This is a genomic window from Enterobacter sp. SENG-6, assembly GCF_001605945.1.
Taxonomy (GTDB): domain Bacteria; phylum Pseudomonadota; class Gammaproteobacteria; order Enterobacterales; family Enterobacteriaceae; genus Enterobacter; species Enterobacter cloacae.
The window spans coordinates 1-57,252 of the sequence record NZ_LOMM01000012.1 but is presented as its reverse complement, the minus strand read 5'-3'; the positions used below and the strand labels follow the sequence as shown (position 1 = coordinate 57,252).

The window sequence follows — 57,252 nt, the reverse complement described above, 5'->3', positions numbered from 1 at the left end:
GGCGGTAATCCATCAATACGTAATAGTGCTCGCGTCCGGGCTGCCAGTCGGTCAGCAGCGAACGCCACGGAACGAGGATTACGCCCAGATGGAGCGACAGCAGGGAACACCCTGCCAGGGCAAGCACGATGGCCAGCACCTTTTTCATCCCCGCCTCCTGACCAGCCAGACAAAACAAGGGGCACCGGCCAGCGCCAGTACCGCGCCGGCGGGAAGATCGCCGGGGAAAGCCAGCGCGCGGGCGAGTACATCAGCCAGCAGCATAAACATCGCACCCAGCAGCATGCTCATCGGTAAGACGCTGCGCTGATCGAATCCTGTCCAGTAGCGTGCCAGATGCGGCATCAGCAGCCCGATAAAGGCCACCGGACCCGCCACGCTGACGCAGGCTCCAACCAGAAGCAGAACCAGTACGTTGATGATGAGGCGCAGCCTCGGCAGATCCACCCCCAGCGTATGGGCGGTGCTGTCGCTGACATTAAGCAGATTCAGCTGCTTCGCCAGCAGCAGCACGACCGGCGCGGCAAAGGCCACCACCGGCAGGAGCTGCCAGAACTCCTGCCAGCGGGCGTGTGAAACGCCTCCTGCAAGCCAGTAGAAAATGCCGTAAGCGTGATCTTCCGCCAGCAGCAGCGTAATGCGGGTCAGGGCCATGCAAAAGGCCGACAGGGCGATACCCGCGAGGATCAGCCTGTTTCTGTCCTGCGTATGGCGAAATCCGCCGCCAGCGGTCATTACCAGCAGCCAGCTCGCGCCGCCACCGCATGCGGCGATGAAAGAGAGGGAAAAACCGGCCACCGACGTTGTGCTCAGCGCGCTGGTGAGCGCCATGGCCAGCGCTGCCCCGCTGTTAATGCCGAGCAGGGAAGGAGAGGCCATGGGGTTATGCGTCAGGGTTTGCAGGAGCGAGCCTGCCAGGGCCAGGCTTGCACCGGTCAGGATCGCGACCAGGCTACGCGGTAGCCTGAGGTTTTGCACCAGCGCCTCGGGGAGCGTCGGCGCGTGGCCAGGCAGCAGGGCGCGAAAAGCGTCAGCCCCGGAAACGGGAATGGCCGAGTAGCAAAACAGACTCAGCCAGAAAAGAAGCAAGAGCGCGACAGTGGGGAGGCCCCACCGTAGCACCGGATGTCTGATAAGCATTATTTCACATCGGATAAAGGCTGGTGATGAACGATTTTTACCGTATCGCTGGCGATGCGTTCGGCGGCGAAAATACCGCGCATCCGCGCCCAGGCGTTGCTGTCGACCGAAACAACCTGCTGTTTTTGCGCCGCGGTTAACATCTGCCAGAGCGGATCCTGCTGCCAGCGCTTAACGATGCTCTCTTCGCGATAATGCGCAACCAGCAGCCAGGCCGGATTGAGCGCCAGAAGCTGCTCCAGCCCAACAGACGGCATGGATGCCCCGGCCATCGCCGTCGGCACTTTTAGCCCAAGGGCGGTCAGGACGCTGCCGGTATAGGTCTCCCGGGTGTGCAGGTTGAACTGCTGTTCCCGGGAGGTACCGAAGATTGCCAGCGTTCCCTTTGGCAGCTGGCTGGCCCACTGCGCCATTAGCTGTTTATGACGCGCAAGCCTGGCCTTCATCTGTGCTGATTTCCCCACAACATCGCCGATGATGGCGGCAGACTGCAGATTTTCCGCGTACGTTTCGTTACGTGACTTGAGTAATAATACCGGGGCAATATTCTGCAATGCGCCATAAATGCCTGAATGACGGCTGCTGTCGGCAATAATCAGGTCCGGCTTCAGGGCGCCGATCGCCTCCAGGCTCGGCTGCGCACGCGTGCCGACGGACTGCCAGGGTTTCAGGCGCGCGCGCACCTCGGGCAGGATGCGGTGGGTATCGTTATCGTCGGCAATACCGACCGGGCTGACGTCTACGGCGGCCAGCGCGTCCGCGAACGACAGTTCCAGTACCACGATCCGTTGCGGCGTTTTATCCAGCGTAAACGTGCCACGTTCGTCCTGAACCGTAACGGCAAAGGCGTGGCCGGCAATCAGCAGCAGAGCGGCGAAAAGGGTGCGTAAGGGTATGAACATGTGAGTAGCCTGTGTCCTGTAGCGCTTCGCTGACCCGACCTGCAAAACCTGCGTGCAGGTCGGGCTGGCGGGAGTTAAAACTTCAACGACCCCTGCATATACAGCGTGCGCGGCTGGCCAGCGTAGATGCCTTTGTTGTTGTCGTCGTAAGAACGGGTGAAGTACGGCTGGTCGAAGATGTTTTTCACCCCGAACGCCAGATTGAGATCGGCCATTCGTGGGCCAAAGTCGTACGCCACGCGCGCGCCCCAGAGCATAAAGCCCGGAATGCGTCCGGTGCTGCCGTCGGCGCTCTCTTTGACGGTGTTGGCGTTATCCGCAAACTGGCTGGACTGGAAATCGCTGTTCAGGTTGAACGTCCAGCTGCCCGGCCTGTAGTCCACGCCCAGAGTGCCTTTGTGTTTCGGGGAGAATGGCACCTGATTGCCATAGGTGTCGCCTTTCTCGCGGATCTCAGCATTCACGTAGGCGTAGCTTGCGTAAACAGAGACGTTATCCAGCGTCGGGGTCAGGGTACCGAGATCGTAACGAGCCTGCGTTTCCAGCCCGGTGTGACGCGTTTTGCCGCGCGCGGTGACGGTGTCGTTAGTCTGGTTAGAGTCGTACTGATTATTAAAGTTAATCAGGAACAGCCCCATTTCCGCCGTCAGCGCGCCATCGTCGTATCGGGTGCCGAGCTCCCAGGTTCGCGCTTTTTCCGGTTCCACATTGCCGCTTTGCACAGCCTTGCCAATCTGGCTGTACTGTACGGTGCCGAACGAGCCTTCGGTGTTTGCATAAAGATTCCAGCTGTCAGTCAGGTGATAGAGCACGTTTAATGCCGGAAGCGGGGCGTTGTAGCTCACTTCCTGGTGCGTGCCTTTGATGCTGTTGTTCTGGTATGAATCGATATGTTCAAAACGCATGCCCGGCGTGATGGTCCAGTTGCCGACGTCAATTTTGTCATCCAGATACCAGGCGTGCGCCTGGGTACCGGAGCGGGTGTCACGGTCGTAAGGGCTTGAACCGGACGGCAACTGACCGCTACGGGTGGCGGTGTAGTAGCGCATTTCGTGGGTGGATTCATTCACGTAGCGATAACCTACGCCCACTTCGTGCGCGGTCTGGCCGATCATAAAGCTCTGGCTGTAACGTGGCTCGATGCCGCGTACCCAGTAGTTTCGCGGGGAGAGCGTGATACGTTTCCCCTGCTCCAGATAGCCACTGCGCAGGGTTTGGGTATAAAAGCCCTGAACGGTAAACTTATGCTGACCGTCAGGCTGGTACTGATAGCCCAGGCTTGCCAGCTTGCGACGGCCCCAGAAACGATCGTACGGACGGGTGGATTGCCAGCGGTCGGCGTTGTAATCCGCGCGGGACAGGCCGCCGGGCATATCTGCTTCGCCGTCGTAGTATTGCAGCAGGCTGGTAAAGGTGTGCACGTCGTTCGGCGCATATTTGCTTTTTAGCATCAGGTCGTCGATGCGGGTTGCGCTGTGCTCGCGCCAGTCGCTGCCGCGGGTGCCGGAGTAGAGCAGGGCAGTGCCGAATCCGCTATCCGCCGTGCCGCCCACCATCAGGTTGTGAGTCTCTTTCGGGTTGTTTTGTGAAGAGGCGGGGCTAAGCTGGCCTTCTACCCCCGCTTCGATGCCGAAATCTTGTGGGATCGCGCGGGTGACAAAGTTCACCACGCCGCCCACGCTTTGCGGCCCGTAGCGAACGGCTCCGCCACCGCGCACCACGTCAATCGCATCCATGTTGCCGAGCGAGACGGGGGCAAGCGAGAGCTGCGGCTGGCCGTAGGGGGCAAACGGCACAGGAATACCGTCCATCAGCACGGTCGAGCGGCTGGCCAGACGCGGGTTGAGGCCGCGAATACCAAAGTTCATCGCCAGATCGTGGCTGCCGGTTCCGTTATTGTCTGGGGCGTTAACGCCGGGAATGCGGTTGAGCACTTCGCGCGTGGTAGTTGCGCCGGTTTTGGCGAAATCCTCACGGCGGATCGCATCGCGCGCGCCAGCGTGTTCGAATACGTCGTTTTCACGCGCTTCGCCCAGCCAGTCTCCTGATACGATCAGGGCATCTTCCTGTGGGGCGGGAGCAGGCTCCAGCGTCCAGCTGTTGTTACCCAGCGGTTTAACCTGCAGGCCACTGCCGTTCAGCAACTGCTGCAGGCCGTTTTCGACGCTGTAGTCGCCGTGCAGACCGTTACTTTGCTTGCCGCGCGTCAGGCTGGCGTCAACCGACAGGGTAATTCCGCTGCGTGCGGCATACTGGTTAAGCGCTTTATCGAGCGTGCCCGGTGCGATATCAACCTGTACGGCGAAGGCGGATAGCGAAAGCCCGGCCAGCGGCAGCAGGCTCAGGCGAATGGCGTTAACCAAAGGTGTTGCTGAGTGAAAAACGCGTAAAGGCGTCATACCTTCTCCATCATCATTTTTGTTGTATTCAGTTATGAGTCGAACGAGAAGGGCAAAAAGGACAATCGAAATGAGAATTATTTTTCTTACGCTGGAGAAAGGGTGATCCAATAGCGCGTAACTGACTGAATTTTCACCGGCAGCGTCTGTGCTATAACGTTCAGAACCGCATCGGTATCTTTCAGCGGGAAGGTGCCGCTTAGCCGTAATTGCGCCACCGCTGGATCGCAGCGCAGTACGCCGCTGCGGTAGCGGCTCAGCGTGGCAATAACCTCACCCAGCGGTTTATCGCTAAAACTCAGGACCCCCTGCGTCCAGCTGGCGCTTTCCTCCTCCGCTGGCATCGTCTCGCCAAACTCAGAGTCGCTGAACCGCAGGCTTTCGCCAGCATTTACGATGCGTTTTTCCTGCGGATGGCGTGCCAGTGAAACCTCAACCGCATGCTGCTGGACCGTGAGCAGCGTGGTGTTATCCAGATGCAGCACGGAGAACCGCGTGCCTAACGCGGTGAGCTGGCCCTGGCGAGTCAGAACGCGGAAAGGCCGCTGGTGCTCATCTTTAGCGGTAGCGACGGCAATTTCGCCGTACCAGAGCCGGACGGTACGCTGATGCCTGTCAAAACGAACATCCGCTGCGCTCTGCGTGTTGAGCGCGAGCAGGGAACCATCCTTCAGCCGCTGATGGCTGACCGTGCCTCTGGCGGTACGGTAGTCGGCACGCAGGCCTTCCCCGGCTTCAGAGTGCCAGAGCTGCCAGCCGCCGCCGATGCCGAGCAACAGCAGCAGACCTTTCATGACGTGGCGACGGGTAAGATGGGTGTCCTGCAGCGCCCGGCTGGCAACCTTACCCGGCACGCTGCCGAGCTGGCTGCGCAGGTTTTCGACCTGCTGCCAGGCCCACTGATTATCCTGGTCCTCTTCATACCATTGCTGCCAGCGTGCTTCCTGCTGCGGGCTAACGCGTTCGCCGCTTAATACCGCATACCAGTGCGATGCCGAGCGCAGCGCCCTGCGGCGGGAGTCGGTTACGGAAGGACTCACAGGCCGTGCTCCAGGCGAAACAGCAGGCAGTGCTCAACGGCCTTTGCCACGTATTTTTTTACCGAGCTGACGGAGACGGACTGCCTTTGGGCAATTTCGCTGTAGGAAAGGCCCTCGAGCTGTGACAGCAAAAAAGCCTCGCGCGTTTTGCCGCTGAGTCCGTCAAGCATGGCGTCGATAAGCTGTAGGGTTTCCAGTTGGCTTTCGCGCGCTTCCGGTGAGGGTGCCAGCGCCTCTGGCATAAGCGCCAGCATCTCCAGGTAGGCTTTTTCCAGCGCGTTTCGGCGGAAGAGATCGACCATCACCCGTTTAGCAACCGTGCACAGGAAGGCGCGCGGATCGCGAATTGTGGCCAGGGCGTCACTGCCCATCACCCGCAGGAAGGTGTCCTGCGCGATATCATCGGCATCAAAGGTGGATTGCAGTTTGCGGGTAAGCCAGTTTTTCAGCCAGCCGTGATGCGCGCCGTAAAGCGATTCAAGGGTCAGAGAAGCTGTATTGGCGGCGCGGTCAGACATGCGAAATGCATCAAAAGTTAATCATCACGCCGCTATATTAATATGAGAATGGTTATCATTACAATTGGAAATAAAAAAGCCTCCCGCAGGAGGCTTTCAACATCTTGTTATCAAAAGATAATCAGGTAATCACCATCGGCCAGTCTGGTGGCGTATGGCTCATTGCCTCAACCATCACTACTTTAATATTTTCCCAGACGGCGGCAATATCCAGCAGGGTGATACCAAGCAGACCCGTTGCAAACCAGCAAGCCGCGCCCAGTCCTAACAGCGTACTGATGACCGCAAGACCCGCGTAGTCAGATTTACGAAACTGAATGTTCAGCGTGCTGGCTAAAAACATCAGTACCGCACTCAACAAAGGCCAGCGCAGGAGAACCATGCTGGTCGTAATGGTTGCCATAAAACCCATCCTCTCCAAAACAGACGAACTGAATGAAACAGTGTTTATCGTTACATGATATGTGTGAACTATATCACATTTGTTGATTTATTCGCCAGTGCCTGTGCGAGCAGATTGGGGATTTTATTACGCTGAAAAAGAGAGGCGGCAGGATGGGGTTGCCTTCGACATCGGCGGATGCGAACCCACCACGTGCCGGGAGCAACCTCCTTTGGCCGAGTAGAGGAGGGCAACGGCGTTCCCAGCGATGCCTTTTTATAAATGAAGCCTTATTCTCTGCTGATCCTGGAAATAATGTGGTAATAGCAGAACGTTTATAAAACATTGATCAAATTACACCCGTTCAGGCTGGATAAATATTTCCCTTAATAGAAACGGAACGAATACTTTTAGTTTAGCTTACGGACAAATATTATCGTCATAACGAAATTTAAGATTTTTAATACTAAAAGTCAGTTGCTAACTTCGCATGATTCATGCAACGTAATCACCTGTTTATCAAAGCATCCGGCCTTCATTACTACAGGCGTACAACATGCAGGGATATAGGGCGGGAAATGAATCGTAGCGCGCGGCGCAAGATGCTCAGAGTGGTAGGGATCATCATGGTAGTTATGCTGCCGGTGATGCTTGCGCTATGGTTTGCCCAGCTAAGAGCGGTGTCGGAAACAAGCGCGCAGTTACGCACATTTGCTGAACTGGCTTTAGACAAAACTGAACTGGTTATTGAACAGGTTGATCTGGCCCGGGCCGAAGCGGAAAAATATCAGGGTAAAGTTTGTACGCCGTCACATCGGCAATATATGTTGAACGTGGTTCGCGGCCGTCTGTTCATCGCTGATTTAATTTATGCCGAAGGCCAGAATTTTCGTTGTTCATCCATTTTTACCCCGGATCGTCCTTATGCGATCTCCCCCGCTAATTACATCCGTAAACCCGATATCGCTATCTATTATTACCGTGATACGCCATTTTTCACTGGCTATAAAATGACATATATGCAGCGCGGGAATTATGTCGTGGTGGTTAATCCGCTCTCGTACAGTGAAGTGATGTCCACCGATCACTCTCTCTCATGGGGCGTGTACGATACGGTAACGAATGCCTTCTTTTCCGTCAGTCAGAAAGCCAACGTTTCTTTATTAAACTCGATGATTCGGGATAAGGACGTGGTATTTCAAAAAGATGACCGTTTTTATACGGTGGTAAAATCGGATAAACGTCCGATTGCCGCCATCGTTTCAACGTCGAATAAACGCTTCTATGAAACGCTCTACCATCAGGCGACGTTAACGCTGCCGCTGGGAATGATCTGTGGCATCATTATTTTGCTGGTCTGGTCGCGCACCCACCGTGAGCTGAACTCCCCAGGACGATTGCTGCATCGGGCGCTGAATAAACGTCAGCTTTGTGTCCATTATCAGCCAATCATCGATATCAAGAATAATCAGTGCGTGGGGGCAGAGGCGTTGTTGCGCTGGCCTGGTTTTAACGGGCCTGTCATGAGCCCGGCGGAATTCATCCCGCTGGCGGAAAAAGAGGGGATGAGTGAACGCATCACGGATTATGTTGTAGAAGAGGTCTTCAGCGATCTGGGCCATTTCCTGGCCGCGCATCCTGACCTCTATATTTCGATCAACCTGTCGGCGACGGATTTTCACTCTTCGCGGCTGATCGCTATGATTTCCGACAAGGCGCGGCACTATGCCGTGCGTGCGCAGCAGATCAAAATCGAAGTGACGGAGCGCGGTTTTATTGATGTGCCGAAAACTACGCCGGTTATCCAGGCTTTTCGTCAGGCGGGTTATGAAGTGGCAATCGACGATTTTGGTACAGGTTACTCGAACCTGCACAATCTCTACTCGCTGAATGTCGATATTCTGAAAATCGACAAATCCTTTATCGACACCCTAACCACCAACAGCACCAGCCATCTTATCGCCGAGCATATTATCGAGATGGCGCAAAGCCTGCGGCTCAAAACCATTGCGGAAGGGGTAGAAACTGCCGAGCAGGTAAGCTGGTTGTTGAAGCGCGGTGTACAGTTCTGTCAGGGATGGCACTTCGCGAAAGCGATGCCGCCCCAGGAGTTTATGACCTGGCAGCAGCAACCTTTGCACTGATAAACCTTAATTCAACTGGTGACGGTAATCGCTTGGCGTGCGGTCAAACTCGCGGCGAAACACACGGGAAAAGGTTTGTTGCGACACATACCCCAGATCCATCGCGATATCAAAAATAGGCCGCTGCGTAGAGCGTAACGCCTGCGCCGCCAGCAGTAACCTGCGCTGACGAATGTACTCACCCAGCGTCTGGTGCATTACGGTCCGGAACATTCTCTGTAAATACCATTTCGAATAGCCCGACTTTTTCGCGACCACATCAATGTTCAACGGTTGGTCGATATGTTCATCAATCCATTCAATAAGTGTCTGAATAATTTGCTGATGCGACATAAGGTTGCCCTCTGTAGATACAACTTTCCTGGTTGATTCGTCGTTTTCTCTGTGGGGGAGTATAATTCCTCAAGTTAACTTGAGGTAAAGAGGTTTTATGGAAAAGAGATTGCCGAGAATAAAAGCGCTTTTGACCCCGGGTGAAGTGGCTAAGCGAAGCGGTGTGGCAGTATCGGCGCTCCACTTCTATGAAAGTAAAGGGTTAATCAAAAGCATCCGTAACGCCGGAAACCAGCGGCGCTACACCCGTGACGTGCTTCGCTACGTGGCGATTATTAAAATTGCGCAACGAATCGGAATTCCCCTGGCCACCATCGGTGAGGCGTTCGGCGTGTTACCGGAAGGCCACACGCTGAGCCCGAAAGAGTGGAAAGAGCTGTCATCCCAGTGGCGAGAGGAGCTGGACCGGCGTATTCATACGCTGGTGGCGCTGCGTGACGAACTGGACGGGTGCATCGGTTGCGGTTGTTTGTCGCGCAGCGATTGCCCGTTACGCAACCCCGGTGACAAACTGGGCGAACAGGGGACGGGGGCGCGGCTGCTGGAAGAAGATTGAGATCTGTTTGCCGGGTGGCGGCTGCGCCATCCAGCAAAAAGCATAATAAAGAACTAAAGCGCCACATAAGGGCGCTTTAGTTTTTTCCGGTCTTTGTCTTTCTCTCTATCCCGCTGGCTCACGGGAGGGTTTCCCCCGACATCAGCACCCCTCATGTCGAGCTGGTTGAGGAGGTTCCGGTTTGTGCTGACACTTTAATTCTATGTAAGGGCCGCTTTTTCGCCAGTCACCGGGGCCGCTTTTTTGGCGAATATTTTTCGCGGTGTTGTTCAATTTTCTATAGTTAAAAAGTATGAATAACAGGAGACCTCTATGCTCACGGTACATCACCTTAACCAGTCGCGCTCACACCGCGTGATCTGGGCTCTGGAAGAACTTTCTCTGCCCTATGAGATTGTTCACTACCAGCGCGAAAAAACGATGCTGGCTCCCGAGTCCCTTAAACGCGTGCATCCGTTGGGCAAGTCACCGGTCATTGAAGACAACGGGCTGATCCTTGCTGAATCCGGTGCCATTCTGGAGTATCTGCAGGAAACCTACGACGCAGAATCGCAGCTTAAGCCGCTGGATCCTGCCCACAAGGTGCAATACCGCTTCTGGCTACACTATGCAGAAGGTTCTCTTATGCCGCTGCTGTTAATGAAGCTGGTATTTAGCAGCCTCGGTAAACCGCCCGTGCCGTTTGGAATACGCACGCTGGGGAAAGCGCTGGGTCAGGGCGTGCAAAAGGCCTATCTCAATCCCCAGCTCGAAACCCACGCGCGTTTTATTGAATCTCACCTGGCTGAAAATAGCTGGTTTGCCGGAGAGACTCTCAGCATGGCCGATATTCAGATGAGTTTCCCGATTTTTGCTCTGCTGGCACGCGGCGGTGTCGAGGATCTTCCGCACACCCATGCCTGGAAGAAAAAGGTCGAAAATCGTCCTGCCTGGCAGAGAACCCTGGAACAAGGTGGGCCGTTAACGATCCCTGGCGAGGCGTAATTTGTAACCCCATTGCGCATAAACGATAACGTTTGCGCATCCTCTGCTTATTTCTTCATCGTCATAAGGGAAATTTAGCGAAAAACGAGAAAGTTCAGTTGAAAAGGGCGGTGATTAGGCTGGATAATCGTTTGCCTAAATTTGACCACCCGTTTTGTAAGCGCGGAGCTAAACGTTTGCTTTTTTTGTGACGCCCCTTTTCGTCGCAAACGCAGCACAAGGATTTGACGTTTTGCTGGCAGTGGAGTCTCCACCACGCTTACGGACTTTCTATAAAAACTCTCAGGGGATGTTTTCTATGTCTACGCCATCCGCGCGTACTGGCGGTTCACTTGACGCCATCTTTAAAATTTCTGCTCGCGGCAGCACCGTGCGCCAGGAAATCGTTGCCGGTCTGACAACGTTTCTGGCAATGGTGTACTCCGTCATCGTTGTGCCGGGCATGCTCGGTAAAGCAGGCTTCCCACCGGCAGCGGTCTTTGTTGCAACCTGTCTTGTCGCCGGTGTTGGCTCCATCGTAATGGGGCTGTGGGCGAATCTGCCGATGGCGATTGGCTGTGCCATTTCCTTGACCGCCTTCACCGCGTTTAGCCTGGTGCTGGGCCAACACATCAGCGTACCGGTTGCCCTGGGCGCCGTCTTCCTGATGGGCGTGCTGTTCACCATTATCTCGGCAACCGGTATTCGTAGCTGGATTTTGCGCAACCTGCCGCACGGCGTGGCGCACGGCACCGGTATCGGTATCGGTCTGTTTCTGCTGCTGATTGCCGCCAACGGCGTGGGTCTGGTCATTAAGAACCCGCTGGACGGTCTGCCGGTGGCGCTGGGTCACTTCGCCAGCTTCCCGGTGATCATGTCCCTGATTGGCCTGGCGGTGATTATTGGTCTGGAAAAACTGAAAGTCCCAGGCGGCATTCTGCTGACCATTATCGGTGTGTCCATTGTTGGCCTGATTTTCGATCCGACCGTGCATTTCTCCGGTATTTTTGCCATGCCGTCGCTGAGCGATGACAACGGGAACTCCCTGATTGGCAGCCTGGATATTGTCGGCGCGCTGAACCCGGTGATCCTGCCAAGCGTGCTGGCGCTGGTGATGACGGCGGTGTTTGATGCCACCGGTACCATCCGTGCGGTGGCCGGTCAGGCGAACCTGCTGGATAAAGATGGTCAGATTATCGACGGTGGCAAAGCGCTGACCACCGACTCCCTGAGCAGCGTCTTCTCGGGTCTGGTAGGGGCTTCTCCGGCTGCGGTCTATATTGAGTCCGCTGCGGGCACCGCGGCAGGCGGTAAAACTGGCCTGACCGCCATTACCGTTGGTGTGCTGTTCCTGCTGATCCTGTTCCTCTCTCCGCTCTCTTATCTGGTGCCAGCCTACGCTACGGCTCCGGCACTGATGTACGTCGGCCTGCTGATGCTGAGCAACGTGGCGAAAATTGACTTTGCGGACTTTGTGGACGCGATGTCAGGCCTGATCACTGCGGTATTTATCGTGCTGACCTGTAACATCGTGACCGGCATCATGATCGGCTTCGCGTCGCTGGTGATTGGTCGCCTGGTCTCCGGTGAGTGGCGCAAGCTGAACATCGGCACCGTGGTTATCGCCGTTGCGCTGGTGGTGTTCTACGCGGGCGGCTGGGCAATCTAAATTGTCCTTTGATGCGAAAACGGGTGGCTCAGGCCGCCCGTTTTTATTTTCAGGACTCATCCCGTTGCCTTTTGCGTTACTCTGGGGAAGATAGAATAAAAGGCACGACGCCTTCCGTAGTACATAAGTAACACAGCAAACAGGGAACGCATGGAAATCTTTTTCACAATACTCATCATGACCCTTGTGGTCTCATTATCCGGGGTGGTTACACGCGTACTGCCCTTTCAGGTCCCCCTGCCATTAATGCAAATTGCCATCGGCGCGCTGCTGGCGTGGCCGACGTTTGGCCTGCACGTTGAGTTCGACCCGGAACTGTTCCTCGTGCTGTTTATCCCGCCACTGCTGTTTGCCGATGGCTGGAAAACACCCACGCGCGAGTTTCTGGAACATGGGCGCGAGATCTTCGGTCTGGCACTGGCGCTGGTCGTCGTGACCGTGGTCGGGATTGGTTTCCTGATCTACTGGGTGGTTCCGGGGATCCCGTTAATACCCGCTTTTGCGCTGGCCGCAGTCCTGTCGCCAACCGATGCCGTGGCGCTGTCCGGCATTGTGGGTGAAGGGCGGATTCCGAAGAAAATCATGGGCATCTTACAGGGAGAGGCGCTGATGAACGACGCCTCCGGTCTGGTTGCCCTGAAGTTCGCCGTGGCCGTCGCAATGGGAACGATGATCTTTACCGTTGGTGGCGCGACCCTGGAATTCTTCAAGGTTGCTATTGGCGGTATCCTGGCGGGCTTCGTGGTGAGCTGGCTGTATGGCCGCTCGCTGCGCTTCCTCAGCCGCTGGGGCGGTGATGAACCCGCAACGCAGATCGTACTGCTGTTCCTGCTGCCGTTTGCCTCCTATCTGATTGCCGAACACATTGGCGTGTCGGGCATTCTGGCAGCGGTAGCGGCAGGGATGACCATCACCCGCTCCGGCGTAATGCGCCGCGCGCCGCTGGCCATGCGTCTGCGTGCAAACAGCACCTGGGCAATGCTGGAATTTGTCTTTAACGGCATGGTCTTCCTGCTGTTGGGTCTGCAGCTGCCGGGCATTATGGAATCCTCTCTGGTGGCGGCGGAGGCCGATCCAAACGTTGAAGTCTGGATGCTCTTTACCGACATCGTGCTGATCTACATGGCGCTGATGCTGGTGCGCTTCGGCTGGCTCTGGACGATGAAAAACTTCAGCGTGCGCTTCCTGAAGAAAAAGCCGATGGAGTTTGGTTCATGGACCACGCGTGAGCTGCTGATTGCCTCCTTTGCGGGGGTACGCGGGGCGATTACCCTGGCCGGTGTGCTCTCCATTCCGTTGCTGTTGCCGACGGGCGATGTCTTCCCGGCGCGTTATGAACTGGTCTTCCTGGCGGCGGGCGTGATCCTGTTCTCACTGTTTGTCGGGGTGATTATGCTGCCGATTTTGCTGCAGCATATCGACGCCGGGGACGCCACGCAGCAGCATAAAGAGGAGCGGATTGCCCGCGCCGCCACTGCCGAAGTAGCCATTGTCGCTATTCAGAAAATGGAAGAGCGCCTGGCCGCCGATGCCGAAGAGAACATCGACAATCAGCTGCTGACGGAAGTGAGCTCACGCGTGATTGGTAATCTGCGTCGCCGGGCTGACGGCCGTAACGATGTGGAAAGCTCGCTGCAGGAGGAGAACCTTGAGCGCCGGTTCCGTCTGGCGGCGCTGCGCTCCGAGCGTGCCGAGCTGTACCACTTGCGTGCCACGCGGCAAATCAGTAATGAAACGCTGCAAAAGCTGCTGCACGATCTGGATCTGCTGGAAGCGTTGTTGATAGAGAATCAGTAACGCTGTTTTTTGCCCGGTGGCGCTGCGCTTACCGGGCCTACGTGCTCGATCGGTTCCCTCTCCCTGTGGGCTGAGGGTTAGGGTGAGGGCACCCAAAATCCCTCACAACATTGCAGCCACGCCTGGGCGCTGTGCGACAAATATATCCCTTCTCGCCAGATCATCCCCAGCTGCCAGTGCAAATCGCTTTCGAGTGGGATCCAGCGCAGCGTGTTTTTATCCAGACGCTCGCAAATCGGCTGCGGCAGAATGGCAATCCCCACGCCTGCTTGCACCATCGCTGCCAGGAAATCCCACTGGCCGCTGCGCACCGCAATGCGCGGCTTCACGCTATGTTGATTAAACAGCGTCATCAGCTGGCGGCTGAGGGCGAAATCTTCGTTGTAGATCAGCAGAGGGTATTCGCCGAGCAGTTCAGGTTTCACTGAATCTCGCTTCAGCCAGTCGCCGGAGCGGGGAACCAGCACGCACAGCGGATGGCTAAAGAGCGGAAGCGTCGCCAGACCGCTCTCTTCCTCAACGGGGAGGGCTGTCATGGCGACGTCCAGCTCGCCGTTGGTTACGGCCTGCTGGACGGTTAATCCACCAAACTCCGAAATTTTGAGTTCAACGCCGGGGTAACGCTGGCGAAACAGGCTAATCGGCCCGGCCATCATCATCCCGACCATCGGCGGAATACCAAGGCGCAGCACCCCTTTGGTCAGGTGGTTAATATCGTCTAGCTCCGCTTCCAGCTGACGAAACTCGGCCAGGATCGCCAGGCCACGTTCAAACACCACGCGCCCGGTATCGGTAAGCAATAGCTTGCGTCCGTCGCGGATCAGCAGGGTACAGTTGAGTTCATCTTCGAGGTTTTTCAGCATTTTGCTGATGGTGGGCTGGGTAACAAATAACTTCTCCGCTGCGCGGGTAAAACTCTGCTGGCGAACCACTTCGACAAAATAGCGCAGCGTTCTTATGTCCATGATTATTCCTCGAAACTATACCTTCGATGATTTTAATTCATTTCAGTCCATACCGTGCGCTCACTATACTGGCGCCTCGTCTCATTTTTGAGGAAAACCCCCATGGCCGTGGCGTTAAGCCGTGTTACGCCTGCCGTTGTGCAACGACTCCAGGTACCGGTTCAGGTACTGCTCTACGCGGGACTGTTTGTTTTTGCGGAATATCTTGTCGGCTGGCTGCATCTGCCGCTGCCTGCCAACCTGGTGGGGATGGTGTTGATGCTGACGCTCATTCTCTGCCGCGTTATCCCCCTTAGTTGGGTACGTGCCGGCGCGCGCTGGCTGCTGGCAGAGATGTTGCTGTTCTTTGTTCCTGCCGTGGTGGCAGTGGTGAACTATGCGCAACTGCTGATGGTGGACGGCTGGCGGATCTTCGCGGTCATCGCCCTGAGCACGCTGATGGTGCTGGGCGCCACCGCCTGGGTGGTGGACAAGGTTTATCGCTTCGAGATCCGCAGGCAAAAACATGACTAACTTCCAGATAAGCGTGCTGTGCCTGATTGCCACGCTGGTTATCTACTTTGCCAACAAACGCCTGTATCGTCGCTTTCACGCGCTGCCGCTGATGCCGCTGGTCTTCACGCCGATCCTGCTGGTGCTGATGCTGGTTTTTGGCCATATCTCCTGGCAAAACTACATTGGTGAATCCCACTGGTTGCTGTGGCTACTGGGGCCGGCCACCATCGCCTTTGCGGTGCCGGTGTACGACAACCTGAATATCATTAAACGTCACTGGATGTCGCTCAGCGCGGGGGTGATTACCGCCACGGTGGTGGCGGTCTGTAGCTCCGTCTGGCTGGCGCGGCTGTTTACGCTGTCCGATGAAATTCAGCGTAGCCTGGCCGTGCGCTCGGTAACGACGCCATTTGCGCTGGCAGCCGCTAAACCGCTCGGCGGACAGCCGGATCTGGTGGCGCTGTTCGTGGTTGTCACCGGTGTCTTCGGTATGGCGGTAGGCGACATGCTATTTCTGCGGCTTTCTATCCGTGAAGGGTTGGCAAAAGGGGCGGGATTTGGCGCGGCGTCACACGGCGCGGGAACGGCACGCTCTTATGAGTTGGGTCAGCAGGAGGGGGTTGTAGCAAGCCTGGTGATGATGCTTTCCGGCGTGTTGATGGTGCTGATTGCGCCGCTGGTGGCGTGGGTGATGTTCTGAACTCCCCGGCCCGAAGGCCGGGGATCAAGACTCAGTGTGCGCGGCCTTGTTCCACGCCCAGGCCGGTTTGCGAGCGGATAAACTGGGCGCGGAATTTCTCACGCTCCAGGTTCCCCTCCGGCGAGTTGTCGGTTGCAGAGAAGATCCAGATACCGATAAACGCCACGGCGATTGAGAACAGCGCCGGGTACTCATACGGGAAGAGCGCCTTTTCGTGACCGAGGATCTGCACCCAAATCGTCGGGCCGAGGATCATCAGAATCACCGCGGTCAGCAGCCCCAGCCAGCCGCCTACCATTGCGCCACGGGTGGTCAGTTTAGACCAGTACATGGAGAGCAGGATGATAGGGAAGTTACAGCTCGCCGCAATCGAGAAGGCCAGCCCCACCATGAAGGCAATGTTCTGCTTCTCGAAGAGGATCCCCAGCAGGATCGCCACCACACCCAGAACCAGTACGGTGATTTTGGAGACTTTGAGTTCTTCACGCTCGGTTGCGCCTTTGCGAAACACGTTCGCATACAGGTCATGCGACACCGCAGATGCTCCGGCAAGCGTAAGCCCGGCAACCACGGCAAGGATGGTGGCAAAGGCCACGGCTGAGATAAAGCCGAGGAACAGATTGCCGCCTACCGCATCCGCCAGATGCACTGCCGCCATGTTATTCCCGCCAATCAGCGCGCCCGCCGCGTCTTTAAATGCCGGGTTCGCTCCCACCAGCATGATGGCGCCGAAACCGATGATAAAGGTCAGTATGTAGAAGTAACCCATAAACCCGGTGGCGTAGAAGACGCTCTTGCGCGCTTCGCGGGCATCGCTCACGGTGAAGAAACGCATCAGGATATGTGGCAAGCCTGCGGTACCAAACATCAGACCCAGACCGAGTGAAAGCGCGGATATCGGGTCTTTCACCAGCCCGCCCGGGCTCATGATCGCTTCCCCTTTCGGGTGGACAGCCATTGCTTCGGTAAACAGGTTGTTGAAGCTAAAGCCGACGTGTTTCATCACCATAAAGGCCATGAAGCTCGCACCGAACAGCAGCAGAACCGCTTTGATAATTTGCACCCAGGTGGTTGCCAGCATGCCGCCAAACAGGACGTACATCACCATCAGCACACCCACCAGCACCACCGCAACGTGGTAGTTCAGGCCGAACAGAAGTTCGATCAGTTTGCCTGCGCCAACCATCTGGGCGATCAGATACAGCGCCACCACCACCAGCGAACCGCAGGCGGAGAGAATACGAATCGGACCCTGCTTCAGGCGATACGAAGCCACGTCAGCAAAGGTGAAACGCCCCAGGTTGCGCAAGCGTTCGGCGATCAGGAACAGAATGATCGGCCAGCCCACCAGGAAGCCGAGAGAGTAGATCAGACCATCGTAGCCGGAGGTGTAAACCAGCGCGGAGATCCCAAGGAAAGACGCGGCAGACATAAAGTCGCCCGCAATCGCCAGCCCGTTCTGGAAACCGGTAATATTACCGCCCGCAGTGTAGTAATCATTACGGGAACGGACGCGTTTCGACGCCCAATAGGTGATATACAGCGTCAGCACCACGAAAATCAGGAACATGATAATCGCCTGCCAGTTGGTTGGCTGGCGCTGAACCTCGCCGGTAATGGCATCTGCGGCGTGTGTCGCAAAGGGAAGTGTGGCGGCAAGCGCCGTCAGGACTCTCTTCATGATGCTTTTACCTCACGCAGTACCGCTTTATTAAGACGATCGAATTCGCCGTTCGCGCGCCAGACGTAGACGCCGGTCAGCACAAACGAAATCACAATCACGCCAATGCCAATCGGGATGCCCCGTGTGACGCTGGTGCCCTCATGCAGCGGCGTGCCCAGCCAGTGCGGGGCAAAGGCGATAAGCAGAATAAAGCCGACGTAGATAATCAGCATGATGATGGAAAGTAAGAAGGCAAACCGTTGCCGTTTATCAACGAGCTCCCTGTAGTGCGCACTATTCTCTATCTGCTGACAAATATCGTTATTCATCACAGAAATCTCCAGAAGTAAGGTTGGTTTGTTTTATCCCCTCTCCCCTATGGGGAGAGGGTTAGGGTGAGTGGAGGAAGGTGCGGTCTGATGCCCTCACCCCGGCCCTCTCCCACAGGGAGAGGGAGAAAAGATTACGAAGGCATTGCGATGGACTGCTTCTCTTCGAGCAGTTTTTCCACCACGCCCGGATCGGCGAGCGTTGAGGTATCACCAAGGTTGCTGGTGTCCCCTGCCGCAATTTTGCGCAAGATACGGCGCATAATTTTGCCGGAACGAGTTTTCGGCAGCGAGTCAGTCCAGTGCAGTACATCCGGCGTGGCAAGCGGGCCAATCTCTTTGCGGACCCAGTTGCGCACGTCGGCATACAGTTCTGGCGATGGCTCTTCACCGTGGTTCAGCGTCACGTAAGCGTAAATCGCCTGGCCTTTAATGTTGTGCGGGATCCCCACAACGGCGGCTTCGGCAATCTTCGGATGCGATACCAGCGCGGATTCAATCTCCGCGGTGCCCAGACGGTGGCCGGAGACGTTCAGCACATCGTCCACACGCCCGGTGATCCAGTAATAGCCATCCTCGTCGCGACGCGCGCCGTCACCGCTGAAGTACATGTTTTTAAAGGTTGAGAAGTAGGTCTGCTCGAAGCGTTCGTGGTCGCCAAAGAGCGTACGTGCCTGGCCCGGCCAGGAATCGACGATCACCAGGTTGCCTTCGGTGGCACCATCCAGCGGATTGCCTTCGTTATCCACCAGCGCAGGCTGGACGCCGAAGAACGGTTGGGTCGCTGAACCGGCTTTTAAGCGGGTTGCACCCGGCATTGGGGTGATCATGAACCCACCGGTTTCGGTCTGCCACCAGGTGTCCATTACCGGGCATTTTTCGTTGCCGATCTTCTTCCAGTACCACTCCCAGGCTTCCGGGTTGATAGGCTCGCCGACGGAGCCGAGGATGCGCAGGGAAGAGCGGTCAGTGCCTTCTATCGCTTTATCCCCTTCCGCCATCAGCGCACGGATCGCCGTTGGCGCGGTGTACAGAATGTTGACCTGGTGCTTATCGACCACCTGGCACATCCGCGCCGGGGTTGGCCAGTTTGGTACACCTTCAAACATCAGCGTTGTTGCACCGCAGGCCAGCGGGCCGTACAGCAGATAGCTGTGACCGGTGACCCAGCCCACGTCGGCGGTGCACCAGTAGATATCGCCCGGATGGTAGTCGAAAACGTATTTAAAGGTGGTGGCCGCATAGACCAGATAGCCACCGGTGGTGTGCAATACGCCTTTCGGTTTGCCGGTGGAGCCGGAGGTATAGAGGATAAACAGCGGATCTTCCGCGTTCATCTCTTGCGGTTGATGCTGGTCGCTTGCTTTTTCAATCAGGTCGCTCCACCACAGGTCACGCCCTTCATTCCAGTCGATCTTGCCACCGGTACGCTTAAGGACGATAACGTTGCTGACGGTTTTGACGTTCGGGTTTTTCAGCGCTTCGTCGACATTTTTCTTCAGAGGAATACCGCGCCCGGCGCGCACGCCTTCATCGGCGGTGATCACCAGTTTCGAACTCGAGTCGACAATACGCCCGGCAACCGCTTCCGGCGAGAACCCGCCAAAGATAACGGAATGGATCGCGCCGATGCGCGCGCAGGCCAGCATCGCCACCGCCGCTTCCGGCACCATCGGCATATAGATGGCGACCACATCGCCTTTTTTAATGCCCTGGTCCAGCAGCACGTTAGCGAAGCGGCACACGTCGCGGTGCAGCTCTTTATAAGAGATATGTTTGCTCTGAGAGGCGTCGTCGCCTTCCCAGATAATGGCTGTTTCGTTACCGCGTTCGGCAAGGTGGCGATCGAGGCAGTTCGCCGCAAGGTTTAGCGTGCCGTCTTCATACCATTTAATAGAAACGTTACCCGGTGCAAAGGAGGTGTTCTTCACCTTCTGGTAAGGTTTGATCCAGTCAAGAATATGGCCCTGCTCGCCCCAGAAAGCGTCAGGATCAGAGACAGATTGCTGATACTTCTCGTGGTACTGCTCCGGGTTGATCAGGCAACGGTCCGCAATGTTAGCGGGAATGTCGTGTTTGTGTATTTGGCTCATGGCTTTTTTTCTCCTTGTAAGATGTTAATAATATGTCGCAAAAACGTTAATAGTAGGGGCTTTACAAGCTTTGTTTATTATTTGGGCGGCAGATCACGCATTGTTTGAAGCGTATGAAAAATGAGCGAATGAAACTTTGAAGAAAAATAATTTACCGGGCGGATTATTCACATTTGCGCATAAAAAATCGTTTTTATAACAAATGGTTATTTATAAGAATTATCGTAAACTCGCGTCATAACGGCTTTTCGTAGTGAAATGCGTTGTTCTTTAAGGCTTGCGCAACACACCGCGCAGATGATACTCATACGCTGCGTTAAAAAATCCCATAAACCAACGCAACACAATTCATACCCTTTCAGTATGTCTCCATATTCATGCAGTCTGCATGAATATGGCGCTTCATTGAGGAAGTCAGTTTCTATGAAAAACGTTAAAGTCAGCCTGGCCTGGCAAATCCTGCTGGCCCTTGTGCTGGGTATCCTGCTGGGTAGCTATCTCCATTATCACAGCGACAGCCGCGAGTGGCTGATTGCGAACTTGCTCTCCCCGGCGGGCGATATCTTTATTCATTTGATCAAAATGATCGTAGTGCCGATTGTCATCTCGACGCTGGTGGTCGGTATTGCCGGAGTCGGTGATGCAAAACAGCTGGGCCGCATCGGTGCAAAAACCATTCTCTATTTCGAAGTGATCACGACGATTGCCATCATCCTTGGCATTACCCTGGCGAATGTCTTCCAGCCAGGTTCCGGGATCGATATGTCGCAACTTGCGACGGTGGATATTTCGAAATACCAAAGTACGACCACTGAAGTGCAGAGCCATGCGCACGGCCTGATGGGCACCATCCTGTCGCTGGTGCCGACTAACATTGTGGCGTCGATGGCGAAGGGCGAGATGCTGCCAATCATCTTCTTCTCGGTGCTTTTTGGTCTGGGTCTTTCCTCTCTGCCTGCCACGCACCGTGAACCGCTGGTCACCGTGTTCCGCTCCATCTCTGAAACCATGTTTAAAGTGACCCACATGGTGATGCGTTACGCGCCGGTTGGGGTGTTTGCGCTTATCGCGGTAACCGTGGCGAACTTCGGTTTTGCCTCCCTGTGGCCGCTGGCGAAGCTGGTAATTCTGGTGCATTTCGCCATCCTGTTCTTCGCGCTGGTGGTACTGGGCATTGTGGCGCGCCTGTGTGGGCTGAGCATCTGGATCCTGATCCGCATTCTGAAAGATGAGCTGATTCTGGCGTACTCCACGGCCAGCTCTGAAAGCGTGCTGCCGCGTATTATTGAGAAGATGGAGGCCTATGGTGCCCCGGCTTCTATCACCAGCTTCGTGGTGCCAACCGGCTACTCTTTTAACCTGGACGGCTCGACGCTGTACCAGAGCATCGCGGCCATCTTTATTGCCCAGCTGTACGGCATTGATCTGTCGCTGTGGCAGGAAATTGTGCTGGTGCTGACGCTGATGGTGACCTCAAAAGGGATCGCGGGCGTGCCGGGTGTCTCCTTCGTGGTGCTGCTGGCGACGCTTGGCAGTGTCGGTATTCCGCTGGAAGGCCTGGCGTTTATCGCCGGTGTTGACCGTATCCTCGATATGGCGCGTACGGCGCTGAACGTGGTTGGAAACGCGCTGGCGGTGCTGGTTATCGCCAAGTGGGAACATAAGTTCGACCGTAAAAAAGCGCTGGCGTATGAACGCGAGGTGCTGGGTCGTTTTGATAAGACGGCTGACCAGTAACATCCTAAGCCCGGTGGCGCTGCGCTTACCGGGCCTACGGGTTTTGTAGGCCGGGTAAGGCGAAGCCGCCACCCGGCACGTTATTCTCCGCTCAACGCATCAAACTCTTCACATCCCGTATCAAACCCTTCCGTACAGCTCAGGTTCAACCAGTAGAGCGCCTTCTGTTTATTGGGCGTGATAAAGCCTTTCTCGCCCTGCTGGAACAGCATCCCTGCCCAGTATTCGGCATAGCCAGTGCGTGACAAAGACGAGCTGCGCTTAAACCATGATGCCGCCAGAGCGTCGTCCTGGGCCACTTCTACACCGTTGGCATAAATCAGACCCAGCAGCATTTGCGCATCTACCGCAGAGTCGTTGTCGATATCTTCGGTGGCCGTCTGCAGCAGTTTGATGGCCTGCGGGTAGTCTGTTTTGCCACCCTGGGTATTCACCAGAACGCGTGCCAGCATAATGGCGCCACGCTTGCTGCCCGCAATCGCGGCCTGCTGTGCCAGCGCTTTAGCCTGAGCGTAATCGCCCTGAGTAAAGTGGATCTGAGACAACAGGGCCATGGCATCGATGTCGCCCCCTTTTGCCGCTTTCTCTGCCCACATTGCCGCCTGCTTGCTGTCGCCGGAGCTGAACCAGGTGTCGGCGAGATAATACTGAGCGCGTGCATCGCCCGCCTCCGCCTGTGCTTTGTACTGGCTGCCAATCTCATCGGCATGGACGAACGACGTAAAAATTAATAACAACAGTAAAAATGGTTTCATGGATTCTTATCATCTGGGTACACGCCGCGCAGTATAATCGCGGCCATAGAATAAAAAAACGGGTGCGTTAAGACCTCAGCATCCTGCAAGCCGGGCGGAACTGTCATTCCGCCCGCAGAGGTTAGCCTGCAACGCAGGCTAATTTCGCCGCCACCTCCTGATGTTCACTCTTTATTGTCAGTTCGCATAACTTTCCGCGAGTAATAAAGGTAAAGATCACTATCGTCAGGCAGATAATAAAGACAATGCCTAACGCAGTTTTTAATGGCGTCATGCCTTTTACTCCTTGTCAAAAAAAGAATAAGAGGCTACTCTCAACCTGTAGGTTGTTGGGGGTAGCCTCGGGTAAATGAATATTTCCCGGGGCTTTCCACTTTCTGTCCCTCAACAATGCTCAAGACAGAAAGTCTTAAGCACCCGCCGCACATCTTATCCATCTGAATCAAAATGCAAAGATGTAATTCTTTTTCGTGCAATTTACATTATTTCTGCGAGCAGCTTTCAAGATTAATAATTGATATTTTTAATGCGTTAAGCGGAAATAAAAAGGGAGTGAATGTTTCACTCCCTTTATTCATCAATTAAATAATATCATTATCCCATCGCACTTTCGCGCAACCGGGCTTTCAGCTTGTTATATTCGTCGATCACATACTGTTCCGCAGCGTGCTGATCCGCAATCGGCTCCACGCGTACGGCGCAGTACTTATACTCCGGCGTTTTGGTTATCGGGCTTAAGTTCTCCGTCACCAGTTCGTTACAGGCGCCAATCCACCACTGGTAGGTCATGTACACCGCCCCTTTGTTGGGACGATCGCTGACCTGCGCACGGGTAATGATCCTGCCTTTACGCGAGTTCACCCATACCAGCGCTTCGTCTTCAATGCCAAGACGTTCAGCGTCGGCGGTGTTGATCTGTGCATAACCTGGCTCATCCGCCAGCGCTGCCAGCGCCGCGCAGTTGCCGGTCATCGAACGACAGGAGTAGTGGCCCACTTCACGCACGGTGGAGAGCACCATTGGATACTCATCGGTGAGTTTATCAATGGGGGCAACCCAGTCGCAGGTGAAGAACTGTGCCAGCCCATTTGGGGTGTCGAATTTCTCTTTAAAGAGATACGACGTGCCCTGGTCGGCCTCAGACTCATCCCGGCACGGCCACTGGATATACCCCAGTTCACCCATTTTTTCATAGGTTGCACCGTAGAAGTCCGGACACAGATGCCGCAACTCGTCCCAGATCTCCTGAGTGTTGTTGTAGTGCATCGGATAACCCATGCGGGTGGCAATTTCGCTGATGATTTGCCAGTCGGTTTTCAGATCCCACTTCGGCTCCACCGCTTTAAAGAAGCGCTGGAAGCCACGGTCTGCCGCCGTGTAAACCCCTTCATGCTCGCCCCAGGACGTTGACGGTAAAATCACATCCGCCGCTGCCGCGGTTTTGGTCATAAAGATGTCCTGAACAATCACCAGCTCCAGATCCTCAAACCCTTTACGCACTGCAGAGAGCTCGGCGTCGGTCTGGAGAGGATCTTCGCCCATGATGTAAGCCGCCCGCACTTCACCATGTGCCGCCCGGTGCGGCAGTTCGCTGATGCGATACCCGGTGTGCTCCGGCAAACTTTCCACGCCCCACGCTTTGGCAAACTTCGCGCGGTTTTCCGGGAACTTCACGTACTGATAGCCCGGATAGGTGTCCGGCAGCGCACCCATATCGCAGGCACCCTGCACGTTGTTCTGACCGCGTACCGGGTTCACCCCGACGTGTGCCTTGCCAAGGTTGCCGGTCAGCATGGCGAGGCTGGTCAGGGAACGCACGGTTTCCACGCCCTGATAGAATTGGGTCACGCCCATGCCCCACAGAATGGCGGCGGTTTTCGCTCCGGCGTACATCCTTGCTGCCTGACGGATCTCCTGCGCGCTGACGCCGGTGATCGCTTCGACAGATTCTGGCGTATAGCCTTCGACAATTTTCCGATACTCTTCAAAACCTTCCGTACGGGTGGCGACAAACGCCTGGTCGTAGAGGTTCTCCTCAATAATGACGTGCCCCATGGCGTTCAACAGCGCGATGTTCGAGCCGTTTTTCAACGCGATGTGCATATCTGCAATACGTGCCGTTTCGATTTTGCGCGGATCGCAGACGATGATTTTCGCCCCGTTCTGTTTGGCGCGAATAACGTGGTTCGCGACAATCGGGTGAGAATCCGCCGGGTTATAGCCGAAGATAAAGACGAGATCGGTGTTGTCTATCTCGTTAATTGCATTACTCATTGCGCCGTTTCCGACCGACTGGTGCAGACCTGCAACCGATGGGCCGTGTCAGACGCGAGCGCAGCAGTCGACGTTATTGGTTCCAATAACGGCGCGCGCGAATTTTTGCATTACATAGTTGGTTTCGTTACCCGTCCCGCGCGATGACCCGGTGGTCTGGATCGCATCCGGGCCATATTTTGCCTTAATGGCGCTCAGGCGGGTGGCGACGTAGTCCAGCGCCTCGTTCCACGAGACGGCTTCCAGCTTGCCACCGCGTTCACGGCGGATCATGGGGGTTTTCAGGCGCGGGGTGAGGATTTGGGTATCGTTAATAAAATCCCAGCCGTAGTACCCTTTCAGGCACAGCGTGCCCTGGTTGGTTTTCCCCTGTGCGGCCTCCGCCCGGACGATTTTGCCGTTATCGACCACCAGGTGGATCTTGCAACCTGAGGCACAATAAGGGCAAACCGTGACGACTTTTTTCATCAGTCTGCTCCAGTTAATCATTTCGCAGCCATAATGCAGCTTTTATGCCATGTTTTTCGTGTGGGTATCACTCGACTTTACGGGCGTTCTCCTGGCAAAACCCTGACGAAAAGCAGGCAATCGTCAAAATTGACGTGTCGAAAAGGCAGCGGATGTGACATGGGTTGTAATTCCGTCACGTAAAAATCCATTTGGCTGGAGCCGACGGCAGAATAGTTCAGACTTAACATAATCCCCTGACGGAAGCATGCGATGAAACCGGCGATTCTGGTGGTTGATGACGATACGGCAGTGTGCGAGCTGCTGCAGGATGTGCTCAGCGAGCACGTCTTTACGGTGCTCGTCTGCCATAACGGACAGGACGCACTGAACCGGGTTCATCAGGAACCGGGAATTGCCCTGGTCCTGCTGGACATGATGCTGCCGGATATCAACGGCCTGCAGGTCCTGCTGCAGTTGCAAAAGCAACGCCCGGATCTGCCGGTAGTGATGCTTACCGGGCTGGGGAGTGAGTCTGACGTGGTGGTAGGGCTGGAGATGGGGGCCGACGACTACATTGGCAAACCGTTTAATCCGCGTGTGGTGGTCGCCCGGGTTAAAGCCGTGCTCAGGCGTACCGGAGCGCTGGCGGCCGACACGCCCGCGCCACGAGTGGCGGGCATTGCTTTTAATGGCTGGACGCTGGATACCACCCGCTGCGAACTGATCGATCCGCAGCGTAACCCCGTACCGTTGACCCAGGGTGAATACGGCCTGCTGCTGGCGCTTACCCAGAATGCCCGCCGGGTACTGAGCCGCGAGCAGTTGCTTGAGCTGACCCACAGCGAAAGTGCCGATGTGTTTGACCGTACCATCGACGTGTTGATCATGCGCCTGCGCCGGAAAATCGAAGCCAATCCGCACCAGCCCGCATTAATCAAAACGATCCGCGGGCTGGGCTACGTCTTTGCCGCCGATGTCTGTCATCCCGATCGGGCGGCGTAAGTGCTTACGTTATGGCAGCGACAATAAGCGCGGCGAAAATCGCCGTGATGACCAGGTACTTCAGTGCGTAATAGAGCTTCCGATTGCGCTTTTTCAGACGCTGACCGCGTTCTCGCCCGGCGTGCACATATTTGAAGATACGGTTGATTCCCCCGGTGCGGTCGTTATCGTCATTGGGGGAGCTGACCGCTGACATCAGCGTTGTCCCGACCCAGTGGTTAACCGCCTGCGCCCAGCGCCATTTCATCGGACGTTCGATATCGCAGAAGAGAATAATCCGCGTGTGATCCGATTTATTCTCCGCCCAGTGCACGTAAGTTTCATCAAAGATGACAGCCTCACCGTCACGCCAGCTGTGGCGCTGCTGGTCAACCTCTATAAAGCAGCGATCGTCATTTGGCGTGACCAGGCCTAAATGGTAACGAACCGAGCCAGCGTAGGGATCGCGATGCTTGCCGAGCTTCGCGCCCGCCGGGAGTTCGGCAAACATTGCCGCTTTCACGGACGGGATCTCACTCACCAGTTGTGTTGTAACGGGGCACAGGATCTGAGCCGAGGGATGCGCATCGGCATACCATTTGAGGTAAAACCGTTTCCAGCCGCGTTTAAAGAAGGTGTTAAAACCGGCATCGTTATGATTTTGTGCCGCCTTAATATGATCCTGCAAACGCAGCGCCTCTTCGCGAATGACCTCCCAGTTTTCCGTCAGTTTATTTAATTCCGGAAAGCGCTCGGTTTCAAAAAAGGGCTGTCTGGCGGGCAGCGAAGAGAACGCCGTCATAAACATATTGATAGGCGCCATAAAGGTGGAGTGGTCGAAAAGTTGACGGGAAAGCGTCTGTTTTTCTTTGCCGCGCGAATGCGCATAAATAACACTGATAATAAATATAGCGATGATAATTGCTGCGAACATTTTTCCTTGTCCTCTGTATCTCTCATTTCGGAAAAGCGTGTGGGCAATATGTTGCCCACGCCGAATGTGCCAGACGCAGAGAGTGTAGTTCGGCTATGCAAAATTCATAGAACTGTAATCAAAAATCGCAATTTTTGTTAATTTAGGCGTTGCTCTCCTGAATAAAGCGCGTCAATTCCTCCAGCGTTTTTGCTCCATCAATGGCATTCGCGGCCAGCAGGCTTGCCCGGGCGCAGGCATGCGCCAGGTAAATACTCTCTGCCAGCGACAGCGATTCATGACAGCCATATAAGAAACCGGCACAAAAGGCGTCGCCCGCGCCGACGCTGCCAATAATCTCCTCCTGAGTCAGCCTCCATGAGGGGATCCAGCGTCCTTCTTCGTTTGCGGCTTCTCCCCAGGCACCTTCCGGGCAGTGGATCACCACCCGCTGCCGGACGCCTGCCGCCAGCAGCTGCGCGGCGGCTTCAGCGATGTGGGCAACGTGTGGTGCGTCGTTGCCGTCGCGCATCTCAAGGCCGCTAAATTCTCCGGCTTCCAGTTCGTTAATGACCAGATAATCGAGATGACGCAGGGCAGGGAGGACCAGCGGCTGATAGCGCGGATCGCCCTTGCGGGAGACCAGATCAAGCGAGGTTTCATACCCCTGCTCGCGCATCTGCGCCAGCAGCCGTGCGCTGCGGGTGCCGTATTCGTCATCTGGCATATCCAGACTGTCGAGCAGCAGCAGGTAGCCGAGGTGGAAGATTTTCATTGTGCCGTCGAGACGGTCAAACGCGGGGAGATCCAGCAGGCGGTTGGCCCCGGGAGAGTGGAAAAAGGTGCGCTGTCCGCTGGGGTCGGTCATCACCTGCGACATGGAGGTTGGCGCAAAGGTGGTGCGCTGTACGCGCTGCCGATTGACGTGATACTGGTCGAGCATCGCCAGAATGTAGTCCCCGTCGCTGTCTTCGCCAATCAGCCCCACCGCCTGCAGCGGCAGGCCGACGTGCATTTTCGCCAGCGTCAGCAGGACGTTAAGCGGCGCGCCGCCGGTGGAACGCTCGCTGTGGGTAATTTCTGCCAGCCAGCCGCGTTCCGGCCATTGCACGATCTGGTGAACGTGATCCACCAGCATATTGCCCGCGGCGATGATCCCTTTGCGTTCCATTATGCCTGCCCCGCGCTGCCAAAGATGCGCATCTGTTCGGCAACCGTATCGGTAATCGCCTCTTCTATGCCCAGCAGCAGCTCGGCAAACTCATCGTACAGCGGCTGGCGGTTGGCCATACGCTGCTCAACTGCGGAAAGGGCGGCCTGGGACATGCCGGTATAGAAATTGATTTTATGAATACCAAGTTCAATGGCGCGACGAAAATCAGCATCGCTGATCCCGGAGCCGCCGTGCAGCACCAGTGGCAGCCCGGTTTGCTGGCGAATGGCGTCCAGACGGGGGAAATCGAGCTTTGGCTCGCCCTTATATTTGCCGTGTGCGTTGCCAATGGCGACGGCCAGCGCGTCAATGCCGGTTGAATCGACAAATTCCCGTGCCAGTTGCGGGTCGGTAAAGTACGCTTCATCCGCATGGCCGTAGAGCGCCCCGCCTTCATCGCCACCGACGGCACCTAACTCTGCCTCCACCGACACGCCCACCGCGTGACACATCTTCACCACTTCACGCGTCTGACGAATATTCTCCTCGTAGCTCAGTGTCGAGCCATCGAACATCACGGAGCTGAACCCTAAGCGCAGGGCGCGCACCACGGCGTCAAAGTGCAGGCCGTGGTCAAGGTTGAGTACCACGGGGATCGCGTGGCGGGCGGCTTCGTACTTAACCGCTTCGACAAGCGACTCCAGCGACACATATTTAAAATGCACTTCGGCGATGTTGATGATAAAAGGCGAGCGCTCCAGCTTCGCCGCGGCAAACAGGGCGCGCAGGAAGTGGGTGTCGAGAACGTTGAACGCGCCCAGCGCGTAGCGATGTTGCCTGGCGTGCGCAAGACCGTCGGCAAGAGAAATCAATGGCATCATTTACCCCTTATATCCGAAACAGGTTGTACTCGTTGCACAGTACCAGCACCGCCGGTTCGTCTTCTTCGATGTTGTTATAGCGGGCAACGGGCTGCAAAAAGTGGTTGTCGTGTTCATCGTCATTGACCGATGACACTTCGCCCACCAGCACGTCGCCAAAACCGCGTTCACCCCAGAAACTGTGGTACAGGCCGGGCGTCAGGCAGATGCTCTCCCCTGGTGTAAGGCGCAGCTGGCTGCCGGGGGCGTGGGTCTGCTGGCAACCGTCTATCGTGACGGTGACGTCCGTGTTTTCGGTCTCTGCATGTGCACCGGCATTCCATAACTCAATAATGAGATTTCCACCGCCGCGGTTGATGATGTCCTCCCGTTTGCGCCAGTGAAAATGCATGGGCGTGAGCTGACCGTCGCGTACGTGCATGATTTTTTCGGCGTAGCATTTTTCATACGGCGTGCCGTTTGGTGAGCCGTTGCGCAGGGTAAACAGCGTGAGCCCCTGCGCGGCAAAGCTGCTGCCGCCAAAGGCCGTTACGTCCCAACCGAGCTTAAGGTCAAACACTTCTTGCCAGGCGGCCTGATCGAGCTGTTGCCATTTTGTGGGTGGGAAGCTGGCAAAAGGGGGGAGATGCACGTCGTGCATGGAGAAAAACTGCCGCGTGTGGCCGAGGATTTCGTTGATTTCGGAGCGTTTCATGGGGACTCCTTGTGTTTTTTGTCGGCCCAAGCCCCTCTCCCTGTGGGAGAGGGTTAGGGTGAGGGCATCGGGCCGCGCAATTGTTACTTAACCGTCCACCCCTTATACGTGCCGACGTTCTTTTTATCGATCATCGTCACCGGGATCAGCACAGGCTCTTTCGGTGCCGGTTTGCCCTGTAGAATGTCATAGCCGATCTCAACCGCTTTTGCCGCCATGACCTGCGGATCTTGTGCCGGCGTCGCCACAAACAGGGAGTTTTCCCGCTTCAGGGCTTCTTCGCCGTCCGGGCTACCGTCCACACCAACGATAAAGAACTCGTTGCGTTGTGCTTGTTTCGCCGCCAGATCGGCACCGATCGCGGTCGGATCGTTAATCGCGAAGACGCCATCGATCTTCGGATTGGCCGCCAGCAGCGAGGTCATGACTTCCAGACCCCCTTCACGGCTGCCCTTGGCGTTCTGGTTATCGGAGAGCACTTTGATATCCGGGTGTTTTTTGAACTCTGTCTGGCAACCTTCCACACGGTTCTGGACGGCAGAGACCGGTGGTCCGTTGATGATCACCACATTGCCTTTGCCGTTCAGGCGGTCGGTGATGTACTTACAGGCCATTTCGCCCGCCTGGGTGTTATCGGAGGTGATCGTCGCGTCTGCACCTTCTGCCGCCACGTCAACCGCGACCACCACGATCCCGGCCTCTTTCGCGCGTTTCACCGCCGGGCCGATCCCTTTGGAATCTGCGGCGTTGAGGATGATCATGTCCACTTTGGCGGCAATAAAGTTGTCGATCTGCGCCACCTGCTGGCCCAGATCGTACCCGCTGGAGACCAGCGTCACTTTGACGTTATCCCCCGCCAGCTTGCGCGCCTCCAGCTCGGCACCTTTGGTGATCTGCACGAAGAACGGGTTGGCCAGGTCACCCACCGTTACGCCGATGGACTTCAGATCTTTCGCCTGCGCAAACGGCGTTGCGGCAAGCAGCGCGCCAGCACAGAGCGCGGTCACTAAGGGCTTCAATCTCATGCTCTCTTCCTCACGTAGGGTATTGTTGTTATGCACTTTGATGGTGTCGGGTACGGTATTTGTCGATCAGCACCGCAATGATGATCACCGCCCCTTTGATCACCAGTTGCCAGAAGTAGGAGACGCCCATCAGCGTCATGCCGTTGTTGAGAGTGGCGATAATCAGCGCCCCCACCAGCGTGCCGGTGATCGTGCCGATCCCGCCAACAAAGCTGGTGCCGCCGAGGATCACCGCCGCAATCGCATCCAGCTCGTAACCCATGCCCAGGTTTCCGTTGGCGCTGTAGAGGCGCGACGCGCTCATCACACCGCCTAACCCGGAGAGCAGGCCGCTCATGCCATACACAAACAGCAACACCAGCCAGACTTTGATGCCCGTTAAGCGTGCCGCCTGCATGTTGCCGCCTACCGCATAGATGTGAACGCCAAGCGTAGTGCGACGCAGGATAAACCAGCACACCACAATCACCGCCAGGGCAATCACCACCAGCCACGGCACGGGGCCAAGATAGTTATTGCCTATCCACTCAAAATTGATGTTCGAGTTAATTACCGTCGTGCCATCGGCCAACAGGTACGCTGCGCCCCGCAGTGCCGTGTAGGTGCCGAGGGTGACAATAAACGGCGGTAGTCCGGCAAAGGCCACCAGCGCGCCGTTGAACAACCCCAGCACCAGGCCGAGCATCAGCGCGGCGGGAATAGAGAGCCCGGCGAATTCCGGTATTAACGACACCACCATCGCGGCGACCGCCGTGGTACCCAGAATAGACCCGACGGAGAGGTCAATCCCCCCGGTCAGGATGATGAAGGTCATCCCTGCCGCCAGCACGATGTTGATCGACGCCTGACGGGTAATGTTGAGCAGGTTGCTTTCGGTAAAGAAGTTAGGGGCGATAAAGCCAAAAACCGCCACGATCAGGATGAGAATGGGCAAAATGCCGACCGTTTGCATCAGATCGCTCATCAGCATTTTTTTGGCGGAGGCAGATTTTGCCACCTGCTGCGGATGGGTTGGAGTTGTCATAGTTGCACCGCCTGATGATGTGAGTCGTTCACGCCGGTTGCCAGCGTCATGATGTTTTCCTGAGAGATGTCGTGTCCGTGGAGCTCCCCGGCGATGCTGCCTTCACGCATGACATAGACGCGGTCGCTCATGCCCACCACTTCCGGCAGTTCGCTGGAGATCATCAAAATCGCCACGCCCTTGCGCGCCATCTGGTTCATGATGCGGTAGATTTCGCTTTTTGCGCCGACATCGACACCGCGCGTCGGTTCGTCGAGGATCAGAATACGCGGACCAATCGCCACCCAGCGGGAGATCAGCAATTTCTGCTGATTACCGCCTGACAGACCGCCCGCGCGGACCTGTGCGTGAGGCACGCGGATATTCAGCAGGGCGATGGCATCGTCAGAAATGGACTGCGCTTTTTTGCGGTTAAGCATGCCGAAGGTGGCGTCGCGCTCCAGCGTCGCCATGGTGATGTTCTCCTGCGCCGCCAGCTCCAGGAACAGCCCCTGCTCCTTGCGGTTCTCGGTAAGAAAACCGATCCCGTTTTCAATGGCCGCGCGCGGGGAGTGGATCACCACCGACTCGCCGTCCACTTCAATCATTCCGCCGGTGGCTTTACGTACGCCAAAGATGAGCTGTGCCAGCTCGGAGCGACCGGCACCGACCAGCCCCGCCAGGCCGACGATTTCCCCTGAGCGCACCTGCAGGCTGCAGGGTTGGACTTTTTTACCGTCGGTGAGGTGATGCACGTTAAGACGCGGGTTGCCGAGCGGGATATCGCGCTCTTTGTTGAACAGATCGCTTAAGGGGCGACCCACCATCATTTTCACCAGCTCAGATGCGTTCAGTTTGTCGCGCGTCAGGCTACCGACGTATTGCCCGTCACGCAGGACGCTGACCCGGTCAGAGAGTTCGTACACTTCCGCCATGCGGTGGCTGATATAGATGATCGCCATCCCTTCATCCCGCAGGCGCAGGATCAGCTCAAACAGACGATGGGTTTCACGCGAGGAGAGGGCGGCAGTGGGTTCATCCATAACCAGAATGCGGCTGTTACGGTGCAGCGCGCGGGCGATTTCCACCTGCTGTTGTTCAGCGATAGTCAGCTTCATCACCAGGTCGGTGGCGTTGAAGTTTGCACCCAGACGGTCGATGACCGCCTGAGCCTGGGCGGCCATCTCTTTACGCTGCACCAGTCCGCCGCGCGAGAGTTCGCTGCCAAGAAAGATGTTTTCCGCAACCGTCAGGTTGGGGGCGAGTTGCATCTCTTGATAGATCAGGGTAATGCCTGCGGCCAGCGCATCCTTCGGGCCTTTAATGTGATACGGCTGACCGTCAATCAGGATCTCGCCGCTGGTCGCGGTGTAGGCGCCCGCGAGGATCTTCATCAGCGTGCTTTTTCCCGCGCCGTTTTCACCCATCAGCGCGTGGATCTCACCGGGAAAGACCGTCAAATCCACACCCTTGAGCGCGTGGAAGTTGCCAAACGTTTTGGCAATGCTGCGCATCTCCAGTACCGGGGTTCTGCTCATGGCGGATCTCCTGTGAAGGTTGATATCTGCACTTCATCACAGGTGCGTAAATGCAAAATGTCAGAAGCCGTTCATATTTGTCATAGTTATGAATAGCTAATCGCCGTCACATTTCTCTTTTCCCTCTGCCTGTGGGAGAGGGCCAGGGTGAGGGCACCCATTTGCAGAGGAGCCCAATCCCATGCCATCACGCTCGCCGTTCTTCGCCAGCGCCCGCGGTCGTCTGCTGATCTTTAATCTGTTGGTGGTGGCGGTGACGCTGATGGTCAGTGGTGTGGCGGTGCTGGGTTTTCGGCATGCCAGCCAGATCCAGGAACAGGTACAACAGCAGACGCTGGATGACATGACCGGCAGCATGAATCTCGCCCGCGATACAGCCAGCGTGGCAACCGCGGCGGTACGGCTTTCGCAGGTGGTGGGGGCGCTGGAATACAAAGGAGAGGCCGAGAGGCTGAAGCAGACCCAAATGGCGCTGCGGCACTCGCTGGAACAGCTCGCAGATGCGCCCTTAGCGCAGCAGGAGCCGGGGCTGGTGGCGCGCATTATTCGTCGCAGTAATGAGTTACAGCAAAGCGTGACGGGCATGCTGGAGCGCGGACAGCGGCGCCATCTGCAACGTAACGCGCTGCTTAGCTCGCTGTATCAAAGCCAGAGCTATTTACGCCATCTGCAGGATATTAACCGTCGGTTTGGCAGCAACATCCCGGATGCGCAGCAGCTTGCGGAAATGGACAGGCTGATTCTCGCCGCCATCGATACCCCCTCACCGCGCGCCACCCTACAGCAGCTGGACGCCGTTACCGCAACGTTGCCCCAGCGCGCGACGCAGCCCGTGGTGAATCTTGTTCTGCCCGATTTCAACGACGAGCTGCGCAGGCTTGCCCCGCTGTCAAAGCAGCTTGAAGAGAGCGACCTGGCGATAAGCTGGTATATGTTCCACATCAAGGCGCTGGTGGCGATATTAAATAGCGATATCAATCAGTACGTTGAGCAGGTAGCGGAGGCTTCCCGGCTGCGTACGGCCCAGAGTCATCAGGAGCTGCGGTCCATCAGCGTATTTATCAGCATATTCGCCGTACTGGCGCTGATCATCACCGGTTGCGCCTGCTGGTATATCTACCGCAATCTGGGCTCCAACCTGACGGCGATCTCCCGGGCGATGTCGCGTCTTGCCCATGGCGAGCAGGACGTTTCGGTGCCCGCGCTGCAGCGGCGTGATGAGCTGGGAGAGCTGGCTCGCGCGTTTAACGTCTTTGCCCGCAATACCGCCTCGCTGGAGCACACTACCCGTCTACTGAAAGAGAAAACCTCCCAGATGGAGATCGACCGCATCGAGCGTCAGGGACTGGAGGAGGCGCTGCTGCACAGCCAGAAGATGAAGGCCGTTGGTCAACTGACGGGCGGGCTGGCACATGATTTCAACAACCTGCTGGCGGTGATAATCGGTAGCCTGGAGCTGACCGATCCCGACTCCAGTGATGCCCCACGTATCGCCCGCGCGCTCAATGCTGCCGAGCGCGGTGCGTTGCTGACCCAGCGTCTGCTGGCTTTTTCCCGCAAGCAATCCCTGACTCCGCATGCGGTAGAGATGAAACCGCTGCTGGAGAATCTCAGAGAGCTGATGCGCCACTCCTTGCCCGCCACCCTGAGCCTGGAGATAGAGGCTCAATCCCCGGCCTGGCCGGCGTGGATAGACGTTGGCCAGCTCGAAAACGCCATTATCAACCTGGTGATGAATGCCCGCGACGCGATGGAGGGGCAGACGGGCGTGATTAAGATCCGCACGTGGAATCAGCGCGTCACTCGCAGCGACGGACGCAGGCAGGATATGGTGGCGCTGGTGGTGATCGACCGCGGCAGCGGTATGACGCAGGAGGTCAAATCCCGGGTGTTCGAGCCGTTCTTCACCACCAAGCAGACCGGCAGTGGCAGTGGGTTAGGGCTGTCGATGGTGTACGGTTTTGTGCGTCAGTCCGGCGGCCGCGTCGAAATTGAAAGCGCGCCGGGACAAGGCACCACCGTGCGGCTCCATCTGCCGCGCTCAACGCTGCCCGTCGTCCCTGAAGATGAAATGCACTCTGCCACCGCATCCGCTGAAAACGAACGGCTGGTGCTGGTACTGGAAGATGAGGCCGACGTTCGCCAGACCCTGTGCGAGCAACTGCATCAGCTTGGCTACCTGACCCTTGAAGCGGAAAGCGGTGAGCAGGCACTGAACATGCTGGCGGCCTCGCCGGATATCGGCATGTTTATCAGTGATCTGATGCTGCCGGGCAGCCTGAGCGGGGCGGAGGTGATTAACCACGTGCGCAGCCACTACCCGCAACTGCCGGTGTTGTTGATCAGCGGTCAGGATTTACGTCCGACGCACAATCCACAACTGCCGGATGTAGCGCTACTGCGCAAACCGTTTACCCGCGTACAGCTGGCGCAGGCGCTGCGGAAAATCAGCGCTTAAACAGCGAATTTAGGATTTCATCAAGAGCCTGAGTAAAGTCGGCGATGCTAATCTGCGCAAAATTTAGCGGATTAAGATATAAAGGGAATTATGCCGGTACTCACAAGAGGGGACTCACAAATGATCGTGATGCCTACAACGTACAGCCCGAATACGGTTGCCAGGTCATTTACGCTCGTAGATGAATTTGAACTCTCCGGTCGGGTGTTACATGTCATTTATGATAGCCAGACGCCCCGGGCTGCAATTATTGAAGCAGATATCGAAACCTTTGATGGCGTTCCCCGACATCGGGTTGTTGCTGCTCTGGATTTACAGCATAAAGCCCATCTGGGAAAGGACATTATCGCAGTAGAACGATGCTGGGAAGATACTCGCGTTGTCCAGGTAGAAGGCATTTGCGTCGATCCTGCCGAACGAGACAAAGGGCTGGCGACTCGTCTCTATGAAGCGTTGGTCTTACATTGCGGCGTGACCTTAATCAGCGACTTCGAGCAATATGAGGGTGGAAAGATGCTCTGGCAGAAAATAGCCCGTGAATCCGACCAAATCGCTGTTTTTGTACTCGACACAGAGCAGGGAGCATTCTGGCCTTATGATGGCAGCAAGGTGATATATGACGGAGGATGTATTCCTGAAGACCGCATCTGGAGTCATTCTCCGGATCAAAAATGCTCCGGGATTGTGCTGGTCGCAGAGAATAAACAGCGAGTGCGTCAAATAATGGAAGCGTCGCCTCGCTAAAGAATTTGAGATTCCTCCGCTACCTCTCCCGTTTGCGGTTAATTACCGTAAGGCCAGTTCACCTGCGAGTCTGGCCTTATGAAATGTTACTCTACCGCTCTGTTATTTGGTCTGCTGTCACTCTCCAGCCAACTGGCGCATGCCGATGTGATTGATGATGCCATTGGCAACATTCAGCAGGCGATCAACGATGCCTATAACCCCGGCAGCAGCCGCAGCAACGATGATGACGATCGTTATGACGATGACCGTCGCATTGATAGCCGTCAGTATGACGACCGCCGTCGGCAGCTTGAAGACAGACGCCGCCGTTTAGACGAGCGTCAGCGCCAGTTAGATGACGATCGCCGCCGGTTAGAAGAGGATGAGCGCAGATTAGAAGAGGATTACGATCGCGGTTAAGTGCGGCCTGTTGCCCTCACCTCAACCCTCTCCCACGGGAGAGGGAGAAAACCTAATCCAGTACCAACACCATGCCGTCATATCCCGCTTCGATGCCGTCCGGCAACGGGTTATCCATCATCCACACGTCAAACTGATGGCTGATATGGGTCAGGATCACCTGCGGGCAGCCAATCACTTCGTTCAGTGCCACCACGGTGTTTAAATCGCAATGGTTGCGCGGCGTCTGCGGGCGCGGTTCATGGCTACAGTCGATGATCATCGCCTGAGGCTGGTTGTTAAGCAGAAATTTCACCGTTTTCTCCGGCAATCCGGCGGTATCAGAGAGCCACGCCACGCGGCTGTGGGCGGACTCCAGCAGATAACCAAAGGTGAGCTTCGAGTGGTTGAGCGGCAGCGGTGTCACCCGCAGGCCCTGCAGCTCAAACATCACAAACGGCTCCAGCGTATGGCTGAAATCCAGAATGCCCGGGTGTTTGAAGAGATCGTCACATCCGGCTTCATCCGGCGGGCCGTAAACGGGGATCGTCGCGCCAACGCCCCAGCGCAGGGGAAACAGCCCCTGAACGTGATCCATATGGTAGTGGGTCAGCAAAAACTGCTGAAAGCTGCCGGCTGGCCAGTCGTCCATCAGGTGCGGAATACCCGCGTCCAGTAGCGTCACCGCATCATTGAATTTGACGGCCGCGCTACAGGGCCGACGACGATAATTCTCCTGCAGACGTGCCCGGCGGCATGCCGCGCAATCGCAGCCAAAGACCGGGACCAGCTGGGCACTGCCGGTGCCCGTTAATGTGATGGTCAGACTCATCGTGCACCTCTACAACGGTTTGGTGAAACGAAAATGGCTCTGCGTATACCCTTCACGAACATAAAAACGGTGGGCGTCCAGCCGCCGGACGCTGGTGGAGAGCTCCGTCAGCTCCGCGCCCGCCTGCCGCGCGGTGTCCTCTGCCCATGCCAGCAGTTGGCTCCCCACTTTAAGACCACGCGCCTCGGGCATCACCACCAGCTCCTGGATTTCGCCGATCCATCTGGCGTGGTGCAGGTGAAACTGCATATGCAGGCCAATCATACCCACCACCTGTCCATTCAGCTCTGCCAGCTGATAACGCATATTGTTGTCCTGCAGATTGGCCAGATACCCGGCGTGGAACGCCTGATGATCAAATTCGGCCTGTTTTAACTCGCAGATCAGCGCGTAAACGATTTGCACATCATCGGCGGTGGCGGGGCGAAGCGTGCAATCAGGCATGCTGTTTCTCCTTCTGACGGATAAGCGATAAAACGTTATCGACTGACTGTAGCAAACTTCCGTCGTTGTTGAGGATGTGGCAATCCGCCGGGGTATAGCGCGCTGCGCGTTCGAGCCGCTGCGCGATCTCTTTTTCGCTTTCGCGTCCGCGGCTTTGCAGGCGGCTGCGCAGGACATCCGGCGAAACCTGCAGACAGACCGGCAGCAGCGCCGAGGCATACCGGGCGCGTGCCTGGGGAAGATGCGCACGAGAGCCGTTGACCAGCACGTCAAAACCCGCGTGTAGCCACAGGTCGATCTCAATACCGATCCCGTAGTAGTAGCCGTTGGCGTGCCAGCTGAGCGCGAGCAGATTCTGCCCGGCGCGAGTGAAAAATTCCTGTTCGCTCAGGGCGATATGGTTCTCACTGCCGGCATTCGCCGCCCGGGTAATATAGCGATGTGCGACCAGCAGCTGCGGGTGTTCCCGCTGCCGTAAGGCGGACAGCAGGCTGTCCTTCCCGGAGCCGGAGGGCCCCATTAACCAGATGACTCTTCCCATCAGAACACCCTTTTTCCCTGACGCCAGACGTGGTCGATATGGATGTGCTCGCCCTTACGGTGGGCCAGCACCAGATCCGCCCGTTTTCCTTCGGCTATCTCGCCCCGGTCGTGAAGATTAAGCGCCGACGCCGGGTTCTTCGTTACCAGGCGAATAGCCTGCGACAGCGTGAAGCGGTTGCTGTCGTCATTCGCGACGCGGAAGGCGGCGTCCAGCAGGCTGGCGGGGTAGTAGTCGGAAGAGAGAATATCCAGCAGGCCGAGCGAGGCGAGTTTGCTTGCCGCCACGTTGCCGGAATGCGAGCCGCCGCGCACGATGTTCGGTGCCCCCATCAGCACGTTCATGCCATGCGCGCGGGAGGCCTCTGCCGCCTCAAACGTGGTAGGAAATTCAGCGATCACGCTGCCAAGCTGGTGGGATTCGCGGACATGATCGTGCGTGGCATCATCATGGCTGGCCAGCGCGATGTTACGGTCCCGGCACATTGCGGCAATCGAAACACGGTTCGGCTGTGACCACTGTGCCGCCAGCGCCAGCTGCTCTTCCTCGTAGCGCGCCATCTCCACATCGTTAAGAGAATATTTGCCCTGGTAATACTCGCGGTATTTTTCGAGGCTGGCGAACTGGCGCTGCCCCGGCGAGTGATCCATCAACGAGACCAGCGACACTGGCTCGCGGTCTACCAGCTTTTCAAACAGCGGCAGGGTGGTGTGATGCGGCAACTCGCAGCGCAGGTGCAGGCGATGTTCGGCGCGGTTAAGACCGCGCTTTTGCGTCTCTTCCACGGCGTTGATCATCTTTTCCAGATTCTCCAGCCGATCGCCGCCGTCGCGCACGTCACCAATCGCCACCGCATCCAGCACGGTGGTGATGCCGCTGGCAACCATCAGCGCGTCGTGGCTGCTCATTGCCGAATGGGCGGGCCAGTCCACCTTCGGCCGTGGGGTGAAGAATTTATCCAGATTATCGGTGTGCAGCTCAATCAGCCCTGGCAGCAGCCAGCCGCCTTCGCCGTCCATCGCTTCGGGCAAATGGCTTCGGGTTTCGGCATACGCGCGGATCGCGCCGTCGCGGATCTCAATCGAGCCGTCGATGACCTCATCTTCCAGCACCAGCCTGACGTTATTGATAATCATACGTTTGTCCCCATCGGGTGCAATCTGTCCGCCACGCGGTTGCGAACGCTCTCGTCGTGGAAGATCCCGACGATCGCCGCGCCGCGCGCTTTGGCCTGTTCGATCAGTTCCACCACTGCCGCGCTGTTTTTGCTGTCGAGCGAAGCGGTGGGTTCATCAAGAAGTAAAATCGGGTAGTCGACGATAAACCCGCGAGCGATATTCACGCGCTGCTGCTCGCCGCCGGAAAAGGTCGACGGGGCAAGATGCCAGAGGCGCTCGGGCACATTGAGGCGCGTCAGCAGGCTGGCGGCTTTGGCGGCGCAGGTTTCGCGCGGCACGCCGAGATCCAGCAGCGGCTGCATGACCACATCCAGAGCGGAGATCCGCGGGATCACCCGCAGAAACTGGCTCACCCAGCCGATCGTCGAGCGGCGGACTTCCAGCACCTTACGCGCGGGGGCCTGAACCAGGTCGACCCATTCATCGGCATGGCGAATATGAATGTGCCCCTCGTCCGGCAGATAGTTGGCGTACAGGGAGCGCAGCAGGGTGGATTTTCCGCTGCCGGAGTGGCCGTGCAGCACCACGCATTCGCCGCTGTTCACCTTCAGAGAGGCATTTTGCAGCACCGGCAGACGCACGCCGTTTTGCTGGTGGAGCACAAAGGTCTTACTTACGTTTTCTACGTGGATCATTTTGGCCTCGTGGCGTTTTCTTGCCGGGTGGCGGCTTCGCTTACCCGGCCTACAAGGTACGGCGTTCGTTTTGCCGGGTGGCGCCCTCAATTCTGCAATACGGATGACACCAGCAGCTGGGTGTAAGGATGGAGCGGATCGTCGAGCACGCGGTCGGTTAACCCACTTTCCACCACCTGACCCTGCTTCATTACCAGCAGGCGGTCTGCCAGCAGGCGAGCGACGCCCAGATCATGGGTGACAATCACCACCGCCAGGTTCAGCTCCACCACCAGACCGCGCAGCAGGTCGAGCAGGCGCGCCTGCACGGAGACGTCCAGCCCACCGGTGGGTTCATCCATAAACACCAGCTTCGGGTGGGTGACCAGGTTACGGGCGATCTGCAGGCGCTGCTGCATGCCGCCGGAGAAGGTGGTGGGCAAATCGTCGATGCGCGAGGCGGGGATCTCCACATCGGTCAGCCAGCGCTGTGCGGTTTCCCGGATGTTGCCGTAGTGCCGCGCGCCGGTCGCCATCAGCCGTTCGCCGATATTGCCTCCCGCCGAGACCTGACGACGCAGCCCGTCCAGCGGATGCTGATGTACCACGCCCCATTCGGTGCGCAGCAGGCGGCGGCGTTCAGCCTCGCTCATGCCATAGAGGGAGGCGCCCTCATACAAAATCTCGCCGTTCTGCGGGGCCAGGCGCGCGGAGATGGACTTCAGCAGGGTGGTTTTGCCCGAGCCGGATTCACCGACAATTCCCAGCACCTCGCCCGGCCACAGCTCGAACGAGACGTCGCTGAAGCCTTTGCCCGGCGCGTAAAGGTGGGTCAGGTTGTTCACTGAAAGCAGCGGTTTCATTGGCTGTTCGCCTCGCTCTGTTGGCGGCAGTAATCGGTGTCGGAGCAGACAAACATCCGTTTGCCCGTATCATCCAGCACCACTTCATCCAGATAGCTGTGCTTCGAGCCGCAGATGGCGCACGGCTCGTCCCACTCCTGCACCGTGAACGGGTGGTCATCGAAATCGAGACTCTCCACGCGGGTGTAGGGCGGGACGGCGTAGATGCGCTTTTCGCGCCCGGCACCGAACAGTTGCAGGGCAGGCATCATGTCCATTTTCGGGTTATCGAATTTCGGGATCGGCGACGGATCCATCACGTAGCGCCCGTTGACCTTCACCGGGTAGGCGTAGGTGGTGGCGATATGGCCGAAGCGGGCGATATCTTCATACAGCTTCACCTGCATCACCCCGTACTCTTCCAGGGCGTGCATGGTGCGGGTTTCGGTTTCGCGCGGCTCGATAAAGCGCAGCGGCTCCGGGATCGGCACCTGGAAAATCAAAATCTGATCTTCAGTGAGCGGCGTTTCGGGAATGCGGTGGCGGGTCTGGATAAGCGTCGCATCTTCGGTTTTTTCGGTGGTGTTGACGCCCGTCACGCGCTTAAAGAAGTTGCGAATCGACACGGCGTTGGTGGTGTCGTCGGCTCCCTGGTCGATGACCTTCAGCACGTCTGACTCACCGATGACGCTGGCGGTAAGCTGAATGCCCCCGGTGCCCCAGCCGTAAGGCATCGGCATTTCTCGACCACCAAACGGCACCTGATAGCCGGGGATAGCGACCGCTTTCAGGATGGCGCGGCGGATCATGCGTTTGGTTTGCTCGTCCAGATAAGCAAAGTTGTAGCCGCTTAGGTTAGCCATTTTCACGCTCCCGTTGCAGACGTTTCAGCAGTTCCAGTTCGGCCTGGAAGTCAACGTAATGCGGCAGCTTGAGGTGCGAAACAAAGCCCGCCGCCTCGACGTTATCCGCGTGGGCCAGCACAAACTCTTCGTCCTGTGCCGGGCCGGAAATCTGTTCGCCGTAGTCCGGCGCCTGCAGGGCGCGGTCAACCAGCGCCATCGCCATGGCTTTACGCTCGCTCATGCCAAAGACCAACCCGTAACCACGGGTAAAGTGTGGGGTGTCGTCGTCAGGTGCGACAAAACCATTCACCATTTCACACTCGGTCATTAGCAGTTCACCGACGTTCACAGCAAAACCCAGCTCTTCGGGGATGATTTCGACGTCGAGATAGCCGCTGCGGATCTCCGCCGCAAACGGGTGGTTACGCCCGTAGCCGCGCTGCGTTGAATAGGCCAGCGCCAGCAGATAGCCTTCGTCCCCGCGCATCAGCTGCTGCAGGCGAGACGAACGTGAACAGGGGTAAACGGGAGGCGTGCGGGTGATGTCGTCGGGTTGCGCTCCGGTCTCTTCTTCGACCTTTGCCAGACCCTGCTTCGCCAGCAGGCTAAAGACGTGCGGAGATGCTTCCTGCCCGGTCTCCGTGGTGCTGAGCGGCGGCGTTTCGCCGTTCGCCAGCAGGGTGAAATCCAGCAGGCGGTGGGTGTAGTCGTACGTAGGGCCAAGGAGCTGGCCGCCGGGAATATCTTTATAAACGGCGGAAATTCGCCGCTCCAGGCGCATTTCTGCCGTATTGACCGGCTCGCTCACCGCCAGGCGGGGAACGGTGGTGCGCCAGGCGCGCAGCAGAAAGATGGCCTCGACGTTGTCGCCGCTGGCCTGCTTCAGCGCCAGCGCTGCCAGCTCGCGGTCGGCGACGCCGCCTTCGGTCATCACCCGATCCACCGCCAGGTTCAACTGCTGCTCAATCTGGGCGACGCTCAGCTCGGGAAGCTGTTCATCACCCCGTCGTCTGTGCGCCTGTAGCGCATGGGCGGCGGCGATGGCCTTCTCGCCCCCTTTGACGGCAACGTACATCAGCACACCTCCACGTGGGTGGTTCGCGGGATCGCCAGCAGGCGCTCGCCGCAAGTCAGGATCAGGTCAATGCCCAGCGGGAACGGATGCGGGCGTTCGGTCAGCTCACGAATAATGCACTCCGGCAGCTGTGGCGCGACCATGCGTTCGTCGGCAATCCCCGCCCCGGTCAGGCGCAGCATGCGACCACCGCTCAGGCTGGCGACCTGCAGGATCAGCGTGGCGCTGGTCTCCGGTGCTACCGCGCTGCCTTCACTCAGGGCATTGAGCTGCTCATGGCTGATTTGCTCATCGGCAACGGCAAACACCGCCTGACGGGGCTGCTCAACCAGCGGGGCGTTAGTGTGAAAACGCAGATTCTGGCTGGCGATGTCATTGGATAACGTCCCCGAAAGCCACACCGGGGTATCGTTGTCGGCGAGAGTCAGCAGTACGCTGGTGGTCGCCAGGTTCAGCGGCAGCCAGCCCTGGGAGAGCTGATGCAGGGAGACAATTACGCCAGGCTCGCTCATGGCTTTCAGCAGGCGACGAAAACTGTGTTGGGCATCCTGGACGGCCAGGGTAAAAGCGGGTTGAAGCGTCATGCGTTATCTCCGCGAACAAGCGTAAAGAAGTCGACCCGGCTGGTATTGACTTGCGCCTGACGTGCGGCAGTGCGCGCGGCGAGGTCGGCTTCCAGCGGGGCAATCAGGGTTTCCATCAGGGTCTGGAAATGGGGTTGTTCCTGCAGCAGGGCGTCGATCACCGCGCAGCGCTCGGCGTGCGGTTTATCGCGACCGAGCACGTAGCTGTAACCCAGCGTGCCGCTGCTCAGACGAATGACCGCGCGGGTGAGGGCGGCATCACCGGCGAAAAAGCGCTCCCCGGTGCCGCCCATTCTTGCCTGGATCTGTACCAGGCCGATTTCCGGCGCGCGGAGCGTTTCATAGTCTGGCGTCAGGTTAAGCGCGTTCATGCGGCTCGCCAGTGCAGCAGGCTGGCTATGGGCCAGGGCGCGCATCCAGCGCTGACGGGTGGAGGTGTCGAAATGCATTCAGTGCTCCATGGTGAATTCAATCATGTCGGCGCGGGTCAGGCTGACGGAGTACTCCGTCGCGTTGATCTCGCCGTCACGGTGGTTGAGGGTGCGCACGCAGAGCAGCGGAGCCATGTTGGGGATCTCCAGCACCTTGCTCTCTTTCGCCTGCGCGCGGCGGGCGCTGATACGCGTCTGGGTACGTTTGAGCACAAGACCCGTGGCGTCCTGCAAAAAGTCATGCAGTGAACCGCTGGAGAAGTGTTGCAGCACCGGCCAGAGGCTCAGGTCGCTGAAGTAGTGATCTATCTGGCAGACCGCCACGCCATTGACCCGGCGCAGGGTGCGCAGATGCACAACGTTGTCGCCCTCCTGAATACCCAGCGCATCGGCTACATGGCTGGAGGCCGGACGCAGCACGGAGAGCAGTTTTTCGCTGGTGGGATGGCTTCCCTGGTCGAGCAGGTTTTGACTAAAGCGCGCCTGGGCATTGAGCGGGTAATCGAACGGGCGCATCAGCACCAGCACGCCGACGCCCTGACGGCGCTGTACCCATCCGCGCTCAACCAGCTGATCGATGGCACGGCGCAGGGTGTGGCGATTCACTTCATAGCGGTCGGCAAGCTGTTGTTCGGCTGGCAGGTAGTCTCCGCAGCGATAATGGGTGCGCAGCTCCACTTCGAGCTTTGCTGCAATCTCTTGCCAGCGGGTAGGGTAACTGGTCGGATGTCTGGATAAGTGCATACCAATCAAAGCCTCGCTTCTCAGATGAAGTGCTTACGCAAACGTTGAGAGAGGAAATCCAGCAGGCTGACGGTGATAATGATGAGTACCATCAGGGCGCAGGTTTGCTGGAACTGGAAACCGCGGATCGCCTCCCACAGGGTGACGCCGATGCCGCCTGCGCCGACCATGCCGACGACGGTGGCGGAACGGACGTTAGATTCGAAGCGGTAGAGCGAATAGGAGATCAGCAGCGGCATGACCTGGGGCAGCACGCCGTAAAGGATCTCTTCAATTTTGTTGGCGCCGGTGGCGCGAATACCTTCGACCGGGCCGGGTTCAATGGCTTCCACGGCTTCGGAAAGCAGCTTGGAGAGCACGCCGGTGGTGTGGATGAACAGCGCCATCACCCCCGCGAACGGCCCCAGACCCACGGCGACCACGAACAGCATCGCGAACACCATTTCGTTAATGGCGCGGCAGGCGTCCATCAGGCGGCGCATCGGCTGATAAATCCACCACGGAACGATGTTTTCCGCGCTCATCAGGCCAAACGGAATGGAGAGGATGACGGCCAGGGCGGTCCCCCAGACGGCGATTTGCAGGGTGACAGCCATTTCGCCGAGATAGTCCTGCCACTGGCTAAAATCGGGCGGGAAGAAGTCGGCAGCGAAGGTGGCCATGTTACCGGCGTCTTTAAACAGCAGCAGCGGATCCATCTCCGCGCCCTTCCAGGAGATAACCAGCACCGCCAGCAGGATGGCCCAGCTAAATAGCGAGAACCAGCTGCGTTTCGGCGGTGGGAGGGTGATGGTTTGCATGTTGACTCCTTTGTGTTTAGTTCCCTCTCCCACAGGGAGAGGGAGAAAAGCGTTACTGCACCGCTTTATTCACACTGGTCATTGCACCAAGCGCGGCGGTCAGGCGGTCCAGGTCTTCCAGCTGGGCCTGAATAGCTGCCACTTTGCTGGTCTTCTCCTCGTCCTTAAGCCCCTTGTTGTCCTTCACGCCCTGCATCTCTTTAAACAGCGCCAGCTGGCGAATCGGGACCAGCTGCAGGTCGCTCGACGGGCGGAACGGTGCCCAGCCCAGACGCGTCAGCACGGCTTTCTCTTCCGGCGTTTTGCCGTAGGTCATAAAGAAGTCGTACACCTTGTCCTTGGTGCCTTCAGAGAGGTTTTTGCGCCAGACAATCGGGTCACCCGGGATAAGAGGGGATTTCCAGATCACCTTCAGCTCTTTCAGTTTGTCCGGTGCGGAGGTCTTCAGCTTGTCGAGGTTTTCGGTGTTATTGGTGGCGACATCCACCTGCTTGTTGGCCACGGCCAGGGCGTTGGTTTCATGGCTGGCATTGACGGTGCGTTTGAAATCGCTGGCAGAGGCATTGTTTTTGGCGAAGACGTAATAGCCCGGCACCAGGAAGCCAGAAGTGGAGTTCGGATCGCCGTTGCCGAAGGTCAGTTCTTTGCGTTTGGCGAGCATATCGTTGAGGTTATTGATCGGGCTGTCTTTGTTGACGATCAGCACGCTCCAGTAACCCGGAGAGCCATCGGCAGCAACGGTCTGGGCAAAGACCTGGCCGTTTGCACGATCCACCGCTTCCATGGCGGAGAGGTTGCCATACCAGGCGATGTCCACTTTGTTAAAGCGCATCCCCTGGATGATGCCCGCGTAATCCGGGGCGAAGAAGGCGTTTACTTTGATCCCCAGTTTGGTTTCCATATCTTTCAGGAAGGGTTCCCACTGAGGCTTCAGGTTCTGCTGTGATTCCGTCGAAATAATGCCAAAGTTCAGCGCTTTTTCCTGCTCCTCGGCGTACGCAGGGCTTAACAGGGTGCTGATGCTGAACATGCTGGTAAAAGCCAGCGCGGCAACCGTTTTATAGCTCATTTCCATTCCTCGTAGTGGGGACGTTATGCAGCCTTCGCGTTCTCTTCGACACGGTTAATGCTGCGGTAGAGATGGTCAAAACGTTCGTTATCAAACTGGTGGCTTGCGCCATCAAAGAACACATGTCCCTGACGCAGGGCGACAATGCGCTCGCAGTAGCGCAGGGCGTAATCCACCTGATGCAGCGTCACCACCACGGTGATGCCGTCGTTCTGGTTAATGTCATGCAGGGTTTCCATCACGATGCGGGCGGATTCCGGGTCCAGCGAGGCGATGGGCTCGTCGGCAAGGATGATTTTCGCTTTCTGCATCAGGGCACGGGCGATGGCCACGCGCTGCTGTTGTCCACCGGAGAGGGTGGAGACGCGCTGATGGGCGAAGTGCGCCATGCCTACGCGGGTGAGCGCCCGCAACGCCTCTTGCTTCTGTAACGGGGAGAACCAGCGCAGACAGGTGCGCCAGAATGGGGTGCTGCCGAGCGCGCCAATCAGCACGTTCTCCAGCACCGTTAGTCGATTTACCAGATTAAATTGCTGGAAGATGCAGCCTGTCTGCGCGCGGCTTTTGCGGATATCCCGCGCCAGTCGCCCTGCGCGCTGTACGGTGTTGCCCAGCAGTTCGACGTGGCTTTCCGGGATGCTATCGCCGGTAATCAGGCCGCTTAAGTGACGCAGAAGGGTGGATTTACCTGAACCGGATGGCCCCAGCAGCGCTACCATGTCGCCCTGCTGGACGGTCAGATCAACGGCATGCAGAGCCTTGTTGTGATGAAAGGTCTTGCTCAGTTTCTCGACGCGGATGACGGTTTGCATATGCTGGGCCTCACAATAAATGTGGCCTCATGCTGGCGCATCAATATGACATTTGGGTTAAGTGCAGGTTGCGGGAGTTTGAAGAGTTGAAGTGAAAACGATGACAATCTTTCCAGACCCGGTCAGCGCAGCGCCACCCGGGGTTGTTGCCGGATGCGCTGCGCTTATCCGGCCTACGAACTTTGTTGCTGCTTAACGACGTTAATCATCCACGGCACGCCGTATTTGTCGGTGACCTTACCGAAACCGTGCGCCCAGAAGGTCTCCTGCCAGGCCATTTCAATATTTCCGCCATCCGCGAGATTGTCGAACCAGCGTTGGCCTTCATTGACATCCTGTGTGTCGAGAACCAGCGTGAATCCGGCATACTGCGCCTTACTGCCCGGCGGCAGGCCATCGCTCATCATGATATCGCTGCCCGCAATGCGAACGTTGGAGTGGGCTATAGCGGAGTCCGGGAACTGCATGCCAGACGGGCAGCCTTCTTCGCTGCTCTCGCTTTTTGGCATTTCGCCGAAGGTGATTTTATAGAGGAGTTCTGCGCCGACGGCCTGCTGATAAAAGGCGGTTGCCTCTGCACAGTTGCCGGCGAAAGAGATGTAGGGACTTAACGGCATAATCTTTACCTCACGTAAGAAAAGCCCATTAAGTGTAGTGGGTGTGTGCCCGGTAAGCGAAGCGCCACCGGGCGGGTAAATCAGTTCTTTTTCACAAACTCAGATTTCAGTTTCATTGGACCAAAACCGTCAATTTTGCAGTCGATATTATGATCGCCTTCAACCAGACGGATATTCTTCACTTTGGTCCCGATCTTCAGCATGGAAGAGCTGCCTTTAACCTTCAGGTCTTTGACGACGGTGACGCTGTCGCCATCTGCCAGCAGGTTACCGTTAGCATCTTTTACAATCAGCACGTCAGCATCCTGTGACGGCTCTGCGTCGTTCCATTCGTGGGCGCATTCTGGGCAAATGAACATGCCATTATCTTCATAGGTGTATTCAGAATTGCATTTCGGGCAGTGTGGAAGTTGCATCGGGGGTATCCTCAAAAAAGTGCTTAACGCGCTGGAAAGTGCCAGCAAAATGACGGCAGAGCGCCGAAAAAGAGGGCAAGTATAACGCAAATCCACACGATTGTCGGTGATATTGTTTAATAAAAAAAAACCGAAAAGCGTGTTGCGGGTGACACTTTCTGTCAGTCGGTTAAGCGATGCTAACGCCATTAACGTGTTGGGAAGAATTGACACTGAATATATCGAATATTTTATTGCGGCAAATTGCTACGTTCCGCCATTTCGGATAAGGTGAAGCGACACATTGTTATTTATCGCCGGTTTTCGTCGTCGTACATCTGTTATGACGCTGAACCATTCCCGCTCTTTTTAGGTGGGTAAATAATGATGATATATCCTGAAGTTTCTTAAAAATGGGCTACGCTTTTTATCTTTTGACTATCAGGTCAGGAGAAAAGCTTTTCACGCCATGCAAGGATAGCGATTTATTTCTGATTGTCTTCAATCAGTTATATTTCGGTGAACATGTTTTCCACACGTGATCATATAAGCCGAAAAACATAATTAAAACCCGGTGGCTTAATAAAAGTAATAAATTTGCGTTAAGGAAAGGCTTTTATCATGCACACACAGACAATTTTTGAATTAAGCCAGGAAGCAGAACGGTTGCTACAACTCGCCCTGCAAAACCTTGATACCTTGAAATCAATGCCGATAGCGATGCTGGAGAGTACCGCGACGGCCATTACGGGTGAAAAGAACAACGTTTTACCTTTGCATTTTAGCGCGCGTGGTGTCGAAGCACAGCAGGCGATGCTGAATAGTGAATTGCGCAAAATAACCCGTCTGGAAATGGTGCTGGCTATTGTTGGAACCATGAAGGCGGGGAAATCGACCACCATTAATGCGATTGTGGGCACCGAAGTATTGCCCAACCGCAACCGTCCGATGACGGCGCTCCCGACCCTTATTCGTCATACGCCGGGCCAGAAAGAGCCGGTACTGCATTTTACGCATGTCTCTCCCATTGATGATCTGATCCAACTGCTACAGAAAAAGCTCTGCGATGACGATCGCGGCAAGCTGGCGCAGCGTCTGGAAATCGATAAAGACATGAATACGCTGCTGGAGAGAATTGAAAGAGGCGAGGCTTTCGAGAAACACCACCTTGGGGCGCAGCCGATATTTCATTGTCTGAAAAGCCTGAATGACCTGGTGAGGCTCTCTCAGGCGCTGGACGTGGCCTTCCCGTTCTCTGAGTACGCGGCGATAGAACATATACCGGTGATTGAGGTGGAGTTTGTGCATCTTGCGGGCCTGGATGCGCACCTGGGGCAGCTGACGCTGCTGGACACGCCTGGGCCAAATGAAGCCGGGCAGCCCCATCTGCAAAAAATGCTCACCGAACAGTTGTCCCGCGCCTCCGCGGTGCTGGCGGTGATGGACTATACCCAGCTCAAATCGATTTCTGATGAAGAGGTTCGTCAGGCCATTTCGGTAGCGGGAAAATCGGTGCCTTTGTATGCGCTGGTGAATAAATTCGACCAGAAGGATCGCAACAGCGACGATGAAGAGCAGGTCAGGGCGATGATCTCCGGGACCTTAATGAAAGGGAACATCTCTCCGGGACAAATTTACCCTGTTTCGTCGATGTGGGCCTATCTGGCAAACCGCGCCCGCTATGAGATGGCGAACCATGGGCAGCTACCGGATCACCAGGAACAGCGCTGGGTACAGGACTTTGCCGAGGCCGCGCTGGGGCGTCGCTGGCGTACGGCGGACCTGGACGATATCGAACATATTCGTCATGCGGCTGATTTGCTGTGGGAAGATTCGTTATTTGAACAACCTATCCGCAAACTCATTTACGCCGCCTATGCCAATGCGTCGTTATTTGCGCTGCGTTCGGCGTCGCATAAGCTGCTCAACTATGCCCAAAATGCCAGAGAGTATCTCGATTTTCGCTATCAGGCCCTGACGGTGGCCTTTGAATCGCTGGAGCTGAATATTACGCGTCTTGAAGAGGATATGGCTCTGCTGCAAACGCGGCAGCGCGTGGCCAGCGAAGAAGTCAAACACGAAGTGGAGCAGGCCCTCCACGCCACTGACGATTTTATGGCGTTGCAGAAAGGAGCCCTTCAGCAGGCGATTGGCCATATCTTCAACAGCCACACGCTACTTGATTTGGCAGGTATTGATCCGCTGAATCATCGGCAGGATGCACCGGAGGCGCTGACGCAGCTGGTGCTGGATGATGAGAGGCAGGCGCAAACGGTACTGAACAGCATCCGCTCCGCCTGCGAGCAGGTCATGCTGGACGCAAAGACGAAAATCAGCCGGGAGCTGGCGCTTCGCTTCGATCAGCTGGAGTCTACGCTGGCGCGTTCGCTGAATGAGGCGATGCGGCCCATTGAGCTGCGTATTAAAGAGCAGCTCAGCCATGCCGGTTTCCGGGCGCGGATCAGTTTCCCGGCATTTCAGGCAAATCAGCTGAACTTCAATACGCGGGCGCTGTTTACTGATGCCATCGCGGAGGATACCCGTCCGGCAGGCCAGCCATCGGCTGCGGGAAGTGTACGGGAAACGGTGTCGCGCTGGCTGAACAATCCTGGCTGGGGCTGGGAAGATTATGTGGCGACGCGCACGCGATACGTTATTGATATTGCGCAGCTGCATGACAAGTTTATGCAGCATATTGATCAGTTTTGTGAACAAATCCGTAAAGCTTTAACCGCGCAGGTCGATGTCTCTGTTACGGCGGGTATGGCAACGTTCTTTGCAGAATTTTCGTTATGCCTTGCCGGGTTACAGGAAAGCTTGCGTGATAGCCTCGCAGTCCGTCAGCAAAATGAGCATTCGACCCGATCGCTCAGCCAGCTGTTGAAACAAAGTATCACGACTGCGACGTGGATTCAGGAAGATACCCGACTGTTACGCGATGATATTCAAACTCTTTTCGCGGCAGAGCAACCATGACAACACAGCTACTGGACGGTCCCGGGCGGACGCTGGAGTGTATCCATCCTAAATTTATGGTCGATCTGGTCCAGGGGGTAGACGCGCCGCGTCATACCCATCTGGGGCCGCAACAGCTGCAGTTTCGTGAGCGTTTGACGCAGGAGATCATGACGCACACCCGGCTGCGACCGTGGGCAATGGCGGGAATGCTCAACGAAAATGCGGCTCTGCGCCTGGGGCTGGCGGAAAAGCTGGCCGGCATGCTGGATCCGGGGCATCTCGCGCTGACGCGTATGGCCGATAAACTGGTTGCCCTGCGCCAGCAAACCTCTCTGCGTACGCAGCCCTCGCCGGGCCTGGTTCAGCAGTATGCTGAACTCTCTTCCCATTTTCTTCAACGCGCAGCCTATAAAGAAAAGGCGTTGTCCCAGCGTGGGTTAACGGTGCAGGCGGGCGATCATAGCGAGCAGATTTTTACCCGCTGGCGGGCCGGACACTATGATGGCTGGTCGCTGGCCGGGCGTTGCTACATTGTGCTGGAAGAGCTGCGCTGGGGAGCATTTGGCGATGCCTGTCGTCTGGCGAATGCGGACGTGGCGGCAATGCTCAAGGATAACCTGCGCAGCATGGCGGCAAATTATCTGGCGCAGGGGATCAATGCTTCTCCCACTACCCGCCATTTTTATCACCAGTGGCTCACAACCCCCTCTACGCCGGGGAGCATCGATCATAAAGATATGCTGGGCTGGCTGGGGGACTGGTGTCAGGCGGACAGCCACCCGGTGAGCTGGTCAGTAACCCAAAACTGGCAAACGGTCGCGCTGGGTATGCCGAGACTCTGTTCGGCAAAGCGGCTGGTGGATGGGATGGTGGAAGAAATTTTTGGTTGAACCCCTCACCTGGTGGGGAGAGGGGCCGGTCTTATGCGGTGCGTTAATGATGAAGCTCTACCGCTTTTGGTTCTGTATCCGGCTCGGGGAGATTGCCGAAGCGCTTCGCATACAGGGCCGTGATGATGGGCACCAGAATGGCGGTGACGATCACGCTGGCGGCAACCAGCGCCGTTGCCGAGGCCGCAACCGGTTCGAAAGCCGGGTTAATCTGGGCAATGATCACCGGATTCGCCACGGCGGCCCCGGCGGCTGAAGAGGCGGCTACACCTGCCGTTCCGTTTCCTCCGCCAATTACGCGATCGGCAATGATCAGCGGAATGCCGGTGATAATGATAACAGCCACGCCAAGGACAATACCCAGCAGACCGGTATCGAGGATCACCTTCAGGTTAATGGTATTTCCCAGCGCGAAGCCGAAGAACGGGATCAGCACCGGCGTGGCTTTGCTGAAGAAATCGCGCAGATCGTGGTCCAGATTCCCCAGCGCAAAACCGATCAGGAAAGGCAGGATCGCGCCGACAAAGTGGTGTGGTTCAAACGAGGCCAGCCCCGCCGAGCCCAGAATCAACATCGTCATCAGCGGACCGGACTCCAGAGACATCAGCACAAAGGCGCCAGACTCCTCTTTTGTGCCGTACTGGTTCATCAGGCTGGCATAGAGCCCACCGTTAGTCATATCCATCGCGGAGACAATGGCCAGAACGGATAATCCGGCGAAGAATCCGGTCTGAATGCCATTCTCCGGAATGAACAGTGCACAGACCATTGCCACAACCCAGGCAACCGCAATTTTCGTTATAACCAGCGTTCCGGATTTACGTAATACGGTACCCGTTGCCCGCAGGTTAATAGACGCTCCAATACAAAAGAACCAGACGGCCAGAATGGGCACGGTTCCCGTAATCATTCCTTTTGTGAAACCACCAAAATAAGCACCGGTATCAGGTGCCAGGGTATTCAGAATGGCGCCAAGCACCAGAGGAACCAGCATCATCCCGCCGGGGATGCGTTCTATTGTGGCTTTAATCTTCATGTACAACCCTCACATCGTGTCCCGCGTGGCGGACGGAATGCTATCGAAAATAAAATCAACAAATTCAATTAATTGAAAGGATGCTTAGCCTGGCGCTTCGTTATCCTTTCAGGGAAATTAATCGCGCGCTCTTGATTCATGCCGCTCAAAAGCCCGCTGGACGTTGCGTTCGGATTTATCATGCGATCATTGGAATGATGATTCAATGAAAATAAAACAGTGTTTTAGTTATCTCTATCACATATTCAGCGTAAATATTCGAACCGCGTTTTAATATTTAAAATTTATGTAAATCTGATGTGACGCAGTATGGTTTTGAGAATTGTTGTTCAGGCGATAATAACGTGCGTGAGCATGTTCTTTTTTGGTGGATAAGAAAGAGCTGATGGGCGGAAATTGACAAATATTGAACTCAATTGACGATACGGAAAAATATATGTGAAGTTGATCACAAATATAAACACTGGTAGGGTAAAAAGGTCATTAACTGCCCAGACAGGCGTCAACAGGTTCGGTTGTATCGACGTAAAACGTCAATGTAAGTAAACCTGCTACGCTTGAATAAGGCGATTCGCATGGAGCGGATCCCCGTTTCACGGTTCACCAGATGGCCGGTGAAATGGACAGGGCTGAGTCTACGAGGAAAGCTATGCTTAGAAGGAAAAAGATTAAACCCATCACGCTTCGCGACGTCACCATCATCGATGATGCAAAACTGCGTAAAGCGATCACTGCCGCCTCGCTCGGTAATGCGATGGAATGGTTCGATTTTGGTGTCTACGGCTTCGTGGCCTATGCGTTAGGTAAAGTGTTCTTCCCCGGCGCCGACCCCAGCCTGCAGATGATTGCCGCGCTGGGTACGTTCTCGGTTCCCTTCCTCATTCGCCCGCTGGGTGGTCTGTTCTTCGGTATGCTTGGTGATAAATATGGTCGTCAGAAGATCCTGGCCATCACCATTGTCATTATGTCGATCAGTACATTCTGTATCGGCCTGATCCCGTCTTATGCTTCGATTGGCATCTGGGCGCCAATATTGCTGCTGCTCTGTAAGATGGCTCAGGGATTCTCCGTAGGGGGAGAATACACCGGTGCCTCGATCTTCGTTGCAGAGTACTCCCCGGACCGTAAACGTGGCTTCATGGGAAGCTGGCTGGACTTTGGTTCCATTGCCGGGTTCGTCATGGGTGCGGGCGTGGTGGTGCTGATTTCAACCGTGGTTGGTGAGGCGAACTTCCTTGAATGGGGCTGGCGTATTCCGTTCTTCCTCGCGCTGCCGCTGGGGATCATTGGCCTGTACCTGCGTCATGCGCTTGAAGAGACGCCTGCGTTCCAGCAGCACGTTGATAAGCTTGAGCAGGGTGACCGCGAAGGTCTGCAGGATGGCCCGAAAGTCTCCTTTAAAGAGATCGCGACCAAACACTGGCGCAGCCTGCTGGTCTGTATCGGCCTGGTGATCTCTACGAACGTGACTTACTACATGCTGCTGACCTACATGCCGAGCTATCTGTCGCATAACCTGCACTACTCGGAAGACCACGGTGTGCTGATCATTATCGCCATCATGGTGGGTATGCTGTTTGTGCAACCGATTATGGGGCTGTTGAGTGACCGCTTTGGCCGTCGACCGTTCATTATTCTGGGTAGCGTTGCGCTGTTTGCCCTTGCTATTCCGGCATTCATTCTGATTAACAGCAATGTGCTGGGCCTGATTTTTGCCGGCTTGCTGATGCTGGCGGTGATCCTCAACTGCTTCATCGGGGTGATGGCCTCTACACTACCGGCCATGTTCCCGACGCATATTCGCTACAGTGCGCTGGCGGCGGCCTTTAACATCTCGGTTCTGATTGCCGGTCTGACGCCGACGCTTGCCGCCTCTCTGGTGGAAAGTACGCAAAACCTGATGATGCCCGCTTATTACCTGATGGTTATCGCGGTGATTGGTTTGATTACGGGTATTACCATGAAGGAGACGGCGAACCGTCCTCTGAAAGGGGCGACGCCTGCGGCATCGGATATTCAGGAAGCGAAAGAGATCCTGCGCGAGCACTACGATAACGTCGAGCAGAAGATTGAAGATATTGACGCAGAGATTGAAGAACTGCAGAAGAAACGCTCCCGACTGGTGGACCAACATCCACGCATCAACGAGTAATCAAAAAACCCGCCGCTGGCGGGTTTTCTTTTATTAGCATCCTGCAGCGATGTAATCGCCATTGGCGCTGATGGGGATCACCGTCAGGAACAGGATGGTCGCAAACAGGATCAGAACAATCCCGCCGGCAATCTTGACCGCCGGAACCAGCCACTTCAGCGAGGCGCCGCCGCCAAACCAGGCGACCGTGCGCTCGCGGGCGTAACGCACGGCCAGCGATAGCCCCATAATCGATAGCGCGGTTCCCAGCGACATGGTCATTACCGCGGCCATTCCCCAGGTGACGATGCCCAGCGCATTCGAAAACATCAGGATCATAATGGCCCCACTGCACGGACGCGCGCCGATCGCCAGAATTACACCCAGACGGGTTTTCCAGTCACCCTGCGCAAGGTCTGCCCCTACGCCGTGATGGCCGCAGCCACAATGTTCATCATGCTGGTGAAGGGGCGTGATGGCGGAGATTGCCATCCTGCGCGGGCGCAGGCTTTTTAGCGCCTGGTAAATGATAAACGCGCCGAATGCGCCAATGAGGACCGCGCTTATCTTCTCGACATACCAGCGGCTGGTACTGATATCCCCGGACGCCAGGTTAAACCCCACCGCCAGAATAAAGACAAACAGAATGGCGCTGACGCCCTGCAGCATACTGCCAAAAAAAGGAACGACCCGGGCAGCCAGTTCGCTCTCTTTATTTGTACTGAGATAGGTAGTGACAATGAATTTGCCGTGCCCCGGCCCGATAGCGTGAAGTACGCCATAGAAGAACGCGCCGGTTAATAGCCATAAGCCACCGCTGTACTGATGGTTATTAAGCTGCAACAGGTACATCACCAGATAACGGTGCAGGGTGATTTGCGTAGCAAGACACCACTGGATGAAAGCCCCCCAGTGTGCGTGCAGAGTGAAGCCCGCAATAAGGAGTAGCAGCGTCATGAGGCCAGCGCCAGGAATGCGCCAGTCTCGGGTGAGGCGTTGTGTGATCATGGATATTGTCTGTCAGGGAAAATATTTGCCAATAGTATAGTTGATTATCCCCCTCAATCCGTGGGTTCTTATGAAGCTTACGCGTTGTATTGTGGATAAGTCTGTGTGTAAAAGGGTATAAGGCGGGGTTTTGCTGGGGAATGCAGCAGTCAGTCATCTTTTTGCAACTTTTCGGTTGCGGCCTGCGGAGAACTCCCTATAATGCGCCTCCATCGACACGGCGGATGTGAATCACTTCACAAACAAGCCGGTCGGTTGAAGAGAAAAAATCCTGAAAATCAGGGTTGACTCTGAAAGAGGAAAGCGTAATATACGCCACCTCGCGACAGAG

General features: G+C 56.5%; 55 protein-coding genes (1 of these 55 only partly in view). 15 read left to right on the top strand and 40 right to left on the bottom strand.

Features of this window, described 5'->3' with window-relative positions:
- The 7 genes from fecD to AX755_RS08085 form a co-directional block, all read right to left on the bottom strand.
- Positions 1-148, bottom strand: the start of a protein-coding gene (gene fecD, locus AX755_RS08115; protein ID WP_062856582.1) for a Fe(3+) dicitrate ABC transporter permease subunit FecD. It extends 803 nt beyond the left edge of the window; only the first 148 of its 951 coding nucleotides appear in the window; the start codon lies at positions 146-148; its stop codon lies beyond the left edge, outside the window.
- Positions 145-1,143: an iron-dicitrate ABC transporter permease FecC gene (gene fecC / locus AX755_RS08110; protein ID WP_104668936.1), complete on the bottom strand. Its 999-nt coding sequence runs from the start codon at positions 1,141-1,143 to the stop codon at positions 145-147. Before fecC ends, fecD begins: the two co-directional genes overlap by 4 nt.
- Positions 1,140-2,042 carry a Fe(3+) dicitrate ABC transporter substrate-binding protein FecB gene (locus AX755_RS08105; protein ID WP_062856580.1) on the bottom strand — a complete coding sequence of 301 codons (903 nt, stop codon included), beginning with the start codon at positions 2,040-2,042 and terminating at the stop codon, positions 1,140-1,142. The genes fecC and AX755_RS08105 overlap by 4 nt, the downstream gene beginning before the upstream one ends.
- A 74-nt stretch (positions 2,043-2,116) precedes the next feature.
- Positions 2,117-4,441 (bottom strand): TonB-dependent Fe(3+) dicitrate receptor FecA, encoded by a 2,325-nt coding sequence (fecA, locus tag AX755_RS08100; RefSeq protein WP_062856579.1) that lies wholly within the window; start codon positions 4,439-4,441, stop codon positions 2,117-2,119.
- An 86-nt stretch (positions 4,442-4,527) separates the two neighbouring features.
- Positions 4,528-5,481 carry a ferric citrate uptake sigma factor regulator FecR gene (gene fecR, locus AX755_RS08095; protein ID WP_062856578.1) on the bottom strand — a complete coding sequence of 318 codons (954 nt, stop codon included), beginning with the start codon at positions 5,479-5,481 and terminating at the stop codon, positions 4,528-4,530.
- On the bottom strand, positions 5,478-5,999 hold the full coding sequence (fecI, locus tag AX755_RS08090) for a ferric citrate uptake sigma factor FecI (protein ID WP_062856577.1): 522 nt from the start codon (positions 5,997-5,999) through the stop codon (positions 5,478-5,480). The genes fecR and fecI overlap by 4 nt, the downstream gene beginning before the upstream one ends.
- 121 nt (positions 6,000-6,120) lie before the next feature.
- Positions 6,121-6,402, bottom strand: coding sequence for a YjcB family protein (locus AX755_RS08085; protein WP_008503385.1), 282 nt, complete (start codon positions 6,400-6,402; stop codon positions 6,121-6,123).
- 557 nt (positions 6,403-6,959) lie between these two features.
- Between AX755_RS08085 and AX755_RS08080 the strand changes: the two genes are divergently transcribed.
- Positions 6,960-8,525, top strand: a complete 1,566-nt coding sequence (locus AX755_RS08080; RefSeq protein WP_062856576.1) for an EAL domain-containing protein — start codon at positions 6,960-6,962, stop codon at positions 8,523-8,525.
- Between the two features lie 6 nt (positions 8,526-8,531).
- Here AX755_RS08080 and soxS read toward each other — a convergent pair whose 3' ends face one another.
- Positions 8,532-8,858 carry a superoxide response transcriptional regulator SoxS gene (gene soxS, locus AX755_RS08075; RefSeq protein WP_013095071.1) on the bottom strand — a complete coding sequence of 109 codons (327 nt, stop codon included), beginning with the start codon at positions 8,856-8,858 and terminating at the stop codon, positions 8,532-8,534.
- Between the two features lie 97 nt (positions 8,859-8,955).
- Here soxS and soxR point away from each other — a divergent pair, with 97 nt between their 5' ends.
- The 4 genes from soxR (at position 8,956) to AX755_RS08055 (ending at position 13,843) form a co-directional block, all read left to right on the top strand.
- Entirely contained in the window at positions 8,956-9,414 is a 459-nt protein-coding gene (gene soxR / locus AX755_RS08070; RefSeq protein WP_013095072.1) for a redox-sensitive transcriptional activator SoxR, read from the top strand.
- 312 nt (positions 9,415-9,726) lie between these two features.
- Positions 9,727-10,398, top strand: coding sequence for a glutathione S-transferase family protein (locus tag AX755_RS08065; protein WP_013095073.1), 672 nt, complete (start codon positions 9,727-9,729; stop codon positions 10,396-10,398).
- 298 nt (positions 10,399-10,696) lie between these two features.
- Positions 10,697-12,046, top strand: a complete 1,350-nt coding sequence (gene ghxP / locus AX755_RS08060) for a guanine/hypoxanthine transporter GhxP (protein WP_013095074.1) — start codon at positions 10,697-10,699, stop codon at positions 12,044-12,046.
- A 150-nt stretch (positions 12,047-12,196) separates the two neighbouring features.
- On the top strand, positions 12,197-13,843 hold the full coding sequence (locus tag AX755_RS08055) for a Na+/H+ antiporter (RefSeq protein ID WP_013095075.1): 1,647 nt from the start codon (positions 12,197-12,199) through the stop codon (positions 13,841-13,843).
- 77 nt (positions 13,844-13,920) lie between these two features.
- Here AX755_RS08055 and AX755_RS08050 read toward each other — a convergent pair whose 3' ends face one another.
- Entirely contained in the window at positions 13,921-14,808 is an 888-nt protein-coding gene (locus AX755_RS08050; protein ID WP_013095076.1) for a LysR family transcriptional regulator, read from the bottom strand.
- A 102-nt stretch (positions 14,809-14,910) separates the two neighbouring features.
- Here AX755_RS08050 and AX755_RS08045 point away from each other — a divergent pair, with 102 nt between their 5' ends.
- Together AX755_RS08045 and AX755_RS08040 are read left to right on the top strand one after the other, a co-directional pair.
- Positions 14,911-15,321, top strand: coding sequence for a CidA/LrgA family protein (locus tag AX755_RS08045; protein ID WP_020686648.1), 411 nt, complete (start codon positions 14,911-14,913; stop codon positions 15,319-15,321).
- Positions 15,314-16,003 carry an LrgB family protein gene (locus AX755_RS08040; protein ID WP_048970909.1) on the top strand — a complete coding sequence of 230 codons (690 nt, stop codon included), beginning with the start codon at positions 15,314-15,316 and terminating at the stop codon, positions 16,001-16,003. The genes AX755_RS08045 and AX755_RS08040 overlap by 8 nt, the downstream gene beginning before the upstream one ends.
- A gap of 31 nt (positions 16,004-16,034) precedes the next feature.
- Here AX755_RS08040 and actP read toward each other — a convergent pair whose 3' ends face one another.
- From actP to acs, 3 genes are all read right to left on the bottom strand, one after another.
- Positions 16,035-17,684, bottom strand: coding sequence for a cation/acetate symporter ActP (gene actP / locus AX755_RS08035; protein ID WP_062856575.1), 1,650 nt, complete (start codon positions 17,682-17,684; stop codon positions 16,035-16,037).
- Positions 17,681-17,995: a DUF485 domain-containing protein gene (locus AX755_RS08030; RefSeq protein ID WP_013095080.1), complete on the bottom strand. Its 315-nt coding sequence runs from the start codon at positions 17,993-17,995 to the stop codon at positions 17,681-17,683. Before AX755_RS08030 ends, actP begins: the two co-directional genes overlap by 4 nt.
- 134 nt (positions 17,996-18,129) lie before the next feature.
- On the bottom strand, positions 18,130-20,088 hold the full coding sequence (acs, locus tag AX755_RS08025) for an acetate--CoA ligase (protein ID WP_013095081.1): 1,959 nt from the start codon (positions 20,086-20,088) through the stop codon (positions 18,130-18,132).
- Between the two features lie 423 nt (positions 20,089-20,511).
- Here acs and gltP point away from each other — a divergent pair, with 423 nt between their 5' ends.
- Complete coding sequence (gene gltP, locus AX755_RS08020; RefSeq protein WP_062856574.1) at positions 20,512-21,825, top strand: glutamate/aspartate:proton symporter GltP; 1,314 nt, start codon at positions 20,512-20,514, stop codon at positions 21,823-21,825.
- A gap of 80 nt (positions 21,826-21,905) precedes the next feature.
- Here gltP and AX755_RS08015 read toward each other — a convergent pair whose 3' ends face one another.
- The 3 genes from AX755_RS08015 to fdhF all read right to left on the bottom strand — a co-directional run bounded on the left by AX755_RS08015 (position 21,906) and on the right by fdhF (position 25,322).
- Entirely contained in the window at positions 21,906-22,580 is a 675-nt protein-coding gene (locus AX755_RS08015; protein ID WP_062856573.1) for a tetratricopeptide repeat protein, read from the bottom strand.
- Positions 22,581-22,701: 121 nt separating this feature from the next.
- The gene (locus AX755_RS08010; RefSeq protein WP_013095084.1) at positions 22,702-22,854 is read right to left on the bottom strand and encodes a Hok/Gef family protein; all 153 of its coding nucleotides are present in this window, start codon (positions 22,852-22,854) and stop codon (positions 22,702-22,704) included.
- A 320-nt stretch (positions 22,855-23,174) separates the two neighbouring features.
- Positions 23,175-25,322: a formate dehydrogenase subunit alpha gene (gene fdhF, locus AX755_RS08005; RefSeq protein ID WP_077681898.1), complete on the bottom strand. Its 2,148-nt coding sequence runs from the start codon at positions 25,320-25,322 to the stop codon at positions 23,175-23,177.
- 252 nt (positions 25,323-25,574) lie between these two features.
- On the opposite strand from fdhF, the gene AX755_RS07995 reads away from it, so the two are divergent.
- Positions 25,575-26,306 (top strand): response regulator, encoded by a 732-nt coding sequence (locus tag AX755_RS07995; RefSeq protein WP_013095088.1) that lies wholly within the window; start codon positions 25,575-25,577, stop codon positions 26,304-26,306.
- A gap of 4 nt (positions 26,307-26,310) precedes the next feature.
- On the opposite strand, the gene lpxO is transcribed toward AX755_RS07995, so the two are convergent.
- The 7 genes from lpxO to AX755_RS07960 all read right to left on the bottom strand — a co-directional run bounded on the left by lpxO (position 26,311) and on the right by AX755_RS07960 (position 33,492).
- Entirely contained in the window at positions 26,311-27,219 is a 909-nt protein-coding gene (gene lpxO / locus AX755_RS07990) for a lipid A hydroxylase LpxO (RefSeq protein ID WP_029883706.1), read from the bottom strand.
- Between the two features lie 142 nt (positions 27,220-27,361).
- Complete coding sequence (locus AX755_RS07985) at positions 27,362-28,372, bottom strand: carbohydrate kinase family protein (protein WP_104668935.1); 1,011 nt, start codon at positions 28,370-28,372, stop codon at positions 27,362-27,364.
- Positions 28,369-29,229 carry a ketose 1,6-bisphosphate aldolase gene (locus tag AX755_RS07980; RefSeq protein ID WP_029883705.1) on the bottom strand — a complete coding sequence of 287 codons (861 nt, stop codon included), beginning with the start codon at positions 29,227-29,229 and terminating at the stop codon, positions 28,369-28,371. Before AX755_RS07980 ends, AX755_RS07985 begins: the two co-directional genes overlap by 4 nt.
- 10 nt (positions 29,230-29,239) lie before the next feature.
- The gene (locus AX755_RS07975; RefSeq protein WP_013095092.1) at positions 29,240-29,926 is read right to left on the bottom strand and encodes a D-lyxose/D-mannose isomerase; all 687 of its coding nucleotides are present in this window, start codon (positions 29,924-29,926) and stop codon (positions 29,240-29,242) included.
- An 83-nt stretch (positions 29,927-30,009) separates the two neighbouring features.
- Positions 30,010-30,951: an ABC transporter substrate-binding protein gene (locus tag AX755_RS07970; RefSeq protein WP_013095094.1), complete on the bottom strand. Its 942-nt coding sequence runs from the start codon at positions 30,949-30,951 to the stop codon at positions 30,010-30,012.
- 28 nt (positions 30,952-30,979) lie between these two features.
- Positions 30,980-31,975 (bottom strand): ABC transporter permease subunit, encoded by a 996-nt coding sequence (locus AX755_RS07965; RefSeq protein WP_013095095.1) that lies wholly within the window; start codon positions 31,973-31,975, stop codon positions 30,980-30,982.
- A complete protein-coding gene (locus AX755_RS07960) occupies positions 31,972-33,492 on the bottom strand; it encodes a sugar ABC transporter ATP-binding protein (protein WP_062856571.1) in 1,521 nt (506 codons plus the stop codon). Before AX755_RS07960 ends, AX755_RS07965 begins: the two co-directional genes overlap by 4 nt.
- Before the next feature lie 181 nt (positions 33,493-33,673).
- On the opposite strand from AX755_RS07960, the gene AX755_RS07955 reads away from it, so the two are divergent.
- The 3 genes from AX755_RS07955 to yjdP all read left to right on the top strand — a co-directional run bounded on the left by AX755_RS07955 (position 33,674) and on the right by yjdP (position 37,096).
- Positions 33,674-35,950, top strand: coding sequence for a hybrid sensor histidine kinase/response regulator (locus AX755_RS07955; RefSeq protein WP_062856570.1), 2,277 nt, complete (start codon positions 33,674-33,676; stop codon positions 35,948-35,950).
- A 120-nt stretch (positions 35,951-36,070) separates the two neighbouring features.
- Positions 36,071-36,694 (top strand): GNAT family N-acetyltransferase, encoded by a 624-nt coding sequence (locus AX755_RS07950; protein ID WP_013095098.1) that lies wholly within the window; start codon positions 36,071-36,073, stop codon positions 36,692-36,694.
- 78 nt (positions 36,695-36,772) lie between these two features.
- Entirely contained in the window at positions 36,773-37,096 is a 324-nt protein-coding gene (yjdP, locus tag AX755_RS07945) for a DDRRRQL repeat protein YjdP (protein WP_062856569.1), read from the top strand.
- A 52-nt stretch (positions 37,097-37,148) separates the two neighbouring features.
- On the opposite strand, the gene phnP is transcribed toward yjdP, so the two are convergent.
- The 16 genes from phnP to AX755_RS07865 form a co-directional block, all read right to left on the bottom strand.
- Positions 37,149-37,907 carry a phosphonate metabolism protein PhnP gene (gene phnP, locus AX755_RS07940; RefSeq protein ID WP_020684564.1) on the bottom strand — a complete coding sequence of 253 codons (759 nt, stop codon included), beginning with the start codon at positions 37,905-37,907 and terminating at the stop codon, positions 37,149-37,151.
- Between the two features lie 9 nt (positions 37,908-37,916).
- Positions 37,917-38,351, bottom strand: a complete 435-nt coding sequence (gene phnO, locus AX755_RS07935; protein ID WP_062856568.1) for an aminoalkylphosphonate N-acetyltransferase — start codon at positions 38,349-38,351, stop codon at positions 37,917-37,919.
- The gene (phnN, locus tag AX755_RS07930; RefSeq protein ID WP_086528220.1) at positions 38,344-38,895 is read right to left on the bottom strand and encodes a ribose 1,5-bisphosphokinase; all 552 of its coding nucleotides are present in this window, start codon (positions 38,893-38,895) and stop codon (positions 38,344-38,346) included. Before phnN ends, phnO begins: the two co-directional genes overlap by 8 nt.
- Positions 38,892-40,028, bottom strand: coding sequence for an alpha-D-ribose 1-methylphosphonate 5-triphosphate diphosphatase (gene phnM, locus AX755_RS07925; protein ID WP_062856567.1), 1,137 nt, complete (start codon positions 40,026-40,028; stop codon positions 38,892-38,894). Before phnM ends, phnN begins: the two co-directional genes overlap by 4 nt.
- A complete protein-coding gene (gene phnL, locus AX755_RS07920) occupies positions 40,025-40,705 on the bottom strand; it encodes a phosphonate C-P lyase system protein PhnL (RefSeq protein ID WP_013095104.1) in 681 nt (226 codons plus the stop codon). Before phnL ends, phnM begins: the two co-directional genes overlap by 4 nt.
- 86 nt (positions 40,706-40,791) lie before the next feature.
- Positions 40,792-41,547 (bottom strand): phosphonate C-P lyase system protein PhnK, encoded by a 756-nt coding sequence (phnK, locus tag AX755_RS07915; RefSeq protein ID WP_013095105.1) that lies wholly within the window; start codon positions 41,545-41,547, stop codon positions 40,792-40,794.
- On the bottom strand, positions 41,544-42,389 hold the full coding sequence (gene phnJ / locus AX755_RS07910; RefSeq protein WP_013095106.1) for an alpha-D-ribose 1-methylphosphonate 5-phosphate C-P-lyase PhnJ: 846 nt from the start codon (positions 42,387-42,389) through the stop codon (positions 41,544-41,546). Before phnJ ends, phnK begins: the two co-directional genes overlap by 4 nt.
- Entirely contained in the window at positions 42,382-43,446 is a 1,065-nt protein-coding gene (locus tag AX755_RS07905; protein ID WP_020684569.1) for a carbon-phosphorus lyase complex subunit PhnI, read from the bottom strand. The genes phnJ and AX755_RS07905 overlap by 8 nt, the downstream gene beginning before the upstream one ends.
- Complete coding sequence (gene phnH, locus AX755_RS07900; RefSeq protein WP_062856566.1) at positions 43,446-44,030, bottom strand: phosphonate C-P lyase system protein PhnH; 585 nt, start codon at positions 44,028-44,030, stop codon at positions 43,446-43,448. The genes AX755_RS07905 and phnH overlap by 1 nt, the downstream gene beginning before the upstream one ends.
- Positions 44,027-44,479: a phosphonate C-P lyase system protein PhnG gene (gene phnG / locus AX755_RS07895; protein WP_014830324.1), complete on the bottom strand. Its 453-nt coding sequence runs from the start codon at positions 44,477-44,479 to the stop codon at positions 44,027-44,029. The genes phnH and phnG overlap by 4 nt, the downstream gene beginning before the upstream one ends.
- Complete coding sequence (gene phnF, locus AX755_RS07890) at positions 44,480-45,205, bottom strand: phosphonate metabolism transcriptional regulator PhnF (RefSeq protein WP_013095110.1); 726 nt, start codon at positions 45,203-45,205, stop codon at positions 44,480-44,482.
- Positions 45,206-45,225: 20 nt separating this feature from the next.
- The gene (gene phnE, locus AX755_RS07885) at positions 45,226-46,005 is read right to left on the bottom strand and encodes a phosphonate ABC transporter, permease protein PhnE (protein WP_013095111.1); all 780 of its coding nucleotides are present in this window, start codon (positions 46,003-46,005) and stop codon (positions 45,226-45,228) included.
- Between the two features lie 52 nt (positions 46,006-46,057).
- Complete coding sequence (gene phnD / locus AX755_RS07880) at positions 46,058-47,074, bottom strand: phosphonate ABC transporter substrate-binding protein (protein WP_038980858.1); 1,017 nt, start codon at positions 47,072-47,074, stop codon at positions 46,058-46,060.
- A gap of 23 nt (positions 47,075-47,097) precedes the next feature.
- Positions 47,098-47,886: a phosphonate ABC transporter ATP-binding protein gene (phnC, locus tag AX755_RS07875; protein WP_013095113.1), complete on the bottom strand. Its 789-nt coding sequence runs from the start codon at positions 47,884-47,886 to the stop codon at positions 47,098-47,100.
- Between the two features lie 173 nt (positions 47,887-48,059).
- Positions 48,060-48,503: a VOC family metalloprotein YjdN gene (gene yjdN / locus AX755_RS07870; RefSeq protein WP_013095114.1), complete on the bottom strand. Its 444-nt coding sequence runs from the start codon at positions 48,501-48,503 to the stop codon at positions 48,060-48,062.
- 80 nt (positions 48,504-48,583) lie between these two features.
- Positions 48,584-48,919, bottom strand: a complete 336-nt coding sequence (locus AX755_RS07865; RefSeq protein WP_013095115.1) for a zinc ribbon domain-containing protein YjdM — start codon at positions 48,917-48,919, stop codon at positions 48,584-48,586.
- Between the two features lie 600 nt (positions 48,920-49,519).
- On the opposite strand from AX755_RS07865, the gene crfC reads away from it, so the two are divergent.
- Together crfC and AX755_RS07855 are read left to right on the top strand one after the other, a co-directional pair.
- Positions 49,520-51,874 carry a clamp-binding protein CrfC gene (gene crfC / locus AX755_RS07860; protein WP_062856565.1) on the top strand — a complete coding sequence of 785 codons (2,355 nt, stop codon included), beginning with the start codon at positions 49,520-49,522 and terminating at the stop codon, positions 51,872-51,874.
- Entirely contained in the window at positions 51,871-52,746 is an 876-nt protein-coding gene (locus AX755_RS07855; RefSeq protein WP_029882903.1) for a diguanylate cyclase regulator RdcB family protein, read from the top strand. The genes crfC and AX755_RS07855 overlap by 4 nt, the downstream gene beginning before the upstream one ends.
- 43 nt (positions 52,747-52,789) lie before the next feature.
- On the opposite strand, the gene kdgT is transcribed toward AX755_RS07855, so the two are convergent.
- Positions 52,790-53,782, bottom strand: a complete 993-nt coding sequence (gene kdgT, locus AX755_RS07850; protein ID WP_013095118.1) for a 2-keto-3-deoxygluconate transporter — start codon at positions 53,780-53,782, stop codon at positions 52,790-52,792.
- A gap of 649 nt (positions 53,783-54,431) precedes the next feature.
- Here kdgT and proP point away from each other — a divergent pair.
- A complete protein-coding gene (proP, locus tag AX755_RS07845) occupies positions 54,432-55,934 on the top strand; it encodes a glycine betaine/L-proline transporter ProP (RefSeq protein ID WP_013095119.1) in 1,503 nt (500 codons plus the stop codon).
- Between the two features lie 33 nt (positions 55,935-55,967).
- Here the strand turns inward: proP and AX755_RS07840 are convergent, their stop codons facing one another.
- Positions 55,968-56,921 (bottom strand): nickel/cobalt transporter, encoded by a 954-nt coding sequence (locus tag AX755_RS07840; RefSeq protein WP_038418498.1) that lies wholly within the window; start codon positions 56,919-56,921, stop codon positions 55,968-55,970.
- Positions 56,922-57,252 lie beyond the last annotated feature (331 nt).

Coding starts and splice junctions, on each gene's coding strand:
- kdgT (WP_013095118.1), bottom strand. CDS start 53,782: ATGAAGATTAAAGCCACAATAGAACGCATCCCCGGCGGGATGATGCTG.
- phnK (WP_013095105.1), bottom strand. CDS start 41,547: ATGAAACCGCTGCTTTCAGTGAACAACCTGACCCACCTTTACGCGCCG.
- phnC (WP_013095113.1), bottom strand. CDS start 47,886: ATGCAAACCGTCATCCGCGTCGAGAAACTGAGCAAGACCTTTCATCAC.
- phnO (WP_062856568.1), bottom strand. CDS start 38,351: ATGCCTGATTGCACGCTTCGCCCCGCCACCGCCGATGATGTGCAAATC.
- fecA (WP_062856579.1), bottom strand. CDS start 4,441: ATGACGCCTTTACGCGTTTTTCACTCAGCAACACCTTTGGTTAACGCC.
- AX755_RS07950 (WP_013095098.1), top strand. CDS start 36,071: ATGATCGTGATGCCTACAACGTACAGCCCGAATACGGTTGCCAGGTCA.
- AX755_RS08050 (WP_013095076.1), bottom strand. CDS start 14,808: ATGGACATAAGAACGCTGCGCTATTTTGTCGAAGTGGTTCGCCAGCAG.
- yjdN (WP_013095114.1), bottom strand. CDS start 48,503: ATGCCGTTAAGTCCCTACATCTCTTTCGCCGGCAACTGTGCAGAGGCA.
- actP (WP_062856575.1), bottom strand. CDS start 17,684: ATGAAGAGAGTCCTGACGGCGCTTGCCGCCACACTTCCCTTTGCGACA.
- AX755_RS08045 (WP_020686648.1), top strand. CDS start 14,911: ATGGCCGTGGCGTTAAGCCGTGTTACGCCTGCCGTTGTGCAACGACTC.
- AX755_RS07840 (WP_038418498.1), bottom strand. CDS start 56,921: ATGATCACACAACGCCTCACCCGAGACTGGCGCATTCCTGGCGCTGGC.
- AX755_RS08055 (WP_013095075.1), top strand. CDS start 12,197: ATGGAAATCTTTTTCACAATACTCATCATGACCCTTGTGGTCTCATTA.
- AX755_RS07855 (WP_029882903.1), top strand. CDS start 51,871: ATGACAACACAGCTACTGGACGGTCCCGGGCGGACGCTGGAGTGTATC.
- phnJ (WP_013095106.1), bottom strand. CDS start 42,389: ATGGCTAACCTAAGCGGCTACAACTTTGCTTATCTGGACGAGCAAACC.
- AX755_RS07965 (WP_013095095.1), bottom strand. CDS start 31,975: ATGACAACTCCAACCCATCCGCAGCAGGTGGCAAAATCTGCCTCCGCC.
- phnG (WP_014830324.1), bottom strand. CDS start 44,479: ATGCATTTCGACACCTCCACCCGTCAGCGCTGGATGCGCGCCCTGGCC.
- yjdP (WP_062856569.1), top strand. CDS start 36,773: ATGAAATGTTACTCTACCGCTCTGTTATTTGGTCTGCTGTCACTCTCC.
- gltP (WP_062856574.1), top strand. CDS start 20,512: ATGAAAAACGTTAAAGTCAGCCTGGCCTGGCAAATCCTGCTGGCCCTT.
- fecI (WP_062856577.1), bottom strand. CDS start 5,999: ATGTCTGACCGCGCCGCCAATACAGCTTCTCTGACCCTTGAATCGCTT.
- AX755_RS07995 (WP_013095088.1), top strand. CDS start 25,575: ATGAAACCGGCGATTCTGGTGGTTGATGACGATACGGCAGTGTGCGAG.
- AX755_RS07970 (WP_013095094.1), bottom strand. CDS start 30,951: ATGAGATTGAAGCCCTTAGTGACCGCGCTCTGTGCTGGCGCGCTGCTT.
- AX755_RS07865 (WP_013095115.1), bottom strand. CDS start 48,919: ATGCAACTTCCACACTGCCCGAAATGCAATTCTGAATACACCTATGAA.
- crfC (WP_062856565.1), top strand. CDS start 49,520: ATGCACACACAGACAATTTTTGAATTAAGCCAGGAAGCAGAACGGTTG.
- phnH (WP_062856566.1), bottom strand. CDS start 44,030: ATGACGCTTCAACCCGCTTTTACCCTGGCCGTCCAGGATGCCCAACAC.
- AX755_RS08105 (WP_062856580.1), bottom strand. CDS start 2,042: ATGTTCATACCCTTACGCACCCTTTTCGCCGCTCTGCTGCTGATTGCC.
- soxR (WP_013095072.1), top strand. CDS start 8,956: ATGGAAAAGAGATTGCCGAGAATAAAAGCGCTTTTGACCCCGGGTGAA.
- phnL (WP_013095104.1), bottom strand. CDS start 40,705: ATGATCCACGTAGAAAACGTAAGTAAGACCTTTGTGCTCCACCAGCAA.
- AX755_RS07975 (WP_013095092.1), bottom strand. CDS start 29,926: ATGAAACGCTCCGAAATCAACGAAATCCTCGGCCACACGCGGCAGTTT.
- AX755_RS08010 (WP_013095084.1), bottom strand. CDS start 22,854: ATGACGCCATTAAAAACTGCGTTAGGCATTGTCTTTATTATCTGCCTG.
- AX755_RS08085 (WP_008503385.1), bottom strand. CDS start 6,402: ATGGCAACCATTACGACCAGCATGGTTCTCCTGCGCTGGCCTTTGTTG.
- lpxO (WP_029883706.1), bottom strand. CDS start 27,219: ATGTTCGCAGCAATTATCATCGCTATATTTATTATCAGTGTTATTTAT.
- AX755_RS08080 (WP_062856576.1), top strand. CDS start 6,960: ATGAATCGTAGCGCGCGGCGCAAGATGCTCAGAGTGGTAGGGATCATC.
- phnD (WP_038980858.1), bottom strand. CDS start 47,074: ATGAGCTATAAAACGGTTGCCGCGCTGGCTTTTACCAGCATGTTCAGC.
- ghxP (WP_013095074.1), top strand. CDS start 10,697: ATGTCTACGCCATCCGCGCGTACTGGCGGTTCACTTGACGCCATCTTT.
- soxS (WP_013095071.1), bottom strand. CDS start 8,858: ATGTCGCATCAGCAAATTATTCAGACACTTATTGAATGGATTGATGAA.
- AX755_RS07980 (WP_029883705.1), bottom strand. CDS start 29,229: ATGCCATTGATTTCTCTTGCCGACGGTCTTGCGCACGCCAGGCAACAT.
- phnF (WP_013095110.1), bottom strand. CDS start 45,205: ATGCACTTATCCAGACATCCGACCAGTTACCCTACCCGCTGGCAAGAG.
- AX755_RS07955 (WP_062856570.1), top strand. CDS start 33,674: ATGCCATCACGCTCGCCGTTCTTCGCCAGCGCCCGCGGTCGTCTGCTG.
- AX755_RS08030 (WP_013095080.1), bottom strand. CDS start 17,995: ATGAATAACGATATTTGTCAGCAGATAGAGAATAGTGCGCACTACAGG.
- AX755_RS07960 (WP_062856571.1), bottom strand. CDS start 33,492: ATGAGCAGAACCCCGGTACTGGAGATGCGCAGCATTGCCAAAACGTTT.
- AX755_RS08040 (WP_048970909.1), top strand. CDS start 15,314: ATGACTAACTTCCAGATAAGCGTGCTGTGCCTGATTGCCACGCTGGTT.
- proP (WP_013095119.1), top strand. CDS start 54,432: ATGCTTAGAAGGAAAAAGATTAAACCCATCACGCTTCGCGACGTCACC.
- AX755_RS08065 (WP_013095073.1), top strand. CDS start 9,727: ATGCTCACGGTACATCACCTTAACCAGTCGCGCTCACACCGCGTGATC.
- AX755_RS08015 (WP_062856573.1), bottom strand. CDS start 22,580: ATGAAACCATTTTTACTGTTGTTATTAATTTTTACGTCGTTCGTCCAT.
- phnE (WP_013095111.1), bottom strand. CDS start 46,005: ATGCAAACCATCACCCTCCCACCGCCGAAACGCAGCTGGTTCTCGCTA.
- acs (WP_013095081.1), bottom strand. CDS start 20,088: ATGAGCCAAATACACAAACACGACATTCCCGCTAACATTGCGGACCGT.
- AX755_RS07905 (WP_020684569.1), bottom strand. CDS start 43,446: ATGTACGTTGCCGTCAAAGGGGGCGAGAAGGCCATCGCCGCCGCCCAT.
- phnP (WP_020684564.1), bottom strand. CDS start 37,907: ATGAGTCTGACCATCACATTAACGGGCACCGGCAGTGCCCAGCTGGTC.
- phnM (WP_062856567.1), bottom strand. CDS start 40,028: ATGATTATCAATAACGTCAGGCTGGTGCTGGAAGATGAGGTCATCGAC.